Genomic DNA, 57,671 nt, shown 5'->3' with positions numbered 1-57,671 from the left:
CACCCCGATCAGCGCCAGCGCCGCCCGCAGGTTCACCGTGAGCCGCAGCCGCAGCCGCAGCCGCAGCCGCAGCCGCCGCCGCGGGGCGGCCGGGGGTAGGGCGGCGAGAACGGCCTCGGTGAGGTCGACCTCGCTGCCGGTCGGCGTCAGCCGGACCCGGCGGGTCACCGTGGCGGCCTGGTCGTACCAGGCCCGGCAGCCCGCGCACCCGACCAGGTGTCTCTCGGCCGCCAACCGCTCGGCCGGACTCTCCTCACCGTCGAGCTGGGCCGACAACACCTCACGCCACTGCACACACCCCATGTACCGGTAGTCGCTCGGGAAGCGGTGTTGGTTCCCGCGGCTTGTGGTCGGCGGGGCAGGTCACACGCCGGTCAGCCGGCTGTGTCCTCCCGTGCCCGCCGCCGACGGACAGGCTGGACGGCGACGGCGGCGACCAGTTCCTCACGGGCTCGGGCGACCCGGGAGCGGATCGTCCCGACCGGGCAGCCGCAGATTTCGGCGGCCTCGGCGTAGGAGAGCCCGAGTAGTTGGGTGGCGACAAACGCCTCCCGCCGGTCCCCCGGCAGCGCCGCGATGAGCTGTTCCAGCGTGACCTGCTGGTCGAAGCCGCTGTACCGGGGGTCGGCGGGCTCCGAGGAATCCGACAGCGGCACGGTGCGGGGACGGGACGTGGCGACGCGCACGTGGTCCACCGCGACCCGCCGGGCGATGCCGAGCAGCCAGGTCCGGGCCGAGGAGCGGGCCGCGAACGACGGCAGTGACCGCATCGCCCGCAGGTAGGTTTCCTGCGCCAGGTCGTCGGCCTCGCCTGGGGAGACCAGTGCGGCGAGGAAACGCCGGACGTACGACTGGGTGGCCCGGACGAACGCGGCGGCGGCCTCGCGGTCGCCTCGCCCGGCGGCGAGCGCCCAAGCGGTGACCTGCCCGTCGTCGTCGCTCACCTTCGGCATCTCCTGTCGCCCGCCCCGACGGCAACGAGGCCCCTGTCGCAGTAGCTACCCGGCAGCGTACGGTACGCGCCGCCGCTGTCCACTTGTCCGGTGCGCGGCCTGCGGCGGAAGCGCCGGGCGTGCTTGCTGGCACCGGCAGCGGTCCCGCCGAGGCCGGCGGATCAGTGGTCCGACACCACGCCGGACGGTCGTTCAGCCGACCACGGACTCAACCCCGAGGCGGGGCCGGGCGCCCGGGGGGCGGATGGTCACCGGGCGCAGCGGATGGCGGCGCTCATCGGCGGGCCAGCTGCTCCAGACGCTCGTGCAGCCGATCGACGTACGTCTCGGATTCCGGCTTCATCAGTACGCTGCGCAGGATGCGTGCGCCGTCGGCGTCCGCGGTGATCTTCGGGTGGCGGGTGGTGAAGCGTTCGGCGCCGACCCGCAGCGTGCTGAGGAAGACCGGTTCCCGGCTGTCGGTCATCCCCTCGTGCAGGATCCGGTTGCTGGCCGCGTCGATCTGGGACAGCGCGTTGTTCTCGGTCACCGGGAAGTAGCTGACGATGTCGAGCTGCGGGGTCTGGTAGAGCACCAGGTGCTCGGACTGTTCGATCAGCTCCGCCCAGCGCAGCGCACCCCGTCGGCCGGCCGCGAGCACCCGGCCCAGTCCGTCCCGGGTGGGTGGCAGCAGCTGGAAGGTGAGCCACAGCGCGGCGGCCGCCGCACCGGCACGGGAGCACTCCAGGCTGATCTCGCCCAGGTGCAGTTCCTCCGAGGTGAAGTACGTGTACGGCGAGTCGTGCAGGTAGAACCGGCCTACCGTCGGGTCGCGGAAGAGCACCGCGCCGCAGCCGTAGGGTTGCAGGCCGTGCTTGTGCGGGTCCACCACCACCGAATCGCTCTGGGCGACGGCCTGCCAGGGTTCGGCCGGCAGTCCCTCGGGGCCGTCCGCGCCCGCCAACAGGGTGAAGAAGCCGCCGTAGGCGGCGTCGACGTGGATCCGCACGCCGTACCGCTCGCGCAGGGCCAGCGCCTCGTGGATCGGCTCGACGGCGCCGAGGCTGGTCGTCCCGGCGGTGAGCACGACGGTGCCGATCCGGCCGGTACGCAGCAGGTCCTCCAGCGCGTCCAGGTCCATCCGGCCGAGGTCGTCGGTGGGTACGGGGAAGCCTTCCACGCCGAGGACACCGCACATCCGGCCGTGTGTGTAGTGGGCCTCGGTGCTGTAGGCGACGCCCCTGCCCGGGTGCAGTTCGCGGGCCACGAAGAGGGCTTCGAGGTTGGCGATGGTGCCGCTGGTCGTCAGGTGCCCGAGGTGGGTGTCGTACCCGAACATGGTGGCCAACTGCTGCACGACCTCACGCTCCATCGCGGCGGTGGCTGGCCCGCCGTCCAGGGCGTGGTTGTTCGGATTGATCAACATCGCGGTCAGGTAGCCCACCACGGCCGCCGGGTGGGGTGGCTTGAGCATCTGGCCGGCGTAGCGGGGGTGGAAGAAGGGGTAGTTGTCCTTGAGCCGCTCGGTGAAGGTGGCGAAGACCTCGGCGAACCGGCTGTCGTCGACGGCCAGCGCCGGGTGCGGTTCGTAGGGGCCGAAGCTCTTCGCCCAGTCGGCGTTCGACGCGACCGCCGCGGCCAACCACCTGGTCAGGTCCATCGGGTCACTCCTTGCTGGTCTGGCCGGTCACGGCGGCCGGGGGCGCGCGCCGGGGCGTTGAACCTCCCGCTGCGTGGGGTTCACGATCCATGCCCTGCCTCAATCCGTTTGACTCCAAACAAACAACCAGGTCCACCGCGGTTCGTCAAGGGGGCGAGGTTGTTGTGTGACCTCACACGCTTCGGTGCCGGTTCCGGGCGGCGTCAGGACTCCTGGCGCGGGCGGCGGCCCGAGCGTCGAGGGGTCAGCTTCTCGCCGTCGAGGAGGTCCCGCCTGCGCTGCTCGCCGTGAGTCTCGAGTTGGCTGATGATGGCACGCAGCCCTTCGGCGAGCTGCCGGCACTGGGCGAGGTCGAGCGGGGCGGCGACGAACGCCTCCTCCGCGTTGAAGGCCGGGAACAGCTCCTCCATGAGGTTCTCTCCCTTCGGGGTCAGCGCCAGCAGGACTCGGCGGCGATCCTCGGGGTGGGGGGAGCGGGCCACCAGTCCGCGCGACTCGAGGGTCTGCGAGATGCCGGTCAGCGTGCCCTTCGAGATGCCGGCCTCCTCGGCCACCGACCAGGACTCCGCCTCGCCCCAGATCCACAGCACCCAGAGCACGACGAAGCCGGTCCAGGTCAACTCGTGCGGGCGAAGGGCCGAGTTCTCCAGGTGCTGCCGGATCGCCGCGGCGGCGCGGTGGATGTTGCCCACCGCGGCCATCGCCTCACGTTGCAGTGGTAGCCCGCCCAGGCGTTCCTGAATGGCCTGCTCGGTCTCGGTGATGGAGCGGCGCTGCCTGAGCACGGACTTCTCCTCGGCGTCGGGGTGGACGACTCGTTTGAGGCCAAATGTATCCTGTCGGGGTGCTTCGTGGGGCAGGCGTAAATTAGGACATAATAGAGGCCTTCCCTGCACCTGGAGTATCCATTGAGTGCCCAGACAGCCGCCCAGGTCGGACGCGCCATGGCGGCGCTCGACGCCGCGGGGGTCGATGTCCTCCGGGTCGCCTTTCCGGACCTGACCGGTTCCGACCGGAGCCGGGACATCCTGCTCCACCAGCTGCCGTACGCGGCCCGGCGCGCCTCGCCTTCAGCCGCGCCGTCTACCACACCGGCGCCCGGGGGGACCAATCCGACATCGCCGGCGGCATCGAGGCGGGAATGCCGGACATCCTGGTACGTCCGGATTTGGACACCGTCGTCCCGCTGCCCTGGGAGCCGAACGTGGCCTGGTGCATCGGCGACGTACGCGACGCAGCCACCGACCAGAGCGTGCCCGAATCATCCCGGGACCTGCTGCGCCAGGTCCTCGCCCGACTCACCGACGCGGACCTGACCGCGGTCGTCGGCCCGGAACTGGAGTACGTCCTGTTCGAGCCGGACGCCACTGCCGCCACCGGTTGGCGGCGCTACGCCCGCGCCCCGGGCAACGTCTACACCACCGGTCGCCGCGGCGACCCGGACGGACACCTGCTGCGTACCGTGCGCGCCCTGCACACCCTCGGCCTGGGCGTCAGCGGCGGCAACCGCGAGTTCGACGGCGGCCAGTTCGAGATCAACCTCAACCACTCCCCGGCGCTGGACGCCGCGGACCGCGCCTTCCGGTTCAAGGCCGCGGTCAAGGAACTCGCCCGGGCCGAGGGTCGGCTGGCCACGTTCATGGCCAAGCCGTCCAACGACGGCGGCGGATCGGGATTCCACCTGCACGTCTCCCTCGTCGACGCGGACGGCGGCAATGTCCTCGCCGCCCCGGACGAGCCGCACGGCCTGTCTGCCACGGCCCGGCACGCCCTGGCCGGCGTCCTCGAGCATGCGCCCGCCCTGTCCGCGCTGCTCAACCCCACCGTCAACTCCTACAAGCGGCTCGGGTCGGACACCATTGCCCCGTGGCTGGTCAACTGGGGTCTGGACAACCGCCACGCCATGGTGCGCATCCCGCCGGAACGCGGAGCGGCCACCCGGCTGGAGGTTCGCCTCGGCGACGGCACGGCCAACCCCTACCTGGCCATCGCCGGTCTGCTGGCCGCGATCCATCTCGGCATCACCGCCGCGACCGAGCCCCCCGCCCCGGCGACCGGCCGCGCCGCCGACACCACCGCCGCGGCCGAGCTCCCCACCGACCTCGGTCAGGCGCTGGACGCCCTGGCGGCCGACAACGAACTCACCGACGTGCTCGGCAAGTCCTTCGTCGACGCCTTCCTCACCTTCAAGCGGGACGAGTTCGCGCGGTTCCGGCGGTACGTCACCGACTGGGAGTTCCGCGAGTACGCCCAGCTCAGCTGAGCGCAGGGCGTCGTCGTACGGTTCTGTCTCGTAGGACAGCGGCGACGGTGTCGACGACCGGCACCGCGTTCGCCCGCGCGGCCGAGGAGACGGCGATGCCCCGGCGAACACGGCCGGATCGAGGTGTCCCTGCACCGAGCCGGCGGTGTGGACGACGGCACCGAACCGTGGTGCCGGGGCCAGCACCGGCTCGCCGATGCGCAGGCAGTCCCGCCGGTCAGCAGCAGGTCCACATCGCGCGGTGCGGCGGCGGGCCGCCCCCGTCCTCCGGTCGAGTTCGTCGATGTAAACGGTTACCCGCCGACAAGCCTACGTATCCAAGGCAGACAAGGTCCAGTGGTTGACTCAGGCAGGTAAGCGTTTTATCTTCTTCCCACTTTGTTACGGCCGAATGACCAAAGGTCATGGCACGGGAGGGGCCGCCGACGTGAGCGCGATCGATGCCCAGCGGTCGTCCGACGTCGGGCGGCGGGCCGCCAGCCCCATCGACGGCGGCGTCCGGCGCGTCGCCCCCGGGGCGCGCCGCGGTCATCGCCAGCGGTTCCGCCGTGACCGGCTACTGCTGCTGTTGATGGCTCCCGGCGTCGCCTACTTCCTGGTCTTCCACTACGGCGCCTTGTTCGGAAACACGCTGGCCTTCGTGGACTATGTGCCGTTTCTGGGCATCGCGGGCAGCGAGTGGGTCGGGCTGGCGAACGTCCGGCAGATGTTCGGCGACCCGGACTTCTGGAACGCGGTCCACAACACCGTGCTGATCGCCGCGCTCCAGATCGTCTTCTTCTTCCCCGCGCCGCTGGCCCTGGCGCTGCTGCTGCACAGCCTGGTCGGCGACGTCGTCAAGCGGTTCGTGCAGAGCGTGGTGTACCTGCCGCACTTCCTGTCCTGGGTGATCGTCGTGGCGCTGTTCCAGCACATGCTCGGCGGTGCCGGCGTGGTCAACGGGTGGCTGGACGAGTGGGGGCTGGGCACCATCCACGTCATCGGCAACCCGGAGGCGTACAAGCCGTTGGTGGTCGCGCAGGTGCTCTGGAAGGAGTGCGGCTGGGCCACCATCATCTTCCTCGCCGCGTTGTCGCAGGTGGACGAGCAGCAGTACGAGGCGTCGGCGCTGGACGGCGCCGGCTGGTGGCGTCGGCTGTGGCACGTGACGTTGCCGGGTATCCGACCGGTCATCGTGCTGCTGCTCGTACTGCGGCTCGGTGAGTTCCTGGACGTCGGCTTCGAGCAGTTCTTCCTCCAACGGCAGGCGGTCGGCCCGGAGGTCGGGGAGGTGCTCGACACGTTCGTGTACTTCACCGGCTTCGCCAACGGCGAGTTCGGCTACGCGGCCGCGGCCGGCCTGTTCAAGGGCGTCATCGGCGTCGCGCTCGTCTACACGGCGAACAAGGTGGCGCACCGGCTCGGCGAGCAGGGGGTGTACCAGCGATGAAGCACACGTACCCCGCCTGGCAGGGGCGGCCCGGACCGGCCGTCCGGGCGGCGAAGGCCGTCGCCCTCACGGTGGTCGTGCTGCTCGTGCTGTTTCCGATCTGGACCGTCGTGGCGACCAGCCTCGCCGCGCCCCAGGACGTGATCGCCAACGGTGGCTGGGTCGTGTGGCCGCGGCGGATCACCGTCGACGCGTACACCGAGATCCTCGACGGCGGCGTCGTGACGCGCGCCCTGCTGGTGAGCGCGGGCGTCACCCTCGTCGGTACCGCCCTGAGCCTGACCTGCACCGTCCTCCTGGCGTACGCGCTCAGCCGACCGGGCGTGTACGGCGGGCGGCCGGTGCTGCTGTTGATCCTGTTCACGTTCCTGTTTCCGCCGGGGATGATCCCGTTGTTCCTGGTGGTGCGTACCACCGGGCTGTTCGACCAGTACGCCGCGCTGATCCTGCCCTTCCTGGTCAACGTCTTCAACCTGGTCGTGATGCGCGGTTTCTTCCAGTCCATCCCGGCCGAGTTGCTGGAGGCGGCGCGCATCGACGGCGCGGGGGATCTGGCCATCCTGTGGCGGGTGGTGCTGCCGCTGTCCAAGGCGGTGCTGGCGGTCGTCGGCCTGTTCTACGCGGTGGCGTACTGGAACCGCTTCTTCGAGGCGATCATCTACTTCAACGACCAGTCGAAGTGGCCGATCGGCACCGTTTTGCGGCAGTACGTCACCGGTGGTGCCGACATGACCGGGGAGGCCGTGGCCACCGCCGCGCCACAGTCGACCCAGATGGCCGTGGTGGTGCTCGCCACCGCGCCCATCGTGCTCGTCTATCCGTTCCTACAGCGCTACTTCGTCAAGGGTGTCCTCACCGGAGCCCTCAAGGCGTAGCTGCCACCCTCTAGAGAGGAGGGACCGCATGGCTGTCCACTACCCCCGGCGGTCGTTGTTGACGTTGGCCGGCGCGGGCGCGTTGGCCGGTGTCGCCGGGCCGCTGCTGGCCGGTTGTGGTGACGGTGCGAAACGTGATGTCGGCAACGCCGGCAAGGATCTCGTGCCGTGGCCCACGTACGTGCCGTTCTCCGGGCCGCCGCCGGACGCGCCCGGTGACGCGAACGGCGTGCAACCCCTGTACCTGACCTATCCGCAGCAGGTGGTCAGATCGGTGAACGACACCGTCGGTGACGGCTCCGAGGTCACCGCGATGGTCATCACCTACGGTGCTCCGCCCAGACCGGTGGAGGCCAACCGGTTCTGGCAGGCGATCAACAAGGCGCTCAACGTCAACCTCAGGATCGTGGTCGTCCCCGACGCCGAGTACAGCCAGAAGATGACCACGCTGATGGCCTCCGGCGACGACCTGCCGGACATCATCATGTTCAGCCAGCTGGCGCTACCTCGCGCGGCCGAGTTCGTCCAGGCGCAGTGCGCCGACATCTCGGACCTGGTCGGTGGCGACGCGGTGCGGCAGTACCCGAACCTCGCCAACATCCCGACGCGCGCCTGGCAGGCGATGGGTCGCATCAGCGGCCGGATCTACGGCGTGCCGCTGGAGCGGCCGGCACCGGGTAACAGCCTGTTCGTCAACCGCACCGCTCTGAACCAGGCCGGTGTGCCGGTTGACTGGGACACCGAGGGGTACCTGGCCGCGATGCGGAAGGTCACCGGTGGTCGGCGGTGGGGCATCGGGGGCTCCAAGTCCCTGTTCGGCGGTTCCGGGGCGATCGCCTACCACGCCGGTTCGCTCGGCGCGCCCAACCAGTGGCGGGTGGACGGCGGGAAATTCGTCAGCACCCTCACCACCGGGCAGTACGAGGAGGCGCTCGGGGTCATGCGCCGCCTCGCCGAGGCCGGGGCCTACCATCCGGACAGCCTCACGCTCAGCGCCACCGACCTGCAGACGTTCTGGCACAGCGGCACGGTGGTGTCGATCAGCGACGGGTTCGGCTCGGTGGCCCCCAACACCCTCGCCAAGATCAACGGCAGGTTCCAGCTCGATCTGGGCCGACCCTACGGACCCGCCCCGACGCCCTGGCGCGGCACCGGCTTCTTCGGCCACGTGGCCTTCAAGAAGGCCAGCCCCGAGCGGATCGCGATGCTTCTGCGTATCTGCAACTACCTCAGCGCGCCGTTCGGTACCGCGGAGTACGAGCTGGCCACCTTTGGTGTCGAGGGCGTGCACTACACCAAGAACGCCAACGGCGTCGCGCCCAGCGCGCTGGCCGGCGTGGAGAACAACACCAACCTGCCGGTCAAGTACATCGGCGTCGCGCCGGCCGTGCTGTACCTGCCGGGACACCCCGAGGCGGCCCGCGCCGTGCACGAGTGGGAGAAGGCGGTATTGCCCAGCAGCGTCGCCGACCCCGCGGTCGGGCTGCGATCGGCGACGCAGAGCAGCAAGGGGGCCGAGCTGAACCGGATCGTCGGCGACGCGGTGTCGGCCATCGTCTTCGGCCGCAAGCCGCTCTCCGCCTGGCAGGACGCGGTCATTCAATGGCGGCAGGCCGGCGGCGACAAGCTCGCCGAGGAGTTGGCCGCCGAGTACGCCGCGGCCAGGTGAGCCGGGCCTGCGGCGCCGTCACCGCAGAATCGGTCGGACCGAGTCGCGTACCACCAGGTGCGTGCCGAGGATGACGTGGGGCGGGGTGCCGCCGCGCGCCTCGTGCTCGAGCGCGAGGCGTACGGCGGTGCGCCCGACCTCCTCGTGGGGCAGGTGCACGGTGGTCAGGTTGAGGTCGAGGGAGGGCGGCAGGTCGTCGAAGCCGACCATCGACACGTCGTCGGGCACCCGCAGTCCGTGCTCGACGAGCGCCCGGTGGGCACCGCCGGCGATCAGGTCGTTGATGGCGAAGACGGCGGTGAAGTCGCGGGTGCCGGCGGCCAGCCGTTCGGTCATCATCCGGTAGCCCTCGTGCCACTCCATCGTGCCCTCGACCTCCAGCGCGGGGTCGTGCGGCAGGCGGTGGGCGGCCAACGCCTGCCGGTACCCGGCCAGCCGCCCCTCCGCCGTGGTGTAGCCGGCGCGGTGGCCCAGGCAGAGGATCCGGCGATGCCCGGCGGACAGCAGGTGGCTGGTGGCCGCGAACGCGCCGCCCGCGTGGTCGTACTCCACGACGACCGCGGGTACGTCCGCGCCGAGCGGCGGGCGTCCGCACAGCACCAGCCGGGAACCTATCGCGGCCAGGGCGTACGCGTACTGACTCATCCGCTGCCGGTACTTCTCGTCGGCCACCACGTTGCCGACCAGGATGACCGCCTCGGCGTGCTGTTCCCGCATGAACTTGACCATCGCGAGTTCGCGCTCCGGGTCGCCCCCCGTGGTGCCGATCAGGCACAGCCGGCCCTCGGCGGCGGCTTGGGCCTCGACGCCCTGCGCCACGTGGGCGTAGTGGGGCGAGATCACCGAGTTGAGCACGATCGCGATGCTCTTGCTCGGGCTGCCGGCCAGCGCCCGGGCGTGGGCGTTCGCCACGTAGTCCAGTTCCTTGACCGCACGCATCACCCGCGCCCGGGTCGACGGAGCGGCCGGGTAGCTGCCGGTCAGGATTCGGGAGACGGTCGCCACGGACACCCCGGCCCGGTCGGCGACCTCACGGATCGTGGACCGGCGCCGGCCCTCCGAAGCTTCCCTCGCCCGTCGCGCCATCGCCACCCCGTGGTTTCAGAAAACGGTTACAGAAATGATCGGGTCCGCGTTGAGTGGTGTCAAGCCGTTGGCCAGTGGACCGACGCGCCGGTGACCGGATGACGGGCGTAGGCCGGCGCGGCGCCCATGGTCAGCTCGATCCGTTCCCCGTCCGGGAACCGGATGCCCACCCGGTCTCCGTCGACCACCGCCACGATCGACTCCCGCAGCGCGTCCGGTACGACGCGGTCGCCGGTGAGCGCCACCAGCGAGACGTAGAGGGCGCTGCCACCCGGGTGTTCGGGCGCCGTCAGGTAGGGGGTGGCCGAGCACGCGCCGTACGCGTTCGAGTCGACCGACCTCGCCACGGCGGCGTCGCGGAGGCCGTGCAGGGCGACCACGACGCTGGCCAGCCCGTCCGGCCGCCGCACCCGTGCCCATCCCGGTCCGGTCCGCTCGGCGGGCGGGTGGTCGGCGGCCAGCGCGTACCCGCCCTCGCGTACCCCGCAGCCGGGCGGCGCGGTGACCCGGTGCACGCGCACCTCCCACGGCCCCCGCACGAGCGAGGCGGTCTGCACCCGCACCGGACCGACAGGCAGCTCGTCCTCGTACGCGGAGGCGGCGAACCGGTCGTACGCGGCGACCGGCTCGATCCGGCGGCGACGCGAGACCGTGCCGTCCGGTGCCACCACGGCGAGATGACCGTCCACCGCCCGGGCGCGGGCCGCCTCGCCGGCCTCCGGTGCGGCGTGCGAGGCGTACCCGAAGCGGGTGTAGTGCGGGTCCTCAAGCCCGTCGGCGGCGAGGTGGCGGGCCCGGTCGCTGCCGTGGTTGACCACCCGGACGAGACCGTCGTGCCGGGTGGCGTGCAGCAGCCAGCCGGGACCGGGCATCGCGACGGCCCGGTCGCCGTCGTCGATCGGCGCGGTGCTCTCCCGGGCCGTCCACGCCGGATGGTCCGCGGGCAGCAGCAGGCCGAGAAAGCCCTTGCCCGCCCAGTACGGCGAGGCTGGCCCGGAGTAGTGCTGGACGGTCGGGAGGAAGTCGTCGTACCAGCCGAGACCCAGCAGCCCTCGCTCGTCCGGCACCCCCCGCTCGACGAAGTGCCGCAGCACTCCGCTGGCAATTCGGCGGGTGCGGCCGGCGGGTAGCGGGCTGGCCTCCATCAACTCGCCCAGCCACAACGGGGCGACGGCGGCGTACCGGTAGCACAGCGACCGGCCCTGGTGCACCGGAGCGCCGTCCCGCGCGAACATGTGCTGATACTGCTCCAGAAACGCGCGCAGCCGCTGCCGGTACCGGCAGCCGCGCTCCCGGTCGCCGGACATCCGTGCCCACATCAGCGGGTACAGGTGCATCGCCCAACCGGCGTAGTAGTCGAAGCACTGGCCGGCACCGTCGGTGTACCAGCCGTCCCCGACGTACCACTGTTCGATCCGGTCCAGCCCGCCGGTGATCTCGGCCGGGTCGTGCGGTCCGCCCACCTGCGCCAGGAACTGTTGGATCACCACGGGGAACAGCACCCAGTTGCTCTGCCACGTCCGCCGGCCCGCGAAGCCGGCGAGCCAGTCGACGACCCGTTCCCGCACCCGGTCGTCGAGTTGGTCGAACAGCCAGCGGCGGGTCTCGTGCAACGCCAACGCGATCGAGGCGGCCTCCACGATCTGCTGCGAACAGTCGGCCGGTGCCGGCCAGGCGTACCGGTGTCCGGGGTCGGTGCCGTGGGCGAGGCCGTCCGCGTACCGCTCGACGAGTTCCGCCGGCACGTTGCCGCCGGCGCCCGCGATCCGGAAGGCGGCCAGGAGGAACGTCCGCGCGTAACCCTCCAGGCCGTCACTGGTCAGGCCGGCGTCGCCGGGCCGCCCGGGAAGCCGGTACTGGGCGAAACCCGGCACCGCGTGCGGCGTGACCGCGGCCAGCAGGTGGTCGGCCACCGTCTCCCAGTGCGCCCTGGTCCACCCGGTGTACGGCGACGACCAGCCGTCAACAGGTGGGAGGCGGGTTGAAGCGTTTGTGGCAGCGAGTTTCAGCATAGGCACCTCACGGGTGACGATCAACGTGGCTGGCAGCAGCAGATTGGGCACTGCTGAGGGTGTTGACAGGCTATCGACGCATCTGATTACCTGCACATGATAGTAAGCGTTTCCATAACAGGTCTTCGGCCGCGGATCCCCTCACGTGGAGTGCGCCATGTCCCAGCTGCCCAGACGCAGTCTCCTGATGGGTGCCGCCTTCGCCGGCGCCGCCACCCGGCTGCCGCTGTCCCAACCGGCCGCCGCAGCACCGGCCCGGCCGACCGCCGCAACCGGCCGCGCCGAGACCGCTGCCGCGGATCCGCCCGACGTTCCGCTGCGCTGGCTCGAGGGCGGCGCGCCTGCGGCGCTCGTCGGCACCACCTGGGGCGTGCCCTGGCCGCGCGGCACCCTCGCCCGCAATCAGGAGTTGTCGCTGGCCACCGCCGGGGGTGCGGCGGTACCCGTACAGTCCTGGCCGATCGGCTTCTGGCCGGACGGCTCGGTCAAGTGGACCGCCCACGCGATCGGCACCGAGGCCCCACCCGCCGAGGCGTACCTGCTGCGCCCCGGTGCGGCCGTCGCGCCGGCCAAACCCCTGAAGATCATCGAAACCGCCAAGACGATCCAGGTGGACACCGGCGTCGTGCGGTGCACGATCGCCCGCAGTGGTTACGTTCTGGTGCCGTCGATCGTCCGCGCCGGCCGCACGGTCGCCAAGAACGGCACGCTCGTGTGCCTGCGCAAGGACAACGCCGACGATGCTCCGGCCGTCGTCCGCACCGAGCGGTTCACCGGCGAGGTCCGGGCGGTGACCGTCGAACAGCGCGGTCCGGTGCGCGCGGTCGTGCGCATCGAGGGACGGCACCGGATCTTCCGTGGCCGCCGCGGGTGGCTGCCGTTCACCGTGCGGCTGTACCTGTACGCAGGCAGCGACGGCATCCGGATGATGCACACGTTCGTCTTCGACGGCGACGAGAAGAAGGATTTCATCGGCGGCCTCGGCGTCCGCTTCCAGGTGCCGATGACCGACCAGCTCCACGACCGGCACATCCGCTTCGCCGGGGACGACGACGGCGTGCTCGGCGAGGCGGTCCGTGGCCTCACCGGCCTGCGACGCGACCCCGGCGCGGCGGTACGGCAGGCGCAGATCGCCGGCCGTCCGACACCGGACGTGTCGACCTGGGACACCCGCGTGTCGAGCCGGCTGCACCTCATACCGGCCTGGGGCGACTACAGCCTCCGGCAGCTCTCCGACGGCTGTTTCGACATCCGCAAGCGGACCAGTGCCGGGCACGGTTGGATCCAGGTCGACACCGGCCGCCGCGCCGCCGGTCTCGGGTACGTCGGCGGCGTCTCCGGCGGACTCGCGTTCGGCATGAAGGACTTCTGGCAACTGCACCCGAGCCAGCTCGACATCCGGGGCGCGGCCGGCGACGCGGCCGAGGTGACCGTCTGGCTCTGGTCACCCGACGCCGCGCCGATGGACCTGCGCTTTTACCACGACGGGATGGGCCAGGACACCTACCCCGAGCAGCTCGAAGGCCTGGAGATCACGTACGAGGACTACGAACCCGGCTTCGGCAGCCCCTACGGCGTGGCACGCACCACCGAGCTGTCGTTCTGGGCACTGGCCGGCACGCCGTCCGCCGAGCGCCTGTCCCAGCTCGCCGACGCCGTCCGGAAGCCACCGCTGATCGTCGCCCCGCCGGCCAGCCTGCACGCCGCCGGTGTCTTCGGCGACTGGAGCCCCGTCGACCGCAGCACCCCGGCCCGCCGCGAGATCGAGGACCGCCTCGACTTCCTGTTCGACCACCACCGCAACCAGGTGGAACAGCGCTCGTGGTACGGGTTCTGGAACTACGGCGACATCATGCACAGCTACGACGCCGACCGGCACGTGTGGCGGTACGACGTCGGGGGATACGCCTGGGCCAACTCCGAACTGTCGCCCGACCTGTGGCTGTGGTACCACTACCTGCGCTCCGGGCGGGCCGACGTGTTCCGGTTCGCCGAGGCGATGACCCGGCACACCGGCGAGGTGGACGTCTACCACCTCGGCAAGTACCGCGACCTGGGCACCCGGCACGGTGTGCTGCACTGGGCCGACAGCGCCAAACAGCTACGGATCAGCTCCGCGGCGTACCGGCGCTTCTACTACTTCCTCACCGCCGACGAACGCGCGGGTGACCTGATGCGCGACCTGGTCGACTCCGACCGGACCTTCCTCGTCCTCGACCCGATCCGCAAGATCCGCACCGAGCCGTACGAGCCGGACCCGCGTGCGCTCTCCATCAGCACCGGCACCGACTGGAGCGGCCTGGCCGCGGCCTGGCTCACCGAGTGGGAACGCGGGGGAGACCCGACCGCCCGGACGAGACTGCTCAACACCGCGCGCACCATCGCCGCCATGCCCAACGGCTTCATCCAGGGCAGTGGCCGCTACGACCTGGAGACGGGGACGTTCGCCCCCGCCCAACCGGCGGTGTCGGTCGGGTCGCTCGGCGCGGTGTTCGGCCTGGTCGAGATCTGTAGCGAACTGATCGACCTGGTCGACATGCCCGAGTTCACCAACGCGTGGCTGCAGTACTGCCGGCTCTACAACGGCACCGCGGCCGAGCAGACCGCCGAGGTTGGACAGTCGTTGGGCAACCTCAACCTGCGTCAGGCGCACTCCCGGCTCACCGCGTACGCCGCCGCGAAGCTCGGCGACCGAACCCTGGCGGCCCGTGCCTGGCAGGAGTTCTACACCGGTCACGCCGGCTACCCGCGGAATCTCGGGTTCCGCTCGGTGCGGGTCGAGGGGCCAGCCGTGCTCAAGCCGGTCGACGAGGCCGGCTTCGTCTCCACCAACGCCAGTGCCCAGTACGGCCTCGCCGCGATCCAGTGCCTCGCGCTGGTCGGCGACCACCTGCCCTGACGGGCGGTCCAGGAGTCATCACGTGTCGGTGGTTGTCGGCCGGCGCACCGCCGGTCGGCCCGCCGGCTCGCCGCTGGGCGTGCCGGCGGACAACCGCTGCACCCCGAGCGCGGTGAGGGCCACGTGCAGTTCAGACCGGTCCCAGCCGGACTCCAGGTCCCGGTCGAGGAGACGTTCGATGGTGTGCAACCGCTCGTAGAGCGCCTGCCGGGAGATCGATCGGCGCCGGGCGGCGAGGGTCTTGTTGCCGGCGGCGTCGAGGTAGGCGTGCAGGGTGGCCAGCAGGTCGCCGCCGTGCCGGTCGTCGTGCTCGATCAGGCGGCCGAGGCACCGCTCGACGTAGTCCTGTAGCTGGACCTCGTTGCGCAGCGCGTGCAGGAGCTCCCGCAGGCCGATGTCCGACCGCTCGACGTAGGCGCGCTCCCCGGGGACGGCCGCCTCGCCGACTCGCACCGCGTCCTGGAAGGACCGCGCCACCTCGGTGAGGTCGTCGACCTCACCGCCGACGCTCACCACGGCGGCGGGATGCCGGTGCCGGACGGCCTTGGCCACCCGCTCCACCACCGGTCGCCAGGTGCGGGTGGCAGGCAGGGCGAGGAGTACGCCGACGCGGGTACCCGAGATCTCCGCGACCAGTGCCCTCGCGCCCGCGTCCCGCAGTTCCTGCACCACCGTTTTCTCGAGTTCGCCCATCCCCTCGGCGACGGTGACCAGGACGATGACGAGCTGCCGGCCGTGCGTCGGCACCCCGAGCGCGTCGAGGCGGGCGCGGGCCTCCGGCGCGGAGCGGTAACGCCGCTCGACGATGTCCAGCAGCGCCGTGCGGTGGGCGGCGCGTTCCCAGGGGCGGCCGTGCACCAACCGGGCGATACTCAGCGCCATCGCGGCGCGTTCGAGCACCATGACCTGGTCCGCGCCGAAGGTGGGTGGCGAGGTGGAGTCGGGCACCATGACCAGCCGGCCCCATCGTTCCCCTTGGTACTCCACCGGGGTGACCAGCCAGGATTCCGGCCCGCAGACATCGGTGCGCTGCGGCGAGGAGGTGGCCCGGGAGCGCCGTTCCCAGCCGCCGAGCACGTCGGTGAGGGGGCGGCCGGCGGTGTCGTGGAGTATCGCCTGGTGGATCAGGTTCTCCAGGACCACCGGGTGCCCGCTCATCTCGGCGGCGGCGCGTACCAGTTCGTCGGGTGACGCACCGCGCAGCGTCAGCGAGGTGAACGCCTCGTGGACCTGCTGGGTCCGGCGAAGGGACTCGACCTGGCTGCCCAGGATCAGGGCGTGGACGGTCTGGGTGACGTCGACGAAGTTGACCTCCCTGGTGAGTACGACGAGCGGCAGGTCGTGGGAACGGCAGGCACGGACCAGCGCGTCGGGTGGCTGCCGGTACCGGCGGACCAGTTCGATCACGAGGCCGGCCGCGCCCACCTGGGCCAGTTCGTCGACGTAGCTGCGGATCAGGGCGGGTTCGGTGGGCAGGGGCATGCCGGTGGTGAGCACCAGTTCACCGCCCTTGAGGAAGGAGGCGGGGTCGGTCAGTTCGGTGACGTGCACCCACCGGACCGCGCGGGACAACCGGTCATGCCCGCAGACGACCGTGGGCTGACCGGCGGCGAGCACCGGTAGACGTAGTACGTCCGCCACCGTGAGCGGGGTGCGGTCGGGAGGCGGCGATTCCGTCACGGTGAGTAATGGAACCAGGCGGTTCGGGGTCTCCGCAAGGTCTGCGGGTGACAAAACGTCTGCTCGGCGCGGGTCGCGGGTGACGGATTGTGCCTTGTTCCGCGTTCCGACGGCTGCGACGGTCAGTGACGACCTCGCTGCGCGAAACGGGAGATGATCATGACAGAGCTGTCGCCGCACCTACGGCAGGCGACCCCGGTGGTCGCGGTCCGTGGGGAGGGCGTGTACCTGTACGGCGAGGATGGGCGCCGCTTCCTCGACTTCACCGCCGGCATCGGGGTGACCAGCACCGGGCACTGCCACCCGCGGGTGGTACAGGCCGCCCAGGAGCAGGTCGCGACCCTGATCCACGGCCAGTACACCACCGTTCTGCACCAGCCGCTGCGGCGCCTCGTCGCGAAGCTCGGCGAGGTCCTGCCCGCAGAGCTGGACAGCCTGTTCTTCACCAACTCCGGCAGCGAGGCGGTCGAGGCGGCCATGCGGTTGGCCCGCCAGGCCACCGGCCGGCCGAACATCCTGGTCTGCCATGGCGGTTTCCACGGCCGCACCGTCGCCGCCGCCTCGATGACCACCTCCGGAACGCGGTTCCGGTCCGGCTTCTCGCCGCTGATGAGCGGGGTGGTCGTCACCCCGTTCCCGACCGCGTTCCGCTACGGCTGGGACGAGGAGACGGCGACCCGGTTCGCACTGCGGGAACTGGACTACGTCCTGCAGACGATCTCCGCGCCCAACGACACCGCGGCCGTCATCGTCGAGCCGGTGCTGGGCGAGGGCGGGTACGTTCCGGCCACCGAGGGCTTCCTACGCGGGCTGCGGGAGCGGGCCGATCGGCACGGCTTCCTGCTCATTCTCGACGAGGTGCAGACCGGTGTCGGCCGGACCGGGCGGTTCTGGGGCCACGAGCACTTCGACGTCGTACCGGACATCCTGGTCACCGCCAAGGGCCTGGCCAGCGGCTTTCCGCTCTCCGGCATCGCCGCGCCGGAGCGGCTGATGCGCCTGGCGTGGCCGGGGTCGCAGGGCGGGACGTACGGCGCGAACGCGGTGGCGTGCGCGGCCGCGGTGGCGACCCTCGACGTGGTACGCGACGAGGGTCTGGTGGCCAACGCGGAGGTGATGGGCAAGCGGCTGCGCGCCGGGCTGGAGGCGGTGGCGGCCGGCAACCCCCGGATCGGGGACGTGCGGGGCCTGGGCCTGATGCAGGCGTGCGAATTCGTCACCGAGGAGGGGGAGCCCGACCCGGAGGCCGCCGCCCGGGTGCAGCGGGCCGCCGTCGACGAGGGCCTGCTGTTGCTGCTGTGTGGGGCGTGGAACCACATCGTCCGCATGATCCCGGCCCTGGTGGTCGACGAGGAGGCGATCGACGAGGGACTGCGGGCCTGGACGGCGGCGGTCGCCGCCGGTGCGCCGACGCCATGAGCACGGAACTGCTGCGCCGGCTGGCCCGGGTCGCCGCCGACCTGCCGGTGGAGACCGACGCGGGCCGGCTGGCGCAGTACTCCTACGACGCGTCCAACTACCGGGTGCCGCCACGTGCGGTGGCGTTTCCGCGCTCCGTGGACCAGGTCCGTGCCCTGCTGGGGGTCTGCCGGGAACTGGGCATCCCGGTAACCGCCCGCGGGGGCGGCACGAGCATGGCGGGCAACGCCGTCGGCCCCGGTGTGGTCATCGACTTCTCCCGGCACATGAACCGGATCATCTCCATCGATCCGGTCGCCCGCACCGCGGTGGTCGAGCCGGGCGTGGTCCTCGACGACCTGCGCGCGGCGGCGGACCGTTTCGGTCTCACCTTCGGCCCCGACCCGTCCTCACACAGCCGCTGCACCCTCGGGGGCATGATCGGCAATGACGCGTGCGGGAACCGGTCGGTGCGCCACGGCCGCACCAGTGCGCACGTCGAGGCGCTGGAGATCATCACCGGGGACAGCCTGCACGCGATCGCCGACCCGACCGGGCTGCGGGCGGTCGCCGGGGCCGACGAACCGCACGCCGCCCGGGTCGCGGCCGAACTGCGTCGCCTGGTCACCGACCACCTCGGGTTGATCCGTACCGAGCTGGGCCGCCTGCCACGGCAGGTCTCCGGCTACCAGTTGCAGCATCTGCTGCCCGAGCACGGCTTCCACCTGGCCCGCGCCCTGGTCGGCACCGAGGGCACCTGCGCGGTCGTGGTCAGGGCGACCGTACGCCTGGTGCCGACCGCGGCCGCCGCCACGCTGCTGGCACTGGGCTACGACGACGTGGTCGACGCCGCCGAGGACGTGCCGGAGATCCTCGCCTTCTCGCCCAGCGCGGTGGAGGGCCTGGACGAGGCCATCGTCGCCACCATGCGCCAGCGCCGCGGCGCCGACTCGGTCACCGGCCTACCCGACGGCCGGGCCTGGCTCTACGTCGAGCTCGACGGCGACGACGAGCGGGAGGTGGCGTCCCGGGCGGAGGAGTTGCTCACCACGCTGCGGTCGCGCGGACGCCTCGTCGCCGGTCGGGTGGTGGCCGACGGTGGCGAGCGCCGTTCGCTGTGGCGGGTCCGCGAGGACGGCGCCGGTCTGGCGGCACGGCTGCTCGACGGCGGCGAGTCGTGGGCCGGCTGGGAGGACGCCGCGGTCGCCCCACAGCAGCTCGCCGGATACCTGCGCGACTTCCGCGCGCTCCTGGCCGAGCACGAGCTGACCGGTGTGCTGTACGGGCACTTCGGCGCCGGCTGCGTGCACGTACGGATCAACTTCGACCAGGCGACGCCGGCCGGACGCGCGACGATGCGCCGGTTCCTGCACGCCGCCGCGCGCCTGGTGACGAGACACCAGGGCACGCTGTCCGGGGAGCACGGCGACGGTCGTGCCCGCAGCGAACTGCTCGGCATCATGTACAGCCAGCCGATGCTGGCGGCGTTCAGCGACTTCAAACGGATCCTCGACCCGGACGGGGTGCTCAACCCCGGCGTGATCGTCGCACCCGCGCCGATCGACGCCGACCTGGCTGTCGTCCCCGCGCCCCGGCTGCGCACCGCGTTCACGTACCCGCACGACACCGAGGGCCTCGCCGGATCGGTACGGCGCTGCATCGGGGTGGGCCGCTGCCGCAGTGACGCCGGGGGAGTGATGTGCCCCAGCTTCCGGGTGACCGGTGACGAACGCGACTCCACCCGTGGGCGGGCGCGGGTGCTGCAGGAGATGCTGCGCGGCGGGACGGTGGCCGACGGGTGGCGCTCCACCGCGGTTCGCGACGCTCTCGACCTCTGCCTCGCCTGCAAGGCGTGTGCGACCGACTGCCCCACCGGCGTGGACATGGCGACCTACAAGGCCGAGTTCCTGCACCACCACTACCGCGGGCGGATCAGGCCCCGGTCGCACTACTCGCTGGGTTGGCTGCCGCTGACCGCGTGGGTCGCCACCGCCGCGGCGCGACCGGTCAACGCGATGCTGCGCGGCCCGCTCGGCCGGCTGCTCGCCCGCGTCGGTGGGGTCGCCCCGCAGCGGGCGGTCCCGGCCTTCGCGCCCCGGCGGGCGCTTGGCGCGCACCTGCGCGGCCTCGCCAGCGACAGCCCCGCCGCGGTGCTCTTCGTCGACACCTTCACCCGGGCGTTCCGGCCGCAGGTGGCCGCCGCCACCGGCCGGGTGCTCACCACCGCCGGTGTACCGGTCGCGCCCCGTAGCGGGTTGTGTTGCGGGCTGACCTGGGTCAGCACCGGCCAGCTCGGCGTCGCCCGCCGGGTCATGGCGCGTACGGTGGCGCACCTCGACCGGGGACCGGAGGCGGACCTGCCGATCGTGGTGCCGGAGCCGAGCTGCGCGGCGGCGCTGCGCCGGGACGTGCCGGAACTGCTCGGCACGGACGCGGCGCGGCGTGTCGCGGCCCGGGTCCACACGGTGACCGGCGCGTTGAACCGTCTCGCGGCGCCGGATTGGCGACCGTCCGGGCTGCCGGAGCGGGTGCTGCTGCAGACGCACTGCCACGAGTACGCGGAGTTTCGCGCCGACCGGCCGGCCGAGCTGCTGCGCCGTCTCGGCGTAGCCGACGTCGTCGAGGCGGACGGCTGCTGCGGACTGGCCGGGAACTTCGGGTTCGAGGCCGAGCACTACGCCACCTCGATGGCGGTGGCCGGGCTGTCGCTGCGCCCCCGCCTGGAAGCGCTGCCCGATCACGGCGCCAGTGTCGTCGCCGACGGGTTCAGCTGCGCCACCCAGGTGGCCCACCTCGCCACCGGGACACGACACGCCGTCCACCTCACCGAACTACTCGACCCCTCAGGAGGAGCGTTGTGACCACGCTGATCACCCTGCCCGACACCGGCGACGTGGTCTCCACGGTGCCCAAGCGGCTGTTCATCGCCGGCGCGTGGGTCGACGCCCTCGCCGGCGACACCCTGCCGGTGGAGGATCCGGCCACCGGCGAGGTGCTGTGCCACGTCGCCGACGGCCGCGCCGAGGACGGGCAGCGGGCCGTGGCCGCCGCCGTCGCGGCGCAGGCCGAGTGGGCCCGGACCGCCCCGCGTGCCCGCAGCGAGATCCTGCGGCGCGCGTACGAGATCGTGCTGTCGCGCACCGACGAACTCGCCCGGTTGATGACCCTGGAGATGGGCAAGCCGCTGGCCGAGGCGCGCGGCGAGGTCGCCTACGCCGCGGAGTTCCTGCGCTGGTTCTCAGAGGAGGCGGTGCGCGTCGAGGGTGGGTTCGCCACGCTGCCGGACGGGCGCAACCGGATGGTGTTGATGCGCCAACCGGTCGGCCCCTGTCTGCTGATCACCCCGTGGAACTTCCCGCTGGCCATGGGGGCCCGCAAGATCGGCCCGGCGGTCGCCGCCGGCTGCACGATGGTGCTCAAGCCGGCTCCGCAGACCCCGCTGTCGAGCCTGGCCCTCGCCGAGATCCTCGCCGAGGCGGGACTGCCGGCGGGGGTGCTCAACGTCGTCCCCACCTCGCGGGCCGGCGAGGTGGTCGAACCGCTGCTGCGTGGCGGTCAGATCCGCAAGCTGTCGTTCACCGGATCGACCCAGGTGGGGCGGATCCTGCTGGCCCAGTGTGCGGAGAAGGTGGTCCGTCCCTCGATGGAGTTGGGCGGCAACGCCCCGTTCATCGTCTTCGACGACGCTGATCTCGACACCGCGGTGGCGGGCGCGATGGTGGCGAAGATGCGCAACATGGGTGAGGCGTGCACGGCCGCCAACCGCTTCTTCGTGCACCGCAGTGTCGCCGACGAGTTCGCCGCGAGGCTCGCCGAGCGGATGGGCGCGCTGGTCGTCGGCCCGGGCACGCAGCCGGGCGTCGACGTCGGCCCGCTCATCGACCGGACCGGTCGGGGCAAGGTCGAGGAGCTCGTCGCCGACGCGGTGGCCCGTGGGGCCCGGGTGCTCGTCGGCGGTGTGGTGCCGGACGGCCCCGGCTACTTCTATCCGCCGACGGTGCTGGCAGGGGTGGCCGATGACAGCCAACTGCTGCGGACCGAGATTTTCGGGCCGGTCGCGGCGATCCTCACCTTCGATGACGAGGACGACATCGTCCGCGCCGCCAACGACACCGAGTGGGGCCTGGTCGGGTACGTCTTCACCCGCGATCTCGACCGCGCGCTGCGCGTCAGCGAACGGTTGGAGGTCGGCATGGTCGGCCTGAACACCGGCCTGGTGTCCAACCCGGCGGCCCCGTTCGGCGGGGTCAAGCAGTCCGGGCTCGGCCGGGAGGGCGGGCGCGTCGGCATCGACGAGTTCCTCGAGTACAAGTACGTCGCCGTGCCGGTCTGATTCGACGAGGCCCTGGCGGACCGAGGTCGGTCCGCCAGGGCCTTTCGACGCGGAGGTTGGTGGCCGTCGCCCGACCTGCCGGGGATCAGGAGCACCTCGAACATCACGCTCCCTCCGCTGTCCGGTCGGAAGCGCTCGTGGGCTCGTCTGGCCGATCCGCTACCCGCCGTGCCGGATGCTGATCTCGTCGGCTGTGGCGGCGACCAGGCGTCCCCACTCGGACAGCCGATCGTCGTCGAACCGGGAGTCGGGCATGGAGATCGCGACCGCGGCCAGGGGTGTTCCCGACCGGTCGAGGATGGGGGCGGCGATGGCGCACACGTCGGGCCGGAACTGGTTGCGGTTGACGGCGTAGCCGGCCTGCCGGACGTGGTCGAGCGCGACCCGTAGCTGGGCCGGCTCGGTGAAGGTGGACGCGCCGTAGTGGTGGAGGCTGCCAGTAACCACCTCGTTGATGTCGTCGGCTGAGAAGTGCGCGAGGACGGCGTGGCCGACCGCCGTGGTGTGCAGCGGCGAGGTTTCGCCGATCTGGTAGAAGGTCCGTACCGTCTGGGTGGAGTCGACCCGGTCGACGACCACCATGCACTCCAGCCCGTCGGGCACCGACAGGTGGATGGTCTCGTCGACGGCGTCGCGGAGCCGGAGCATGGGCTCGCGCGCGGCTGCGAAGAGGCTGGACCCCTGGAACGCGGCCGGCCGGACGGCGAGCACCCGTGCGCCGATTTCCCACCGTGTGCGGTCGCCGCGGCTGGCCCGCAGCCAGCCCGCCTCGCTGAGCGTGATCAGCGTCCGCTGCATCGTCGACTTGGGTAGGTCGAACAGCTTGGCCAGCTCGCTGACGCTCACCGGCTGGTGCTGCGCCACCGCCTCCAGAACGCGCAGGCTGCGGATCACGCTCTTCATCTCCATCTTCGCTCTCCCGTAACTTTCGTGTTTCCCGAGGTTGGAGGGCTTGACAGCTGTTCGCAACCGGTGCCAGGCTGTGTGCCACAACATAGCACGCCGTGCCGCATAGTGGAATACCCCCCAGGCGGAACGACCGGGCGCAGACCCCTCAGAACACCCTTCGGACGCAGACCGGCGACCGGGTGCTCGGCGAGAGGCACTACCAATCAGCTTTCACCGCTCCAACGGCGGGAGGAATCTACGTGGCTACCAGAAAACGGGTCGCCGTCGTCGGTGTCGGCACCATGGGGGCGCAGGCAATGTGGCGCCTCGCCGCGCGCGGCGCCGAGGTCGTCGGCTTCGAGCGGTTCGCGCCGGGGCACGACCGCAGCGCCGCCGGTGGCGAGACCCGGGTGTTCCGCAGCGCGCAGTTCGAGGACGTGCGCTATGTCCCGCTGATCAAGCACGCCGACACGCTCTGGCGCGAACTGCAACACGAAACCGGCCGGGAACTGCGGCGCCTCACCGGCTGCCTGCTGATGGGACCCGCCGAGCATCACCAGATGCGCACCGCGCTGGACTCGATCACCGAACACGGCCTCGACCACGAGGTGCTGGACGCCGTCGAACTGGCTCGGCGGTTCCCCCAGTACCGCATCGCAGACGGCGACGTGGCCGTGCTCGACCGCAACGCCGGCTTCATCCGGCCCGAGCTGACCGTGCTGAGCGCGGCGAACCGAGCCGAACAGCTCGGCGCGCGGATCCACCGCTACACCACCGTTCGCAAGATTGTGCCGGTCGGACGGGGCGTCGAGATCCACACCGACGCCGGGACCGAGCACGTCGACACGGTCGTGGTCACCGTCGGCCCGTGGGTCAACGACCTGCTGCCGGACCTGGACTGGAAGGTCGAGATCAAGCGGCTGGTCAACGCCTGGTTCGTCTGCGACACCGACGGCTGGTTCGACGCGGCGCCGGCTTTCATCCGCACCGGGCCCACGCACTGCTACGGGCTGCCCTCGCACGACAGGATCTCCATCAAGCTCGGCCTCTCCCAGGCCCTGCACCGCCCCGTCGACGACCCGAACGCTCTCGACCGGGTGGTGCAGCCGCAGGAGCTGGAAATCTTCCGCGAGCAGGTCCGGCGGTACCTGCCCAACCTGCACCCCGACCCGATCCGGCTGTCGGTGTTCATGGAGGGCTACACGGCAAGTAGCCGCCCGCTGGTCGGTCCACTGCCGGACAGCGACTCGGTCATCCTGCTGGCCGGCTTCTCCGGTCACGGTTTCAAGCTGGCGCCCGCCTTCGGCGACATCGCGGCCGATCTCGCTCTGGACGGCGGGACCCGGCACCCGATCGACTTCCTCTCCACCGTCGGGCGAGGGGCGGCATGAACCAGCCCGAACACCCCACCAGCCGTGGTTCGAACCAGAGGGAGTGTGACATGACCTTGACCGTCGGCCCGCTCGTTGCCGAAGCCGGAAGCAAGATCCGGGGCGTCATCGACGCGGACCTCGGCACCATCACCGTGCGGATTCCGGTGACCCTGATCCACGGCACGCGGCCCGGGCCGAGGGTGGTCATCACCGGCGGGGTTCACGGCGGCGAGTTCGTCGGCGTCGACGCCACCACCCGGCTGGCCGGACTTCTCGACCCCGCCGAGGTGCGTGGCCAGGTGATCATCTGTCCCGTTGCGAACCCCCCGGCCGTCTACCAGGGGCGGCTCAACGTGTCGCCGGTGGACGGCGTGAACATCAACCGGGTGTTCCCCGGAGATCCGGACGGAAGCCCGACCGAGCGGATTGCCGCGTGGCTGTTCGAGAACCTGATCTCGGGCGCCGACGCCTACGCCGACCTGCACAGCGGCGGCATCGACCAGACGCTGTGCGACTTCGTCGGCTACCGCCTCACGGGCGACCCGGACCTCGACGCCAAGGCCCGCGGAATGGCCCACGCCGTAGGTTACGAGTACGTCATCTTCGGCACCGACCCCTCAGGGGGTAACAGTCACGCCGCCGCGGCCCGCCAGGGCATCCCCGCCGTGCTGATCGAGACCGGCCAGCTCGGGCAGCGTGACGAGGCCGCCGTGGAGAAGCTGCTCGGTGCCCTGAACCGGCTGCTGCACCAGCTCGATGTGGTGGCGGTGCCGCCGGCCGGAGGACCGCGGAGCACCTTCGCCCCCGAGTGGGTCTGGGTCGGGTTCGTGGAGTCACCGGCAGCAGGCCTCTGGTACCCGGACTTCACCCGGGGCAGTGACGTCTCCTCGGGACAGAGCATCGGTCGGGTCATCGATCCGGTCGACGGTAGCGAGCACAAGGTCGTCGCGCCGGTGGCGGGCCGAATCATCTACGGCATGCAGGGGCTGACCGTGCGTCAGGGGGCCCACCTGGCGGAGATTGCCGCCCCGTTCACGCCGCCGTCCAGCACCGCCTGAAACCCAGTTACCAAGACTCCAGGAGGCAGATAAATGGAACACCGCTTCGGACGCCGCGCGCTCCTGCGTGGAGCCGGTGGCCTCGCCGCCGCCGCCGTCCTACCCTCACTGGCCGCGTGCGGCACCGGCACCAGCCGGGCCACGACCGGCGGCGGCAGCAAGACGGTGATCGTCCGCAACAGTGGCGGGGCGTACGGGGAAGCCCTCCAGAAGGGGATCTACACCCCGTTCAGCAAGGAGACCGGCATCGAGGTCAAGGTGGTCAACCTGTCGGGCACCCAGAGTTTGGCCCAGATGAAGCAGGGCAGGCCGCAGTTCGACCTCATGGACAACTCGATGTCCCAGTTCTCCAGGTGGATTCCGGAAAACGTGCTGGAGCCGCTGGACTACGACCGGATCAGCAGCTTCAAGAGCGCCAAGCTGCCGGAGAACATGGTCAAGGAGTACGCCGTCGGCAAGTCCTACTACGCCACCGTCATGGCGTACAGCACCGAGGCCTTCGGCAACAAGGCGCCCGGCACCTGGGCGGACTTCTGGGACGCCGGCGGCTTCGCCGGCAACCGCTCGATGGGCAACCCGGACGCGGACATCCCGGAGTTGGAGTTCGCGCTGCTGGCCGACGGTGTCCCGATGGACAAGCTGTACCCCCTCGACGTGGATCGCGCCTTCAAGGCGATGGACCGGATCAGGCCGCACATCAAGAAGTACTGGGACACCGGGAACCTCCCCGGCGTGCTGCTCAGCCGCCGGGAGGTGGCGCTCTCCACCGTCTGGCACGGCCGGCTCGACCAGCTGATCGCAGGCGGAGCGCCGCTGGCCTACCAGCTCTCCGGCGGTCGCCGCCAGGCCCAGGGATACGCCATCCCCAAGGGCGCCGCCAACCTCGACGCCGCCTACCAGCTGATCGACTTCACGCTGCGCCCCGAGGTGCAGGCCGGCATCGCCAAGTTCTACCCGGCGAACCCGGCCGTTGCGGCGGCCTACGACAGGCTCACCGCCGAGGAGCGCGCGAATCTGCCCGGCTCCCCGGAGTTTTTCGACAAGGGCTTCGACGTGGACATCGACTGGTGGCTGAAGAACGAGTCGGCCATCTCCAAGCGCTGGCGGGAGTGGGCTCGTGACTGACCTCGGTGTAGCCACACCGACCGTGGCGGGGGCCGGCGACAAGCCGGCCGCCGCGACCGGCAAATCGCTGTCGGTGGTGGCCCTGCGCAAGACATACGGCCAGATGGTCGCCGTCGAGGACGCCTCGATGGAGATCGCGGCCGGCGAGTTCGTCACCTTCCTCGGCTCGTCGGGCTCGGGGAAGACGACCACGCTGATGATGATCGCTGGCTTCGTGGAGCCCGACTCCGGCACCATCACGGTGGGTGGCCGCGACGTCACGAGACTGGACCCGCAGAAGCGCAACCTCGGCTTCGTCTTCCAGCAGTACCTGCTGTTTCCGCACATGACGGTCGCGGAGAACATCGCCTTCCCGCTCCAGCTGCGGGGAGTGCCGAAGGACGAGATCCGCCGGCGGGTCTTCGAGACCCTGGACCTGGTGGGGCTCTCCGGCTTCGGTAACCGCAAGCCGCGGCAGCTCTCCGGCGGCCAGCAGCAGCGGGTCGCGCTGTGCCGGGCGTTGGTCTACCGGCCGCCGGTCATCCTGATGGACGAGCCGCTCGGGGCGCTGGACAAGAAGCTGCGCGACCAGCTCCAGACCGAGATCAAGAACATCCAGCGCGAGCTGGGTCTCACCGTCATCTACGTCACCCACGACCAGGAGGAGGCGCTGGTGCTCTCCGATCGGATCGCGGTGATGCGGGACGGGCGGATCGACCAGTTGGGCACCCCGCGGGAGCTGTTCGAGCGGCCCCGTACCCCGTTCGTCGCGGACTTCCTCGGCGCCGCGAACTTCCTGTCCGGCCGCGTCGAGCACCACACCGACGAGCACACCCTGGTCCGCCTGGACACCGGCGGACTGCTGCGGGCCCGGCAGCACGCGCTGGCCAAGGGTGCCCGGGTCTCCGTGGCGGTGCAGCCCGGCCGGCTGGACGTGTGCGCGCCGGCGGACGCGTTCTGTTCCGGCACCGTGCAGTCGGTGACCTACGTCGGCACCCTGGTCCGGGTGGTGGTCAACGCCGGGGCCAACTGCTCGGTACGCCTGGAGGTGTCGGCCCGCAGTGCCCCCGAGGTGGGCGGCCAGGTCGGGATCACCGCCGACCCCGACAACATCAACCTGTTCGCCGTCGAATCGGACGGGTGAGAGCCATGTCGGTTTCCACGCTCGCGCTGCCCGCGGCCCGGATCCGGGCCGCGCTGGCCAGCCGCCGGACCCGTTACGGGCTGCTCACCGCGCTCCCGGTCGTGCTCTACCTGCTGGTCCTGTTCGTCTACCCGATCCTGGGCACCCTGCTGCTCAGCCTCAAGGACGAGCAGGGCGGGTTCACGCTGCACTGGTACGCCGACACGCTGACCGGCATCAACCTCAGTGTGCTGGTGACGACGTTGCGGATCTCGGCCGAGACCTCGTTGCTGAGCGTGGTGCTCGGTTTCCTGCTGGCGTACGCGGTGTCGCGGATGCGTCCCCTGTTCGCGGCCCTGGCGATGGTGCTCGTGGTGGCGCCGCACTTCGTCAGCGCGCTGGTCCGCACGTACGGCTGGATCATCCTGCTCGGCGACTACGGGGTGCTCAACGAGGCGATGCAGGCCGTACACCTGCCGGGTGCGCCCTACCAGCTGCTCTACAACGAGATCGGCGTCGTCATCGGCACCACGTACGTGATGCTGCCCTACACCGTGCTGCTGCTGTACGGCGTGATGCGGGGTGTCGACCGGCGGCTGCTCGCCGCGGCGGCCAGCATGGGAGCCGGCCGGCTGGTCATCTTCCGCCGGATCTACCTGCCGCTGGTCGCGCCCGGCCTGGCCAGCGCGGGACTGCTCAGCTTCATCCTCTCCCTCGGCTACTACGTCACCCCGAGGCTGATGGGTGGCCCCAACCAGACGATGATCGCCTCCCTCATCGAGCAGCAGGTGACGAAGGACTACCGGTGGAACGGGGCGGCCGCGCAGGGCGTCGTCCTGCTGCTGATCACCTTCGCCGGGCTGCTGCTGCTCAAGGTCGTCGGTTCCCTCGGTGCCAGCGCGAAGCAGAGGAGCAATTCATGATCGGGCTGCGCAGTACCCGGACCGGGCGGCTGGCGCTGACCGTCGGCGCCACCGTGATGCTGCTCTACCTGGCGCTGCCGTTGGTCGTCATCGTCGTCACCTCGTTCGGTGACAACGCCTTCGGCTCCTTCCCGCCGGACTCGTGGACGCTGCAGTGGTACCAGGTCCTGGTCGCCGACGGCAGCAAGTGGCCGGCCGCCCTCTCGCTGAGCGCGCTCATCGCCGCACTGACCACCGTGTTCTCGCTCACCCTGGGCGTTACCGCGGCGATCGCCCTGACCCGCAGCGAACTGCCGCTGCGATCGGCGGTCTACGCCCTGGTGCTGGGGCCGCTGATCATCCCGCAGGTCGTCATCGCCCTCGGCCTGTTCTTGCTCTTCGAGCCCGCGGCCATGCTCGGCAGCCCGATCGCGATCGCCCTCGGGCACACCGTGCTGGCCGCGCCGATCGCGGTGCTGATCCTGGTGGCGACGCTGCGCGGGATCGACGAGCGGTTGGAGGACGCGGCGGCGAGCATGGGCGCCGGGCGGCTGACGGTGGCCCGGCGGATCACCTTCCCGCTCGCGGCCCCGGGAATGATCGCCGCCGCGGTCTTCTCCTTCATCACCAGCTTCGACGAGTTCTTCATCGCCCAGTTTCTCGCCTCGGGCGATACCGTGACCCTGCCGGTGCAGGTGTTCAACTCCCTGACCTTCGACATCGATCCCAGCGTGACCGCGATCAGCGCGCTGCTCATCGCCGCGGCGTTGCTCGCCCTGATGCTGGTGGCCCTGGTGCGCTGGCTCGGCTCCGGACGGAAGGGCTCGCTGCTGTCGGCGGAGGCGACGGCCGGAATCGTCAGTCAGGGACGTGACGCCGGATGAGTGCCGTCGGACAGCCGCGTCGCCTGCTGCTCAACATGACCGCGAACGGCGCGGTCGGCGAGGACCTCTTCGTCGTGCGCCGCGGCGAGGGAGCACACGTCGAGGACATCGACGGGAAGCGGTACATCGACGGGCTCTCCGGGCTGTACTGCAACCAGCTCGGCTACACCTACGCCGGTGAGTTCGCCGAGGCGGCGAGTCGGCAGTTGACCGAGTTGAGCTACAGCCCGCTCTGGTTGGGCTCGGCGCATCCCACGGCGGTCGAACTGGCCGAGCGCCTGGCGGCGTTCGCCCCGGACGGTGTCGAGCAGACCTTCTTCTCCAGTGGCGGCGCCGAGGCGGTGGAGACCGCGTGGAAGCTGGCCCGCAAATACCACGCCGTGCGCGGTGAGCCGAAGCGGATCAAGGCCATCGCGCGGCGCGGCGCCTACCACGGGCTCACCCTCGGTGCGCTGTCGTTGAACGATGACCCGGGCCTCACCGAACCGTTCGGTGTGCCGGCGATCCGGACCCGGTTCGTCCCGAACACCAACCGTTACCATGCCCCACCGTTCGCCACCGACGTCGAGTTCACCTCCTACCTGCTGGCGGAGACGGAGGCGGCGATCCTGGAGGAAGGCCCGGAGACGATCGCGATGCTGATCGCCGAGCCGGTGCAGAACCGGGGCGGCTGCCTCACCCCACCTGACGGCTACTGGCCCGGGCTGCGGAGCCTCGCCGACAGGTACGGCTTCCTGCTCGTCGCCGACGAGGTGATCACCGGGTTCGGGCGGCTGGGGGAGTGGTTCGGCGGCGATCGCTACGGCGCCCGCCCGGACATGATCACCGTGGCCAAGGGGCTGACCGCCGGCTACGCACCGATGGGCGCGACGATGGTCGGCCAGCGGGTCGCCGACGTGTTGCACAAGCCGGGGATCGTCCTGAACCACGGCTTCACCTTCAGCGGGCATCCGCTCTGCGCCGCGATCGCGCTTCGTGCCATCGAAATCATGGAACGCGACCGGATCCTGGACAACGTGCGCGACAACCAGGACCGCCTGGCGAAGCGCACGGCCACGCTGGCGGGCCTGCCGATCGTCGGCGACGTGCGGGGCGACGGTTTCTTCTACGCCATCGAACTGACCGGCGACGCCGAGGGGGGCCGCTTCTCGGCGGCGCTGCGCGACGCGTTGATCCGTGACCTCATCCCGCGCCGGATGCGTGAGGCCGGCCTGCTCGCCCGGGTCTACGACCGGGCCGAGCCGCTGCTGCAGATCGCCCCACCGCTGATCAGCACACCGGAACTACTCGACCGCATCGTCGAGATCATCGGCAACACGCTCGACGAGGCGTCGTCCTGGCTTACTACCTCCTCCCGATTGGAAGCGCGATGACCACCACCCCCTACACCATCGGCCCGCTGAGCTGCGCCCCCGGTGAGCGCGCCGAAGGTCTGATCCCGGTCGGCACCAGCAGCTACGGCGTCGAGCTGGGCATCCCGCTGCTGGTGGTCAACGGCGCCACCCCCGGCCCGGTCCTCTGTGTGGACGCCGGCGTGCACGGCGACGAGTACGACGGCCAGGAAACCGTACGCCGCATCGTGGCCGAGACCGACCCGGAGAGCCTGCGCGGCACCCTGGTCGGCATCCCCTGCATGAACACCGCCGCCTTCGAGGCCGCCAGCCGGGTCAGCGGCCTGGACCACGCGAACCTCAACCGCATCTTCCCCGGCGACGCCGACGGCTCGTACTCCCTGCGGCTGGCCGCCACCTTCGTCGCCCAGGTGGTTCCGGCGATCGACGCTCTGATCGATCTGCACACCGGCGGCACGTACGGGGAGATCGCCCCGCTGACCATCGTCCAGGGTGGTTTCGAGGAACTGGCCATGCCGATCGGACTCGCCGCCGGGCACCAGCTCATCTGGAAGGGCGGCAAGTGGGGCGGCACAGTCCGGCACCCCGCGCTGGCCGCCGGTAAGCCAGCGATCACCATCGAGGTCGGCGGCGCCACCTACCGGGAGGCGCACGTCGAGGCGCACGCCGACAGCGTCCGCAACATCATGCGTCAGCTCGGTATGATCGACGGCGAGGTCGCGCTCCGGGAGACCTACACCGAGGTGAGCGGCACCTTCGCCCGCGCGACCGCCGGCGGCTTCTTCCTGGACCACGTCGCGCCCGGCGACGAGTGCAAGGCGGGCGACCTGCTCGCCACCATCGTCGACCACTACGGCCACACCGTCGAAGAGGTCCGCGCGCCGCAGGACGGCATCGTGCTGTGGCAGCGGCGGATCCGCACGGTACGCCCCGGCGACGAAGTGGTGATCTTCGGCCAGGTGCACGGAGAGATCCGGCCATGAGCGACCGGTTGTCCGAGGACGTCAACGACGTGGCCGGCGGCGTGGTCTGGGACCTGCTCATCGACGGCAAGCGGGTGCCCGCAGGCGACGGGGCGACGTTCACCGTGCTGGACCCCGCCCGCGGCACACCGATCGCCGATGTCAGCCAGGGCGGTGCCGCCGACATCGACCGCGCGGTCGAGGCCGCCAGGGCGGCGCTGCACGCGCCCGAGTGGACCGGCATGCGGGCGGCCGACCGGGGCCGGCTGCTGTACCGCGTCGCCGAGCAGATCCGCCGGCAGGGCGAGAGCCTGGCCCTGTTGGAGAGCCAGGACGTCGGTAAGCCGCTGCGGCAGGCGAAGGCCGACGTCGAGGCGGCGGCCCGGTACTTCGAGTTCTACGCCGGCATCGCCGACAAGCTCGGCGGCAGCACCATCCCGCTCGGCCCCGGGTTGCTCGACTACACCGTCCGGGAACCGATCGGCGTGTCGGGGCAGATCATCCCGTTCAACTATCCGTTGCAGAACACCTCGCGCGGGGCCGCGCCGGCCCTCGCCGCGGGGTGCACGGTGGTGCTCAAGCCCTCGCCGGAGGCGCCGCTGACGCCGCTGGAGATCGGTCGCATCGCGCTGGAGTGCGGGCTGCCGCCGGGGGTGCTCAACGTGGTGCCCGGTGGCGCCGACGCCGGTGCTGCGCTCGCCGCCCACCCCGGCATCAACCAGGTCACCTTCACCGGTTCGGTGGCCACCGGTATCAGGGTGGCCCAGGCGGCGGCGGCCAACGTCGTACCGTCCGTGGTGGAGCTCGGCGGCAAGTCACCCACCATCGTCTTCGCCGACGCGGACTTCGACCTGGCCGTGGCCGGGATCATCGGCTCGTCGTTCAGCAACGCCGGTCAGATGTGCTCGGCCGGCACCCGACTGCTGGTGCAGCGCGGCGCCGAGGGTTTCCTCGACCGGCTGGTCGCCGCGGTGGCCGCGCTCCGCCTCGGTCCCGGGCTGTCCGACCCGGACGTCGGGCCGCTGGTGTCGGCGCGGCAGCGGGACCGGGTCGAGGCGTACCTGCGGCTGGCGCGCGAAGAGGGGGCGACGGCGCGGGTCGGCGGAGGCCGGCCCGCGGATCCCGGTCTCGCGGACGGTTACTTCATTGAACCGACCGTGCTCACCGGGCTCACCAACGACGCCCGCACCGTCCGGGAGGAGATCTTCGGGCCGGTGGTGACGGTGCTGGAGTTCGACGACGCCGACGAGGCCGTCGAGATCGCCAACGACAGCCCGTTCGGTCTGTCCAGCTACGTCTGGACGCGGGATCTGGACAACGCGATGCGCCTCGCGCACGGCATCCAGGCCGGTCAGGTCTACGTCAACGCGGTCGGCGTCGGCACCGGCGTCGAGCTGCCGTTCGGCGGCTACAAGCACAGCGGCTGGGGCCGGGAGAAGGGGCTGGCGGCCCTGGACAGCTACACCCAGCTGAAGAACGTCTGCGTCGGTTTCGGGCGGCGGTGACCCATGCGGATCCGTCCCACTCGGCGCCGGTACCGACTCCACCGACTTGTACTGACCCAACGGAAAGAAAGGTAGAACCCACCATGCGCGAGATAGTCACCTTCGACGCCTACGCCACTCTGATCAACTTCCAGCTCGGCCCCACCACGCTGGAGGTGCTGGCCGACCGGCTCGACCTGGACGGCCTCGACGTGGACGAGTTCCTCGACGACTTCCGGGTCATGCGTTTCCAGGCCGTGCTGGAGGAGTACCGCGGCTACGACGAGGTGCTGCACTCCAGCCTGGAGAAGGCCATGCGGCTGCACGGTCTGCCGTACCGCACCTCGGACGGCGACGCGCTGGTCGCCGCGGTGCCCACGTTCGGGCCGTTCCCCGAGGTCCCGGACGCGCTGCGCGCGTTGAAGAGCCGCTACGAGATCGCGATCATCTCGAACACCGACGACGACCTGATCAAGCAGAACGTGGCGAACATCGGCGTCGAGTTCGACTACGTGATCACCGCCCAGCAGGCCAAGGCGTACAAGCCGGACCGGCAGACCTTCCTGCACGCCTACGAGACGATGGGCGTGGAACCCGCCCAGGTCATCCACGTCGCGCAGGGCTGGGAGTACGACCTCATCCCCACCCGTGACCTCGGCCTGCGTCGTCGCGTCTGGATCAACCGGTACGGCCGCCGCGGCAGCAGCGACTACCAGCCGTACGACGAGCTGCCCAACCTGTCCGGCCTGCCGGCTCTGCTCGGCTGCTGATTTCGGAGCGCACCATGAAACAGGTCCCCTACTGGCTAGACACCGCCCCACGGTTCCCCGACCGCTCGGGCGAACCACTGCCCGACCGGGCCGACATCGTCGTGATCGGCGGCGGCATCACCGGGCTGTCCACCGCGTTGCACTGCGCCCGGAAGGGGGCCACGGTCGTGTTGCTGGAGAAGGACCGGATCGGTTCCGGCGCCTCCGGCCGCAACGGCAGCATGTGCACCCAGGGCCTCACCATCAAGGTCGGCGAGGCCCGGAAGCGGTACGGGCAGGCGCGCGCCCGCGAGCTCTACGACGCCTTCCGCACCGCGGTCGACGTCGTCGAGGAGTTGACGCACACCGAGAAGATCGACTGTGACTTCGTCCGTTCCGGGCGGCTCGGTGTGGCGTACAAGCCCGCACACTTCGAGGCGCAGAAGGCGGCCCACGCCGACCTGGCCCGCAACTTCGGCCACGAGACGGTGCTCATCAGCAAGAGCGAACTCCGCTCCGAACTGGGCTCCGACTACTACCACGGTGCCCTGCTCGACCCGCTCAGCGCCGGGCTGCACGTCGGCAAGTTCCTGCACGGCCTGGCCGAGGCGGTCGAGCGGGCCGGGGCGCGGATCCACGAACGCAACGCCGCCACCGGCGTGCGCCGCCTCCCCGGCGGTGGGTTCGACGTGGACACCTGGCACGGCACGGTCCGCGCCAAGCAGGTCATGGTCGCCACCGACGCGTACACCGACAAGTCGTTCCCCTGGCTGCGCAACCGGCTGATCTGCGTGGGCAGCTTCATCATCGTCACCGAACCGCTCGGGGATGAGCTCGCCCGCGAGATCATTCCGAAGGCCCGGCTGGTGGTCGACACGAAGAACATCGGTCACTACATCCGGCTGACTCCGGACAACCGGCTCGCCTTCGGCGGACGGGCCCGGTTCGCGCCGTCGGATCCGGCGTCCGACCGTAAGAGTGGCGCCGTCCTCAAGCGGGAGATGGCGGAGATCTTCCCCCAGCTCGCCAACGTCCGCGTCGACTACGTGTGGGGCGGCAGCGTCGGCTTCAGCTACGACCGCATCCCGCACGCGGGGGAGAACGACGGGCTGTACTACTCGATGGGGTACTGCGGCCACGGCGTGCAGATGGCCACCTACATGGGGCAGCGGATGGCCGAGATGATGGACGGACATGCGGAGGCGAACCCGCTGCGTGGCCTCGGATTCCCGAAGGTGCCGGTGCCGTTCTACAACGGCACCGCGTGGTTCCTGCCGTTCGCCGGCGCCTACTACCGGGCCAAGGACAAGCTCGGCTGACCACTGCGCCGGAGCCGCAGCCCGCCGCGCCCCCGGGTCACACGGGGGCGCGGCGCAGGGCCGGGTCTGCCCGGCGACTGTGGCGGCGTTCCACCGCCACGGCCGCCATGAGCAGGCAGCCGAGCATCGGCACCACGAGTGGCAGCAGTTGCCAGGTGACGACGACCAGCACGCCGAGCGCCATGATCAGCAGCAGCGAACCGGACGGGTCGCCGGTGACGGTGCGGCGGGCGGCGTGGCGTACCAACTGCCACCACGAGGCACCTGGCGACCAGGCGGCCGCGGCGCGGAGGACGACCACCGACAGCGCCGCGGCGGCGAGGACGCAGCCGGCGGCGACGACGGCGCCGCCGGGCACCCCGGCGCGGAGGATGAGCACGTCGCCGGCGAGGATCGCGTACCCGGCCGCGACGCCGAGCGACAGCGGAAGACTGCCCGAAAACGCCGCGCCGACGCGGGTGAAGAACGCGCGGATGGCGGTGGTCTCGCCGTCGACGTGCGCCCGGATGTGCGCGCAGCCGGCCGCCAGCGCCGGCAGCAGCGTGACGACCGGCAGGATCGCCAGCGCGACCAGTAGACCGGCCGTCAGGCACTCCGCGAAGAGCGTGAACCGTCTCATCCCTTGAGGCCCGACGTGGAGACACCCTCGACGAGGAAGCGCTGGAAGAACAGGAAGAACAGGATCACGGGTACCAGCGCGAGCGTCGACATCGCCATCAGCGCGCCGAAGTTCGAACCGGCGGTTTCGTCGATGAAGAGTTGCAGCGCCAACGGCAGCGGATACTTCTCCGGCGAGCTGAGGTAGATGAGCGGGCCGAAGAAGTCGTTCCAGGTCCAGATGAACGTGAAGATCGCCGTGGTGATGATGGCGGGGCGGGACAGCGGCAGCAGGATGTTCCAGAACACCGCCCAGTGGCCGGCTCCGTCGATCTTCGCGGACTCGTCCAACTCGTACGGGATGTTCCGCATGAACTGCACCATGAGGAAGATGAAGAACGCCTCGGTGGCGAGGAACTTCCCGAGCAGCAGCGGCGCGTACGTGTCGACGAGGCCGAGCTTCTGGAAGACCACGTACTGCGGGATGATCAGCACGTGGAAGGGCAGCAGCAGGGTGGCGATCATGAGGGCGAACATGAGCCCGCGCCCCCGGAACCGCAGCCGGGCGAACGCGTACGCGGCCAGCGCCGAGGACGCCACCGTGCCCACGACCGACAGCACCGCCAGGACCGTCGAGTTCCAGAAGAACCGTGAGACGCTGATGCCGGCGATGCCCTCCATCGCCCGGTCGTAGTTGGCCGTCGTGACTCGGGTGGGCAGCAGTTGGAGACTGCCGATGATGTCCTCGGTGGGCTTGAAGGTCGCCGCCAGCACCCAGAGGATCGGGTAGAGCACGATGGCGAGCAACGCGATGGCGCCGGCGTGCCAGGCCACGGTCGACAGTCTGGGTCTCATCGTTTGTCCCCCGAGTAGTACACCCAGCCGCGCGCGGTGCGGAAGAGGAAGAGCGTGACCAGCCCGACGCCGGCCAGCAGCATCCACGCCATGGCCGAGGCGTAGCCCATCCGGTAGTCGCCGAAGCCGCGGTCGAAGAGGTAGATGGTGTAGAACAGCGTCGTGCCGGCCGGTTGGCCGTTGGGTCCCCCGACGATGTACGCGGACGTGAAGACCTGGAACGAGTTGATGGTCTCTAGCAGCAGGTTGAAGAAGATCACCGGGGAGATCATCGGCAGCGTGATGGACCGGAACCGCCGCCACCTGCCGGCCCCGTCCACCTCGGCCGCCTCGTACAGCTCCTTGGGCACCTGCTTGAGCCCGGCGAGGAAGATCACCATCGGTGCGCCGAGCTGCCAGGCGGCCAGCAGCACCAGCATGAGCAGGGAGAAGTCGGGGTTGCCGGCCCAGCCTCCGGTGTGGATGCCGACCGTGCGCAACAGCCGGTCGACCACGGCGTCGTCGCTGAACATCGCCTTCCAGACGATCGCCAGACTGACGCTCGCGCCGATCAGGGAGGGACCGTAGAACGCCGCCCGGTAGAAGGCCCGCCCACGTCGTTCGTTGTTGAGCAGGACGGCGACCGCCAGCGCGCAGGCCAGCTTGATCGGTACGGCCAGGGCCACGTACAGCGCGGTGACGCGCACCGACTTGAGCCACCGGGCGTCGTCGAACATCCGCTGGTAGTTGTCGAGGCCGACCCACTGCGGAGAGTTGAAGAGGTCGTAGTCGGTGAACGACAGGTACAGCGAGGTCACCATCGGGCCGAGGGTCAGCAGCAGGATCCCGATGAGCCACGGCGAGAGGAAGAGGTAACCCGCCAGGCCGTCGCCGGACCGGCGGGCCCGCTTGCGCGGGCCCGCCGGTCTGGCGCTGCCGGCGTCGGTGCGCCGGTTGGACGTGATCGTTGTCATCGTCAGGACTCGAGGGTGTCTTCGACCTCGGTGAAGAACTGGTTGACGGCCTCGTCGACGGAGATCCGGCCGTACTGGAGTTCCTCGGCGATCCGGATGAACGTCTGCTCCAGGGTGCCGGCGCCCTTCGGCGGCGCGGGCGGCGCCTTGGTGAGCTGCTCCTTGAGCCCCTCCTCGTACGCGGCGACGGTGGCGAGCGGCCCTTCGAGCTGGACCGCAGCGCGCTGCGCGTTGGTGGCCGGCAGGCCGCGGTTGGCACCGAAGATCTTGCCGACCTCAGGGTCGTTGATCATGAAGGAGATCAGCTTGGCTGCCGCCTCCGCGTGCTTGGTCTTCTTGGAGACGCTGAGCAGCATGGCGGGCTTGAGGTACTGGCCCTGCGCGCCCGGGTTGTCCGACGGCACCGGCCCCAGTTTGAGCTGCGCCTTGGTGCTCGCCGCGTACCGGGCCATGAAGTTGTCCCAGCCCAGCTCGCCGGCGATCAGGTCGAGTTCCAGCGCGTGCTGCGGCTTGATCTGGACGCTCTTCTCGATCGGCAGCGTGGCCTTGGCGTCGGCGAGCGCCTTGCCCTCGTTGAAGAACTTCGCCAGCCGGGCCTTGTCGAAGCCGATCTTGCCGTCCTCGGTGTACAGCAGCCCGCCCTCCTGTCGCAGCTGCAACTCGAGGTTGTAGTAGCTGCCGACGTAGTTGCCGCCGCCGTACACCTTGCCCTTGGTGGCCTGGGTGATCTTCGCGACCGTGGCCCGGTAGTCGTTCCAGGTCCAGCCCGGCTTCGGCTCCGGTATGCCGGCCTGCGCGTACACGGCCGGGTTGTACATGTACCCCCAGGTGTTGGCGCCGACGGGGACGCCGTAGAGGCCGTCCTTGACCTGACCGGCGCCCTTGAGCCCTTCGAGCAGGTCGTCGAGCTTGAGTGCCTTGCCCTCCTGCTGCTTGAGGTCGTAGAGGGCGTTGCGGTCGGAGTACTCGCGCAGGTAGGAGAAGTCCATCTGGAAGACGTCCGGCGCGTTGTTGCCGGCGGTCTCCGTGGCCATCTTCTGCCAGTACGCCTCGTACTCCTGGAAGCTGGGCGTGATTTTGATGTTGGGGTTCTGGGTCTGGAAGAGGTCGATCGCCTTCTGCATCAGCCCGGCGCGGTCGGCGTTGCCCCACCAGGAGTACCGCAGCGTGACGGGACCGGACTCGGCGGCGTCGCCCCCGTCGTCGCCGCAGGCGGCCCCGGTCAACGCCAGCGAGGCAATGGCCGTTACTGCTATGAATCGTTTCAATAAACGCATCTGATCCTCCATCTGCTATGAGCGGTGCGCCCGTCAGGCGCTCCGTGGCGGGTTGTGCCGCGGACTGGTCGCCCTGGCGAGCTCCCTGGTCGGTGGCCCGTGTCCTGCTGGAGTTGTCGCACCCGGCTGGGTGCACGGCACGTGACGACCCCGGTCGAGCGTGGACCCAGGTGCCTCGCGGTCGGCGACAGGCGTCCGACGTGGGGTGCCATCGACGATTCACGAGGCGGTGCCTGGGGTGCCGGCTGGGGCACCGGCCGGCCACAGTAGCCCTGGCCGGCCAGAATCTATGCCGTCATGTGGTCTCCTTCGGCGGGCGCAAGCGCGCACACCATGGCGGTTACCGACGCGGGGTGACAGATATCGTTCTATGTGGTGGTGGTCTGAAAGTGCCACGCCCGCGGGATCACGTCAAGAGCCTGGTCGGCGCGAAGAGTGGGGCAGGTCGATCCCCGGCCTCAGCGGCGTCGACATAGATCGATATTCCTCTGCCGGTGGCGCCTTCGTGGGGCGTAGGGGTCCAGGTCGGAGCAGTGTGAGGTGTTGCCTGCCGCCATCGCCGGTGCCGGGCCGGGTGGACCGGTGTCGATTGACAGTTGGAAACCCGGCGGACAGGATGTGTCATACATGTGGCCGCGCGTGAACCGGGACAAGGTCGCTGGCTTGATGGTGGACCAATGCCAGCCGCCGGCACCGGGATGTCGTCCTGGTTCCGGGCAGCGGGTCGGCGCCGTGGCCACAGTCTGCCGACGTGGGCGCGCCGGCACCCTTTCGATGACGGATGCCCGACCGTCGGGCATCGCGTCAGCGACGAACCGACACGTCCCCACCGCCAGCCCGGCCCGTCATCGGGCCATGGCGGCCCCTCACCCGAAGAACGGACCTCGCCATGGACACTTCCAGGGAGCATCGATGAAGCCGTTGACCAGACTTTCGGCAGTCATGGCGGTGACAACGGCTCTGTCCGGCACCGGCGTCGTACTGGCACTCAGCGCGCACGCCGCGACGAGCCGCTACGAGGCGGAGTCGTCCCCCGCCGTCTGCAGCGGAACGGTCGCCTCCAACCACTCCGGATACTCCGGCAGCGGCTTCTGTGACACACCCAACCAGGTCGGCGCCGCCGTGACGTTCACGGTGAACGCGCCCGCGGCCGGCTCCGCGAACCTCGCCGTGCGCTTCGCCAACGGCAGCACGGCGAACCGGCCCGCGGACGTCAGCGTCAACGGGACGCTCGTGCAGTCCGGGCTCGCGTTCGAGGCTGCCAGCGCCTGGAACAGCTGGGCGACCAGGAACCTGAGCGTGCAGTTGGCCGCGGGAACCAACACCGTGCGGCTGACCGCGACGACCGCCGGTGGGCTCGCCAACATCGACTATCTCGAGGTCACCACGACCGACGGTGGCGGCGACCCCTCGATCATGCGGGGCGCCGACGTGTCGACCGGGCAGCGGGCCAGTGACCTGGGTGCGCGGTACTACTACGCCGACGGTCGGCAGGGTGATCCGTTGGACATTCTGCAGAGTGTGGGCGTGAACTATGTGCGGTTGCGGATCTGGAACAACCCGCGTAGTGGCTACAACAACAAGGACAAGGTGTTGCAGTACGCCCGGACGGTGAAGGCCAAGGGCCTGAAGCTGATGGTGGATTTCCACTATTCGGACACGTGGGCGGATCCGGGCAAGCAGTTCAAGCCGGCGGCGTGGGCGAGTCACGGGATCAACCAGCTGACCACCGACGTCTACGACTACACGTACGACGTGTGCACGAGTCTGAAGGCGCAGGGCACCGTGCCGGACAGCGTGCAGATCGGTAACGAGATCAACACGGGTATGTTGTGGGACGACGGTCGGGTGGTGAACAACAACTTCACCAACCTGGGGATGTTGCTCAAGGCCGGGTACAACGCGACGAAGGCGTGCAACAGCGGTACCCAGGTGGTGATTCACACCGCGAACGTGGAGAGCGGTGCCCGCTGGTTCTACGACGGTATCCGGGCCCAGGGTGTCCAGTGGGACATCACCGCCCTGTCGTACTACTGCTTCTGGCACGGCGGTCTGTCGAACCTGGCCAGTGTGGTGTCCGACATGCGCTCCCGGTACGGCAAACCGGTGATCATCGCCGAGACCGCGTACCCGTACACCACCGCCAACGCCGACAGCACCCGGAACGTGGTCACCAGCGGCTGCTCGGGCTATGCCACCACGCCCGCCGGACAACAGGCCAACTTCGCCGCCGTGCAGAACACCGCCCGCAACGCCGGTGCCATCGGTGTCTTCTACTGGGAGCCGAGCTGGTACGCCGTACCGGGCAACGGCTGGAACCCGACTGACATCAACAACTCGGGCAACGAGTGGGACAACATGGCCGTCTTCGACCGCAACGGCCGCCTCAACCCCAACATCCGCTGGCTACCGTGATGACGCCGCCCGGGCCGGTCACGGCCCGGGCGCTGCCAACCGGCCCGCCAGATCGGGCCGGGCAGTAACCCCCGGCCCGGTGACGACCCGGGTGAGCCGACCCACCGGCAGGCAGGTGGCCCGGTCGCCCGACGATGCCGCCGCCCGGTCGCGGGCGGCGTCACCGTCCGTCCGCAGGCTGGGCGCACCCCGACGGCGGTCCGGGGGCGGCGACGGCGGAGCCGATATCGTCGGACCCGGCGACGACGTCGCGACCGGGAATGTGGTCGGCATGATCCCCGCGCTGGGCCACCCCGCACCCGAAGGAGCAGTACCCCTCATGCCTCGACACAGATACCGCACCGCGATCGTCGGCACCGGTGGCATCGCGCACGCGCACGCGCAGGCGCTGCGGGCGTACGACGAGCGTGCCGAACTGGTCGCGGTGGTCGACGTCGACCCCGACCGGGCGCGAGAGTTCGCCGCCAGATGGGCCGTGCCGAAGGTCTACTCGGACCTGGCGGAGCTGCTCGCCGACACGCGGCCCGACGTGATCCACGTGTGCACGCCACCCGTGTCGCACGCACCGCTGGCCCTGCAGTGCCTGCGGGCCGGCGTCACCGTGCTGGTCGAGAAGCCCCCGGCGCTGTCGCTGGCCGAGCTGGACACCCTCGCCGCGGCCTCCCGGGCGTCCGGTGCGCACTTCGCCACCGTCTTCCAGCACCGCTTCGGCTCCGGCGCCGTCCGGCTCCGCGAGATGGCCGCCGCCGGCCGGCTCGGCCGCTGCCTGCTGGCCATCTGCCACACCCTGTGGTTCCGCGACGACGCCTACTTCGAGGTGCCGTGGCGGGGCAGGTGGGAGACCGAAGGCGGCGGACCGACCATGGGCCACGGCATCCACCAGTTCGACCTGTTGCTGTCCGTGCTCGGCCCCTGGGAGTCGGTGACCGCCGTCGCCGCCCGACGGGCCCGACGCGTCGACACCGAGGACGTGTCGATGGCACTGGTCACCTTCGCCGACGGTACCGTGGCGTCGGTGGTCAACTCGGTGCTCTCGCCCCGGCAGACCTCGGCGCTGCGGTTCGACTTCGAGCACGCCACCGTCGAGGTCGAGCACCTCTACGGCTACACCGACGACGACTGGACGATCACCTCGGCCCCAGGCCACGAGGGCGTACGCACCGAGTGGGCGGCCACCCGGTCCGACACCGTCAGCGGCCATCCCGGGCAGCTCGCCGCCGTCTACGATGCCCTCGACGCCGGCGCCGCACCACCGGTCGGGCTCGTCGACACCCGCCGCACGATGGAGTTCGCCGCCGCGCTGTACGCCTCGGCGTTCACCGGCGAGCCGATTCGAAGCGGCCAGATCGACGCCGACCACCCCTTCGCCACGTGCATGAACGGAACAGGAACCCCATGGTGAACGACGACCGTCCGATGACCTTCCACCTCGACCACGCCGTGGGACGCGCCGTCGACGTCCGGGCCGGCGACGCAGCGCTGTTCACCTACGTGTACCGACCCGACACCGTACAGCTGGAATCGCCCAAGCCGTACCTGCATCCGATCCGTACCCTGGCCGGCGACGTCGTGTCCCTGTTCCGGCCGCACGACCACGTGTGGCACAAGGGCATCGCCTGGTCGCTGCCGAACGTGGGCGAGCACAACTTCTGGGGCGGCCCCACCTACCTGCGCGGCCGGTCCTACGTGCAACTGGACAACAACGGCAGCGCCGTCCACCGCGGCATGACGGTGCTGGCCGCTACCGATGCGCGCGCCGACATCGCCCACCGTCTGGACTGGATCTCCCAGCAGGGGCAACAGGTCATCACCGAAGACCGCAGCCTCACGGCCACCGTCCTCGATGCCACCAGCTGGGTGCTGATCTTCGAGACCACGATGACCAACGTGTCCGGCGTGACCCTGAACATCGGCTCGCCGACCACGAAGGGCCGCGAGAACGCCGGTTACGGTGGTTTGTTCTGGCGCGGCCCACGCTCGTTCACCGGCGGATGCGTCCAGTCACCGTTCGGCACCGGCGGCGACGACCTGCGGGGCACCCGGGCCGAGTGGCTGGCCTTCCGCGGTCGCCACGACGAGACCGGCACCTCGTCGACGATCGTCATGATCGACGACACCGCGAACCCGCAGCACCCCCCGCAGTGGTTCACCCGCTCCGAGGAGTTCGCCTGCCTGTGCCCGGCCCCCTTCTTCAGCGAGGAACTGCCCTTCGCGCCGGAGCAGGCCATCACCTTCCGCTACGCGGTGCTCGTCGCCAACGGCGACCACGGCACCGACGGCACGGCCGCCCTCGCCGAGCAGGGTCGCCAGGCCCTGAACCGGTGGACGGCCCCGTCGCCCACCGGGGAACCGGCATGAGCCGCACCCCGCCCTTCCCCGGCGGCACCTCCGTGAGCAGGCTGTCGGTGTACGCCAGCCCGTGCACCGACGGCCTGGCCGGAGGTACCCCCCATCTGCACACCGCCTCCACCGAGGCGTACGTCGTCATCGGCGGCGAGGGTGAACTGCAGACCCTCGACACGTCCGGGTTCCGGTCGACGCCGCTGGCCGCCGGGACGACCGTCTGGTTCACCCCAGGCACCATTCACCGCGCGGTCAACCACGGCAACCTGCAGGTCGTGGTGGTGATGCAGAACGCCGGCCTGCCCGAGGCCGGCGACGCGGTGATGACCTTCCCACCCGAGATCGTCGCCGACGCCGCCCGCTACACGGCTGCGGCGACGCTGCCGGCCGACGCGTCGGCCGCGCAGGTCGACGAAGCGGTGCGACGGCGGCGGGACCTCGCCGTCAGCGGGTTCCGGCGGTTGGTGGCCAGCGCGAAGGCGGGAGACTTCGCGCCGCTGGAGCGGCTGTACGCCAGTGCCGTGGCGCTGGTGCGGCCGAGGGTCGCGGGCTGGCGTCGGACCTGGCAGGACACCGTCGAACGGGAAACCCGCCACACCGCCGACATCCTCGACGCGCTCGACCGCGGCGACGGCCACCACCTGCGGCGGTCCGTGCTGCTCGGTTCGCCGGCCAGCGAAGCCGCGCACTGGGGCATGTGCGGCCGGCTGCACACCCACGACGTCCACCGACCGGCGGTGCTGTCCGGACCGACCGACCCTGAACCGCCAACGCCGGGCGGGCTCACCTGACCAGTTGCCGTTCCCACGCCCACGCGGCGATCTCCACCCGGTTCCGGGCCGGAAGCTTGGCCTGCACGCTGGCCAGATGCGTCTTGACCGTGCCGACGGAGATGAACAACTCGGCCGCGATCTCGGCGTTGGTCATGCCCCGGGCGACGAGTTTCACCACGTCGAGTTCCCGGGGCGACAGGGTGCCGGTGTCACCGTCGCGCGGCACGGACCGGTTGACCTGGGCGAGCAGCCGTAGGGTGATCGACGGGCTGATCATGGCGTCGCCGGACGCCGCCGCGCGGATCGCCTCGACGAGCAACGCCGGGCCCGAGTCCTTGAGGAGGAAGCCGCACGCCCCGTGGCGCAGCGCGGTGTGCACGTACTCGTCGAGGTCGAAGGTGGTGACCACGACGACCCGGACCGGGTCCGCGACGCCGGGACCGGTGAGCAGCCGCAGCGCGTCGAGACCGTCCATGCGTGGCATGCGGATGTCCAGCAGCGCCACGTCGGGGCGTAACCGGCGGGCGAGGGCGACCGCCTCGACGCCGTCGGCGGCCTCGCCGACGAGCTCCATGTCCGGCTGAGCGCCGATGATCATCCCGAAGCCGGTACGGACCATCGCCTGGTCGTCGGCGACCAGTACCCGGATGGTCATGCGCCCGGCCGGGCGTGCAGCGGCAACGCGGCCTCCACGGTCCACCCTCCCGTCGTGCCCGGCCCGGCGTAGAGCCGGCCGCCGAGCGCCCTGGCCCGCTCGTTGAGGCCGATGAGGCCGAAACCGCCGGGCTCCCGCCCGGACCGGCCCGACGCTGCCGTCGGGGCGTCGTCGGTGACCTGCACCAGGAGCCAGTCCGGCGTGCGGTACAGGGACACGTCGACCACGCTGGCGTCGCGGGCATGCCGGCGTACATTGGTCAGCGCCTCCAGGATGATCCGGTACGCGGAGGAGTCCGCGTCCACCGGAAGCCCGTCCAGTACCCCGTCCACGTGCAGCCGGACCGGCGGACCACCCGAGGCGTTGAACCGTTCGACCAGTGGGGCCAGGTCCGCGGTGCGGGCCAGCGGAGCGATCGGCGACACCTCGCTGTCGCCCTGGCCGGCGGCGTCGCGGCGGTGCCCGTCGTCGCAGCTGCGCAGCACGCCGACCATTCGCCGCATGGCCGACATGGTCTCCGCGCCGGCCTGTTCGATGTCCATCAACGCCTGGATGGCCCGTTCCGGGTCCTGCTGGACGATCAGACGAGCGCCCTGCGCCTGCACCACGATGCCGGTGACGTGGTGCGCGATGAAGTCGTGCAGGTCGCGCGCGAACTCGGCCCGCTGGTGCAGGAGCACGTCGGCGAGTCGGCGTTTGCGCTGGGTGTCCAGGGAACGCAGGTAACTGCCCACGCCGACCACGGCTACGGCGATCACCCCGTAGTCGATGTTCTGGTGGTAGGGGTCCGGCAGCTCCAGGTCGGGCATGACCCGCAGCGGCTGGGCCGTGACGGCCGCCACGCCGGCGACGACCGCCACCAGCGTGAGCCGCCCGGCACCTCGGCGGGTGACCACGAGCAGGGACAGCAGGAGAGCCACCGCCTCGGCGGCACCCCAGAATCCGCGCAGTCCCCGCAGCCCGGGCAGCAGCGAGAGCGCGGTGACCGCCAGCGAGCCGCCGAACAGCAGCAGGGCCCAGGTCGTCAGGCGCCGGGCGTGGTGCTGGTGGCGCGGCACCCACACCAGGGTGGCGGCCGCGGCGAGTACCACGGAGGCGGGCATCAGCGGCAGCGACTGCTGCTCGACGTCGTGCCGAATCAGAGCCGCGCCGACCAGCAGCATCACCAGCCGGGTCAGCCGGAACAACCAGGTCCTGCCGTCATCACGTGCCATCGCCGGGTCAGGGTACGCAGCCGGCGTCGGCTTGTGGATCAGCCAAAAGGCAGAGGGGGTCGGGCCTGATCCTGCCTGCCGGCGGATGTGGGTGCGGTGTGCCGACCGGCAGGCTACTGGCGACATACCCGAAGATGCGGAGGATTGGTGCAAACCGAATATTTTCCGGAAGTCCCGTCGACCCGGCCCAGTGCCGCCGTCGCCGTCGCCGCGCTCGATCTGGTGAAGGTGTACGGCAAGGGGGAGACGGAAGTGCGGGCGCTGGACGGCGTCACGGTCAGTTTTCCCCGGGCCCGGTTCACCGCCATCATGGGCCCGTCCGGGTCCGGCAAGTCCACGCTCATGCACTGCCTGGCCGGCCTCGACCAGGCCACGTCGGGGCAGGCCCTGCTCGGCGGCACCGACCTGACCGTCCTACCGGACCGGGTGCTCACCCGGGTGCGCCGCGAGCGGATCGGGTTCGTCTTCCAGTCGTTCAACCTCCTTCCGCAACTAACCGCGCGACAGAACATCACGCTTCCGCTCGACCTGGCCGGGCGACGGCCGGACCCGGCCCGCCTCGGCGACCTGATCGCCGTGCTCGGTCTGGGCGAGCGGCTGGACCACCGGCCCAGCGAACTGTCCGGCGGGCAGCAGCAACGGGTGGCACTGGCCCGTGCGCTGGTCACCGAGCCCGACGTGCTCTTCGCCGACGAACCGACCGGCGCCCTGGACTCCCGGACCGGCCAGGAGGTGCTCGAACTGCTGCGCCGGTCCGTGCGGCAGTTCGGCCAGACCGTCGTGATGGTCACCCACGATCCGGGCGCCGCGGCGTACGCCGACCGGGTGGTCCTGCTGGCCGACGGCCGGATCGCCGGCGAGATCGACGAGCCGGATCCGCGGTCGGTGACCGAGGCCCTGCGCCGGCTGGCGGTGCCGGCATGATCCTGCGTACCCAGGTGCGAGCCCTGGTCCGCCGCCCCGCCCGGGCGCTGTTGACCGGTCTGGCGCTCACCATCGCCGCCGGCGCGGTCTTCGGCACGGTCCTGGCGCATCAGGTGACGCGGCAGGTGGTCGTGGAGCAGCTGAGCCAGACTCCCACGGCGACGGACCTGGTCGTGGGGGCCAATCCGGCACTGGACACGCTGGAGAAGGTACGCGCGGTGCCCGGCGTGGTCGAGGCGACCGGCCGCGTCGACGACTTTGCCGAGCTGGATCGGACCTCCTCGGCGTACCTGCAGATCAGCGCCGACCCCGGCACGGGGCCGTTGGCCAAGGTGCGTCTGGTGCAGGGCAGGTATCCGAGCGCACCCGGCGACGTGGCGCTCACCCGGCGTACCGCCGACCGGTTGCGGTTGCCCGTCGGGACGTCGTTCGGCCTGCTGATCGGCACCGCGGACACCGACGATCCCGAGTCCGCGCGCCCCGTCGTGCGGGCCACCGTCACCGCCATGGTGGAGGGTGACGACGACACCGCGTACACCACGGACGTTCTCGCCACCCGGTTGGCCGCGGTGGATGGTTGGACGCAGATCGACGTACGGGTGGCACCCGGCGTCTCCGTCGACGCGGTGCGGGCGAAGGTGGCGGCCGTCGTGGGCCCCGACGCGCGGGACAGCATCGCCACCGGTGCCGAGGCTCGGGCCAGCGAACAGCGGGCGGCGCTGGCCGACATTGACGCCGTCTTCGTCGCCATGTCGCTGTTCGTGCTGCTCGCCATCGTCGCCGCCGCGCTGGTGACCGCGTCCACGTTCCGGATCGTCTTCGCCCAGCGCCTTCGTCAGCTGGCGCTGCTGCGGGCCGTCGGCGCGGACCGGCGCAAACTGGCCCGGGCCCTCGCCGCGGAAGGTGCCCTCACCGGGCTGGTGGCCGCGGTGCTCGGCGTGCTCGCCGCCACGGCGCTGGGGCTGCTCGCCCCCCTGGTGCTGCGCGGCTTCGACATCGACGCACCCCGGCTCGACTTTCCGGTCGGCGCCGCCCTCGCGGTGGTTGCCGGGACGGTACTGATCACGATGCTCACCGTGCTCGCGCCCGCATTCGCGGCCGCCCGCGTCGCCCCGCTGGAGGCGTTGCGGACGGCGAGCACCACCTCCGGCCAACGGGGAATCGGTGTCGCGCGGACCGTCCTCGGCGCGCTGGTCGCCGGCGGGGCCGTGGCCGGCGCCGCCGGCGGTGCCGTGATCGTCCTCGGCGACAGCCGTGGCGACGATGGGAACGTGACCGCGTTGCTGTTGGTTGTCGGTTCGTTCGCCCTGGCGTTCCTGGCGCTCGTCGTGCTCGGCCCGGTGGTGGTGCGGCCGGTACTGACGGTGGTGAGCTGGCCGCTGCGGCGACAGGGCGCGATCGGGCGGCTGGCGAGCAGCGGGGTGGGCGCCGCGCCGCGCCGCGCCGCGTCCGTCAGCGCGGTGGTCGCGCTCGGCGTCGCCCTCATCGCCCTCACCCTGGTTGTCGGCGCCACCACGCAGGCAGCCACGGACCGGAAGACCGCCTCGATGGCTCCCGAGGACTTCAATCTGACCGCCGTCGACGGCGCCGTGGTGCCGGACGGGGTGGTCACGGCGGCCCGGGCCCGGCCGGAGCTGACCGCGGTCGTGCCGTACCGCACCGCCACGGTGCGGGTCGGCGCGTCGCAGTCCGAGGTGCTGGCCACCGACCTCGACCTGCGTCAGCTCGCGCCCCAGTCGTCGACGCCGGATCCGCGACCGGCTCCCGATCCGCGCCAGCCGCTGGCGAACGCCACGGCGGGCATGCCGGGGGCCGGGCACGCCGCGCTGGACCAGCGGGTGGCGAGGGCGGCGGGGGTACGCCCCGGCGGCTTCGTCACCGTGGCGGCGGGTGACCGTACGATCGCCGTCCGGGTCGCGGTGATCCTCGACGCCACCCCGCTGGGCACGGGGATGATCGTCAGCGCGGCCGACCTGGACCGGCTCGGTGTCCGGCCGGGGGCCACCGGGTTGCTGGCCAACGCGGCCCGTTCCGGCGAGTCGGGCCGCACCGCGGCGTACCAGGCGCTGGAGTCCATCAGCCCGGCCGGCCAGGGGCTCCGGTTGTCGGTGCTCGCCGATCTGCGGGACGAGACGCGCGAGAGCAACACGGTGGTGATCGCAGTGCTGCTGGCCCTGATCAGCCTCACCGTGGTCGTGGCGGTCGTCGGCGTGGGCACCACCACCGCGCTGTCGGTGGTGGAGCGGGTCCGCGAGTCCGGGCTGCTGCGGGCGGTCGGCCTGTCACGGGCCGGGCTCACCGTCATGCTGACCACCGAAGCGGCGCTGTACGGCGCGTTGGGCGCGACGGTCGGCGTCCTGCTCGGGTTGCCGTACGCCGCGATGGCGATCAAGGTCTTCCACCGTACGGTGCCGGTGGAGCTGCCCTTCGGCCAGCTCGCCGTCGCCGTGGTGGTCCTGACCGCGCTGACCGCGCTGGCCGGACTGCTGCCGGCCCGCCGCGCCGCGCGGGTCAGCCCGATCGAGGCGCTCGCCACGGACGGTTGACGACGCCGACACCTCGACCAAAGGTGCAACGTTTGGTTGCGCGATGACGGTGCCGCGGGTACCGTCATGCGCAACCAAACGTTGCAGGAGGATGTCATGGAGTTCGGCAGCATCGAGCGCGAGATCTACGTCGAGGCATCGCCCGAAATCGTCTTCGACGTGGTGAGCAGCCCCAACCACCTCCGGCAGTGGTGGCCGGACGACGCCCGGTACGACCCGACGCCCGGGTCGGTGGGGGAGATCGTCTTCGGCGACCGCGACGCCGGCGGCACGGTGGTCCCGTTCACCGTCGTCGACGCGCGACCGCCGAAGCTGTTCTCGTTCCGCTGGACGCACCCGGTCGGCGAGGCGGCGGCGGCAGGCAACTCGCTGCTGGTCACCTTCGACCTGGCCCCCTCGGGCAGCGGGACGCTGCTCCGGATGACCGAGACCGGCTTCCGTGAGCTGGGTTGGGAGGCCGCTGTCCTGGAGCAGCAGTACCAGGAGCACGGCACCGGATGGGACTTCTTCCTGGCGCGCCTGGCGCCGTACGTCGCGACGCTGGAGGTGCGGCGATGAACGCGGCGGTTGCCGAGCAGGTCGACGACAGCCTCTGGTCCGCGATCGGGGATCCCACCCGGCGGCGGATGCTCGACCTGCTGCTCGTCGAGGGCGACGGCACCGCGACCACGCTGAGCCAGCGGATGCCGGTCACCCGGCAGGCGGTGGCCAAGCACCTCGGCGTCCTCGACCGGGTTGGTCTGGTCCGGGCGACCTCCGCCGGTCGGGAGAAGCGGTACCGGGTGGACGAGGCCCAGCTCGCCCGCGCGGCGGCGCAGCTGTCTTCGGTCGGGTCGACCTGGGACGCCCGGCTGCAGCGGATCAAGCGGATCGCCGAGGCGATCCAGCGCACCCAACAGGACTGACTGCGGGACCAACCGGGATCAGGGGGAGTCGAGATGGTGGACATTCTGCACCGCGTCGGAATCAAGACCCCGACGCCGCACAAGGTGTACGACGCGCTGACGACCGTGGAGGGCCTGGCCAGCTGGTGGACCGACGACACGAAGGGCGACGGCGATGTCGGCGGTGTCCTCCGGTTCCGGTTCCCGGTCGGTGGCTTCGACATGGAGGTCGTCGAGCTGCGGCCGTCCGAGCGGGTGGCCTGGCGGGTGGTCGACGGCCCCGAGGAGTGGATCGGGACCACGATCGACTGGGATCTGCGTCAGGCCGGCGACTACACCATCGTGCTGTTCAGGCACCAGGGTTGGCGGGAGCCGGTAGAGTTCATGCACCACTGCAGCACCAAGTGGGCGACGTTCCTGATGAGCCTCAAGTCGTTGGTGGAGACCGGTGAGGGCGCACCGGCGCCACGGGACGTGCCGATCAGCGACTGGCACTGACCGGGATCGAGCGGTGGTCGGCGCGCCACGTCGCGCCGGCCACCACCGTCGGGACGTGGCACGATGTCGCGGGTGACCAGCAGAACCCCTGAGGAGCAGCGGCTGCGCGACCTCGCGCGACTGCGCCGCGTCCGCGACCGGATCGACCGGGAGTACGCGCAGCCGCTGGACGTCGAGGCGCTCGCCCGCGGCGTGAACATGTCGGCGGGGCACCTCAGCCGCGAGTTCCGGCTCGCCTACGGCGAGTCGCCGTACTCCTATCTGATGACCCGGCGCATCGAACGGGCGATGGCGCTGCTGCGCCGGGGAGACCTCAGCGTCACCGAGGTCTGTTTCGCGGTCGGCTGCGCGTCCCTGGGAACCTTCAGCACCCGCTTCAGCGAACTGGTCGGTATGCCGCCGAGCACCTACCGGCGCGAGGCGGCGCGCGCGACCGCGGGTCTGCCGTCCTGCCTGGCGAAACAGGTGACCAGACCGATCAGGAATCAAGAAGCCCGGGTCGACAGGTCACACCTAGCCTGATCGTCATGGACATCACCATCCACACCAGCTTCCTCCCGCACGTCGACCCGGACGCCTCCCTGGCCTTCTACCGCGACACCCTCGGCTTCGAGGTCCGCAAGGACGTCGGGCAGGGCACCATGCGCTGGATCACCGTCGGCCCGGCCGGTCAGCCCGACACGTCCATCCTCCTGGCGCCGCCGGCCGCCGACCCCGGCATCACCGAGGACGAGCGCCGCACCATCGTCGAGATGATGGCCAAGGGCACCTACGGCTGGATCCTGCTGGCCACCCGGGACCTCGACGGCGTCTTCGAGAGGGTCCAGGCCGGCGACGCCGAGGTCGTCCAGGAGCCGACCGAGCAGCCGTACGGCATCCGCGACTGCGCCTTCCGTGATCCCGCAGGCAACCTCGTCCGCATCCAGCAGCTGCCCTGAGCCGTTCGGCGATGTCCGAGGTCCGCGACGGTGTCCGGGGGCAGGACCGGCAAACCGGGCCGTGCCGCCGTGGCCGCGCCTCGTCGGGCCGCTGACCAGGCCGACATTTCTCCGAATAATCCACTGGACGATCACTGGACGAAGATCGCTTGGTGTCGGCCGGCGCGGGATGCCAGCGTCATGCGCAACCAACCCCACAGCAGAGAGGGAGCACTCTTCGTGCGCATTTCGCAGAAGATCGCCGCGCTGGGACTCGCGTCGGCCGCCGCGACCGCGGGAGCCCTGGTCAGCGCCGCACCCGCACAGGCGGCGCTCTACGGCGGGCAGTGCGGCTCCGGCTACAACGTCGTCAACCTGATCGACCTGCCCGACCTTCGGGGCACGGTGTACCTGACCTACAGCACGTCGACCAGGAAGAACTGCGTCGTCACGCTGCGGGAGCGGCCGGGGACCGCCACCCTCATGGAGGCGTACCTGCGCCGTTCCGGCACGTCCTCCTGGGTGAAGGACAGCGGCAACTACACCACCTACGCCGGGCCGGTCTACGTCTCGGCGGCGGGCTCCTGCGTCGACTGGGGCGGCACCATCGGGACGGCCTCGCGGACCCGCACCGGCACCAACTGCGGCTGACCCGACCAACTACAGCAAGCACCGGAGGAAACACATGAAGCTCGTCAAGACCGCCGCCGCGACCGTGGCCTGCACGGCCACCATGGTGGCCGGAGCGTTGGCCGTGGCCACCCCGGCGTACGCGGCAACCTACGCCGGTGAGTGCGGGTCCGGCTACGGAGTGGTGAACTCGGCCGCGATCGGTTCCAAGGGGACGGTGTTCCTCACCTACAGCGCCTCCACCGGCAGGAACTGCGTCATCGCCAAGCGGAACTCGGCCGGTTCGGCGGTGCTCATCGAGGCGGGGCTGGCGGTGAGCCCGGTCGGCACCCACTGGACGGCCTTCGACGGCGGTCACTACACGTCCTACGCCGGTCCGATCTACCTGTCCGCGGCGGACAAGTGCGTGGACTGGATGGGCCGGATCAGCGGCACCGAGGGTGGCAAGCGCCGCACCAACTGCGGCTGATCCGTCCCGACGCCCCGGGTGATCCGTTCCGGCGACCGTGTGCGCCGTAACGGTCCGGGGGCGGGAACGATCACCGGGCGCAGCCCGTCTTGCGACACGGCACCGGCGGGCTGCGCCCTCCGCACGTACCGGGTCGGCGCGGAGGCTACGAACCGCCGACCCGTACGTCCAGGAAGACCGGACGCTTGAGCGGGAACAGCGTCCGTCCCTGCTCGTCGGCCATCTTCCAGTAGATCCTGCAGGTTCCGGGTGTGCCGGGGGTCCGGACGGACACCGCGATGTCCACGGCCTCACCGGGCCGGGTCTGGGGGATGGGTACCACCTGCGGCGTCTGGCAGGGATCGTCGTTGACCCGGGCCAGGAAGCGGTTGGCCCAGATCACCGTGCCCGTGTTGCGGATCCGCCAGACCTTGGTGAACGAGGAGTTCGGCGGCACCAGAGTCCCGTCGGGGTAGGTGACGTCGCCCTCGAACCGGGAGTCGTCCCGATCCGGCGTGCCGGCGACCGCCGCCGCCCCGTCGGTGCCCGCCCGCCGGCCGACGACGAACACGACGGCGCCGGTGAGGAGAGCCAGGGCCGCCGCCACGGTGGCGACGAGGTGCCGGCGACCGCGCGGCCGGGGTACGGGCGATGCCGGTGTGGCGGCGGGAGCACTCCGCTCCCGTCCCCGCTCACCGCCGTCCCCCGGTGCGCCGGTGTCGCCGGCCGGCCCGACCTCCTCGACCCCGCCGGTCCCGGTGGAGGGTGTCCTCACCGACGTCGTCGCTCCCGTCGACGCAAGGGGCGGCTGGGGTGCCCCGGGCAGCGGCATCAGCCCGGTGGCCGGCACCGCGTCGGCCGTCGGCGCGGTGCCGGTCGAGTGCTGTGCGGCCCTGGCCCGCAGCCAGCGTTCCCGCCACTGCCGCTCGGCGTCCACCGGGTCGTGGCCCAGCCGGTCGACGGCGAGAACGCGGACGAACTCCCAGGTCGTCTCCCAACTGGGCAGACCTCGGCCCTGCGCGGCGGCGGCCAGCGACGACTTCGAGGCGGCCGCGCCCAAGCGCGCGGACATCTCCTCGTACGAGGGATCGCCCGCCTCCTGCCGCAACCGCCAGAGGCGGTCGGCGAACGCGCCCACCGGGCCGGAGTCAGGATCGGGCGGTGTCGGCCGTCGCCCGCGTCGGCGCGGCACCCGCTGCGCACCCTGCGTTTCTCTCTCCACTTCCTCCACCTTCGGCAGAACCGACCACACCCGCCTGACCGCGCGGTTGCCCAGGATCACGGTCGCTGTCGACCCTCCACAGCGGAGCTGAACCCGGGCCGGTCGACCGCCCCGGCCCGGGTGCCGCCGGCGTGCCGGCGGGGCCGCTCAGCGCAGGCGGTCGACCTGCTGAAGGATCACGTGCAGCCGCTGCGGCGAGGGTGCCAGGCGGTACCCCGGCAGCACCCCCGGCCCGCAGGACGCGGTGCCGACCCCGCTGACGGCGGCGTCCACCGAGACCCAGGTCTCGGTCGCCGCCGGCAGTTCGTGGTCGTGCCGGGTGGCGGCGACCACGGCCCGGGACCAGGGGCGAACGGTCAGCGGCAGCCCGGCGCCGCGGACCCGCAGCGCCCGGGTGTCCAACTCCACCGTCGCCTCGTCCACCCGACGCGCTCCGTGCTCCTGCGGGCGGACCGTCCGTACCGCGTAGTCGTCGCGGTCGGCGACGAACGAGCCGTAGCGGGCCGCCTGACCGGTGTCCGGGTACTGGGGGCCCGGTCCCCAACCGGTCCAGCTCACCCGCGTCGTCGGCTCGGCGAGGCGCAGGTCGACCCCGACCCGGCCCCAGTCGCACGGCCATGAGCCGTACGGTTCGACGGTGAGGTCGAGCGCCAGGGCGGTGCCGTCGCTCGTCCACCGCCAGGTCACGTCGACTCCGGCGTCGAGCACGGGAGGACCGGTCCTGGTCCGCACGACGAGCGCGGGCCCGTCCTCGCAGACCTCGACCAGGCGGGTACGCAGATCGTCCAGCCGGGCCGCGGCCCACCGATCGGCGACCGGCGGCAGATCCGGCTCTTCCGAGGCGACACCGCGGTCGTTCTCGGTCGGTGCCCGCCACAGGCTCACCGCCACGTCGTGCAGCGCCACGTCCCCGAGCCGGACCGGCATGCCGGTACGTTCGTCGAACGCGGCGGGTCCGAGTTCGACCAGGCCGTCGCCGACCCGTCGGGGCGCAACCGGATCGTTCTCGAGCGCGGCGACCGGGCGGGCCGGGACGTGCTGGGTCCAGGCGACCTCGTGTCCGGCCGGGCAGCCGTCGCCGGCCGCCCGCCGGCGCAGCAGCACGGTCACCGTGGTCGTCAGGGCCGACGGCGGCAGGTGCAGCGGCACGACCGCGCTGCCGCCCGCCGGCACCTCGGGCAGCGGGATCGGTGTTCCCGCCCCGTACCCGTCGCCGTCGCTCGTCCAGACCGCCTCCAGGTGCGACAGGTCCAGGCTGTGGTAGCGGTTGACCACGGTGAGCGTCGACAGGTCCGCAGCCAGTTCCAGACTCACCGGAGCGAACACCCGCGCCAGGTCCGCCAGGGCCGGCCCCGGGGTCTTGTCGGCGTGGACCAGCCCGTCCACCACGAAACTGCCGTCGTGCACCCGCTCGCCGAAGTCACCCCCGTAGAGCTGCACGGGCCGTCCGTCGTCGGTGGTCCCGCCGGCCAGGGCGTGCTCCACCCATTCCCAGATGAATCCGCCAGCCAGGCGCGGATACCGGTGGAACAGGTCCTGGTACTCGCTGAGGCCGCCGGGGCCGTTCCCCATGGCGTGCGCGTACTCGCACAGCATGAAGGGCAGCCGCCGCCGGTGCTGCTCGTCGGGGTCGGTGAAGGTTTCGGCGGGTGGCTCGGTGGCGATCGCCTCCACCTCCGGCACGGAGGCGTACATCCGCGAGTACACGTCCACGTGCCGGGAGCGCCAGTCGCCCTCGTAGTGCACCAGGCGGTCGGGGTCACGGTCCCGGGTCCACTGGGCGATCGCGTCGAGGTTCGCCCCGGTGCCGGCCTCGTTGCCCAGCGACCACAGCAGGATGCTGGGGTGGTTCTTGTCCCGTTCCACGGTGCGCCGCATCCGGTCGTGGTAGGCCGGCAGCCACTGCGGGTCGTCGCTCGGGTTGCCCCGCCAGCCCACCCGCTCGAAGCCGTGGGTCTCCAGGTCGTTCTCGAGGATCACGTAGAAGCCGAGTTCGTCGGCGAGGTCGAGGAACTCGGCCCGGGGCGGGTAGTGCGAGGTCCGTACGGCGTTGACGTGGTGCTGCTTCATCAGCAGCAGCTCGGCACGGGCCGTCGCCAGGTCCACCACCCGGCCCCGGTGCGGGTCGTGCTCGTGCCGGTTGACGCCCCTGAACAGCAGCGGGGTGCCGTTGAGCAGGAGCGTGGCGTCCTCGACGGTGACGGTGCGGAAACCGATGCGCAGGTGCACCGTCTCGGTGGCAGTCGCTACCTGGGCGTCGTACAGCACGGGAGTCTCGGCAGTCCACGGCGCGACCGACGGCAGACGGTGCTCCACGCCGGCGGCGACCTGGTGCAGACCGAGCGCCGGCGCGCTGATCATCGCCGGCGCGTCGGCGCCCTCCTCCAGCTCCACCTCCACCCGCAGCGTGCCGGAGCCGTCGCGGTGGTCGTAACCGGCGTGTACGAAGACGTCCCGCACCCCGCCCTGTGGACGGGCCAGGAGCGTGACGCTGCGGAAGATGCCGGGCATCCACCACATGTCCTGGTCCTCGAGATAGCTGTGGGCGGACCACTGCGCCAGGCGGACCGCCAGCACGTTGGTTCCCGGCCGGAGCACGCCGGCGCACGGCAGCTCGGTGGTGAGGCGGCTGCCGCGCAGCGTGCCCAGTTCCACGCCGTTCAGCCAGACCGTGGCCGCGCCGTCGACGCCCTCGAACCGCAGCACCGTGGGGTGGGCCAGCACCTCCGGCGCGGCGACCAGTTCCAGCCGGTGGTCGGCGACCGGGTTGTCGTCCGGAGGGAACGGCGGGTCGACCGGGAACGGGTAGTCGACGTTCGCGTAGATCGGGGAGCCGTGTCCCTGCAACGGAAGGTGCCCGGGAACGGTCACCGGGGACCAGTCCGCCGGGTCCAGCCGCGCGTCGGGCTGCTGCCAGCCGTCGTCGACGGCATGTCGCGGCGACGGGTGCAGCCGCACCTGCCACGTGCCGTCGAGCAGCTGCCGGGGGGCGTCGGAGTGCAGGTGCGCGCGGGGCGGCAGGGCCCCACGGCCAGGCAGCGGGGACGCGAGGTCAGCGAGAAGCGGGATGGCCGAGGGGGTGGTGG

Annotated in this window: 48 protein-coding genes and 1 pseudogene (1 of these 49 running past the window's edge); 33 read left to right on the top strand and 16 right to left on the bottom strand. The window is 71.1% G+C overall.

The window, feature by feature from the left end; genetic code table 11:
• The 4 genes from E1182_RS00240 to E1182_RS00225 all read right to left on the bottom strand — a co-directional run.
• On the bottom strand, positions 1–303 hold the beginning of the coding sequence (locus tag E1182_RS00240; protein WP_132260473.1) for a zf-HC2 domain-containing protein. The gene continues 468 nt to the left of window position 1, outside the view; 303 of the gene's 771 nt are visible here — the first part of the coding sequence; the start codon lies at positions 301–303; its stop codon lies beyond the left edge, outside the window.
• 71 nt (positions 304–374) lie between these two features.
• Positions 375–953: a sigma-70 family RNA polymerase sigma factor gene (locus E1182_RS00235; RefSeq protein WP_132260470.1), complete on the bottom strand. Its 579-nt coding sequence runs from the start codon at positions 951–953 to the stop codon at positions 375–377.
• 274 nt (positions 954–1,227) lie between these two features.
• Entirely contained in the window at positions 1,228–2,592 is a 1,365-nt protein-coding gene (locus E1182_RS00230) for an aminotransferase class I/II-fold pyridoxal phosphate-dependent enzyme (RefSeq protein WP_132260468.1), read from the bottom strand.
• A gap of 203 nt (positions 2,593–2,795) precedes the next feature.
• Complete coding sequence (locus E1182_RS00225; RefSeq protein ID WP_207921192.1) at positions 2,796–3,377, bottom strand: MarR family winged helix-turn-helix transcriptional regulator; 582 nt, start codon at positions 3,375–3,377, stop codon at positions 2,796–2,798.
• Positions 3,378–3,733: 356 nt separating this feature from the next.
• Here E1182_RS00225 and E1182_RS00220 point away from each other — a divergent pair, with 356 nt between their 5' ends.
• The 4 genes from E1182_RS00220 (at position 3,734) to E1182_RS00205 (ending at position 8,828) form a co-directional block, all read left to right on the top strand.
• On the top strand, positions 3,734–4,855 hold the full coding sequence (locus E1182_RS00220) for a glutamine synthetase family protein (RefSeq protein ID WP_207921191.1): 1,122 nt from the start codon (positions 3,734–3,736) through the stop codon (positions 4,853–4,855).
• Positions 4,856–5,282: 427 nt separating this feature from the next.
• Positions 5,283–6,284 (top strand): sugar ABC transporter permease, encoded by a 1,002-nt coding sequence (locus tag E1182_RS00215; RefSeq protein ID WP_243705938.1) that lies wholly within the window; start codon positions 5,283–5,285, stop codon positions 6,282–6,284.
• Entirely contained in the window at positions 6,281–7,159 is an 879-nt protein-coding gene (locus E1182_RS00210) for a carbohydrate ABC transporter permease (protein WP_132260465.1), read from the top strand. The genes E1182_RS00215 and E1182_RS00210 overlap by 4 nt, the downstream gene beginning before the upstream one ends.
• 28 nt (positions 7,160–7,187) lie before the next feature.
• On the top strand, positions 7,188–8,828 hold the full coding sequence (locus tag E1182_RS00205; RefSeq protein WP_132260463.1) for an extracellular solute-binding protein: 1,641 nt from the start codon (positions 7,188–7,190) through the stop codon (positions 8,826–8,828).
• A gap of 18 nt (positions 8,829–8,846) precedes the next feature.
• Here E1182_RS00205 and E1182_RS00200 read toward each other — a convergent pair whose 3' ends face one another.
• Together E1182_RS00200 and E1182_RS00195 are read right to left on the bottom strand one after the other, a co-directional pair.
• Positions 8,847–9,914 carry a LacI family DNA-binding transcriptional regulator gene (locus E1182_RS00200; RefSeq protein ID WP_132260460.1) on the bottom strand — a complete coding sequence of 356 codons (1,068 nt, stop codon included), beginning with the start codon at positions 9,912–9,914 and terminating at the stop codon, positions 8,847–8,849.
• A gap of 59 nt (positions 9,915–9,973) precedes the next feature.
• Positions 9,974–11,926, bottom strand: a complete 1,953-nt coding sequence (locus E1182_RS00195; protein ID WP_132260458.1) for a DUF2264 domain-containing protein — start codon at positions 11,924–11,926, stop codon at positions 9,974–9,976.
• 157 nt (positions 11,927–12,083) lie between these two features.
• Here E1182_RS00195 and E1182_RS00190 point away from each other — a divergent pair, with 157 nt between their 5' ends.
• Complete coding sequence (locus E1182_RS00190; RefSeq protein ID WP_132260456.1) at positions 12,084–14,825, top strand: Tat pathway signal sequence domain protein; 2,742 nt, start codon at positions 12,084–12,086, stop codon at positions 14,823–14,825.
• An 18-nt stretch (positions 14,826–14,843) separates the two neighbouring features.
• On the opposite strand, the gene E1182_RS00185 is transcribed toward E1182_RS00190, so the two are convergent.
• A complete protein-coding gene (locus E1182_RS00185) occupies positions 14,844–16,505 on the bottom strand; it encodes a PucR family transcriptional regulator (RefSeq protein ID WP_207921189.1) in 1,662 nt (553 codons plus the stop codon).
• A gap of 159 nt (positions 16,506–16,664) precedes the next feature.
• Here E1182_RS00185 and E1182_RS00180 point away from each other — a divergent pair, with 159 nt between their 5' ends.
• The 3 genes from E1182_RS00180 to E1182_RS00170 are packed head-to-tail and all read left to right on the top strand — an operon-like array spanning position 16,665 to position 22,236.
• Positions 16,665–17,924, top strand: coding sequence for an aspartate aminotransferase family protein (locus E1182_RS00180; RefSeq protein WP_132260453.1), 1,260 nt, complete (start codon positions 16,665–16,667; stop codon positions 17,922–17,924).
• The gene (locus tag E1182_RS00175) at positions 17,921–20,764 is read left to right on the top strand and encodes an FAD-binding and (Fe-S)-binding domain-containing protein (RefSeq protein WP_132260450.1); all 2,844 of its coding nucleotides are present in this window, start codon (positions 17,921–17,923) and stop codon (positions 20,762–20,764) included. The genes E1182_RS00180 and E1182_RS00175 overlap by 4 nt, the downstream gene beginning before the upstream one ends.
• Complete coding sequence (locus tag E1182_RS00170) at positions 20,761–22,236, top strand: NAD-dependent succinate-semialdehyde dehydrogenase (protein WP_243705937.1); 1,476 nt, start codon at positions 20,761–20,763, stop codon at positions 22,234–22,236. The genes E1182_RS00175 and E1182_RS00170 overlap by 4 nt, the downstream gene beginning before the upstream one ends.
• A 159-nt stretch (positions 22,237–22,395) precedes the next feature.
• Here E1182_RS00170 and E1182_RS00165 read toward each other — a convergent pair whose 3' ends face one another.
• Positions 22,396–23,145, bottom strand: a complete 750-nt coding sequence (locus E1182_RS00165; protein WP_207921188.1) for an IclR family transcriptional regulator — start codon at positions 23,143–23,145, stop codon at positions 22,396–22,398.
• A gap of 239 nt (positions 23,146–23,384) precedes the next feature.
• On the opposite strand from E1182_RS00165, the gene solA reads away from it, so the two are divergent.
• The 11 genes from solA (at position 23,385) to E1182_RS00110 (ending at position 35,434) form a co-directional block, all read left to right on the top strand.
• Positions 23,385–24,515 carry an N-methyl-L-tryptophan oxidase gene (gene solA / locus E1182_RS00160; RefSeq protein ID WP_132260448.1) on the top strand — a complete coding sequence of 377 codons (1,131 nt, stop codon included), beginning with the start codon at positions 23,385–23,387 and terminating at the stop codon, positions 24,513–24,515.
• 50 nt (positions 24,516–24,565) lie between these two features.
• Entirely contained in the window at positions 24,566–25,555 is a 990-nt protein-coding gene (locus E1182_RS00155) for a succinylglutamate desuccinylase/aspartoacylase family protein (RefSeq protein WP_207921187.1), read from the top strand.
• 33 nt (positions 25,556–25,588) lie between these two features.
• On the top strand, positions 25,589–26,680 hold the full coding sequence (locus tag E1182_RS00150; protein ID WP_132260444.1) for an ABC transporter substrate-binding protein: 1,092 nt from the start codon (positions 25,589–25,591) through the stop codon (positions 26,678–26,680).
• Positions 26,673–27,803, top strand: a complete 1,131-nt coding sequence (locus E1182_RS00145; protein WP_165942450.1) for an ABC transporter ATP-binding protein — start codon at positions 26,673–26,675, stop codon at positions 27,801–27,803. Before E1182_RS00150 ends, E1182_RS00145 begins: the two co-directional genes overlap by 8 nt.
• Positions 27,804–27,808: 5 nt before the next feature.
• The gene (locus E1182_RS00140) at positions 27,809–28,705 is read left to right on the top strand and encodes an ABC transporter permease (protein WP_132260441.1); all 897 of its coding nucleotides are present in this window, start codon (positions 27,809–27,811) and stop codon (positions 28,703–28,705) included.
• The gene (locus tag E1182_RS00135; protein ID WP_132260439.1) at positions 28,702–29,568 is read left to right on the top strand and encodes an ABC transporter permease; all 867 of its coding nucleotides are present in this window, start codon (positions 28,702–28,704) and stop codon (positions 29,566–29,568) included. Before E1182_RS00140 ends, E1182_RS00135 begins: the two co-directional genes overlap by 4 nt.
• Complete coding sequence (locus tag E1182_RS00130) at positions 29,565–30,941, top strand: aminotransferase class III-fold pyridoxal phosphate-dependent enzyme (protein ID WP_132260436.1); 1,377 nt, start codon at positions 29,565–29,567, stop codon at positions 30,939–30,941. The genes E1182_RS00135 and E1182_RS00130 overlap by 4 nt, the downstream gene beginning before the upstream one ends.
• Positions 30,938–31,903, top strand: a complete 966-nt coding sequence (locus tag E1182_RS00125) for a succinylglutamate desuccinylase/aspartoacylase family protein (protein WP_132260433.1) — start codon at positions 30,938–30,940, stop codon at positions 31,901–31,903. The genes E1182_RS00130 and E1182_RS00125 overlap by 4 nt, the downstream gene beginning before the upstream one ends.
• Positions 31,900–33,387, top strand: a complete 1,488-nt coding sequence (locus E1182_RS00120; protein WP_165942449.1) for an aldehyde dehydrogenase — start codon at positions 31,900–31,902, stop codon at positions 33,385–33,387. The genes E1182_RS00125 and E1182_RS00120 overlap by 4 nt, the downstream gene beginning before the upstream one ends.
• Before the next feature lie 83 nt (positions 33,388–33,470).
• Positions 33,471–34,136 (top strand): haloacid dehalogenase type II, encoded by a 666-nt coding sequence (locus tag E1182_RS00115; protein WP_132260430.1) that lies wholly within the window; start codon positions 33,471–33,473, stop codon positions 34,134–34,136.
• A 14-nt stretch (positions 34,137–34,150) separates the two neighbouring features.
• Positions 34,151–35,434 (top strand): FAD-binding oxidoreductase, encoded by a 1,284-nt coding sequence (locus E1182_RS00110; protein WP_132260428.1) that lies wholly within the window; start codon positions 34,151–34,153, stop codon positions 35,432–35,434.
• 37 nt (positions 35,435–35,471) lie between these two features.
• On the opposite strand, the gene E1182_RS00105 is transcribed toward E1182_RS00110, so the two are convergent.
• The 4 genes from E1182_RS00105 to E1182_RS00090 are packed head-to-tail and all read right to left on the bottom strand — an operon-like array spanning position 35,472 to position 39,116.
• Positions 35,472–36,053, bottom strand: a complete 582-nt coding sequence (locus E1182_RS00105; protein WP_132260425.1) for a hypothetical protein — start codon at positions 36,051–36,053, stop codon at positions 35,472–35,474.
• Positions 36,050–36,886 (bottom strand): carbohydrate ABC transporter permease, encoded by an 837-nt coding sequence (locus E1182_RS00100; protein WP_132260423.1) that lies wholly within the window; start codon positions 36,884–36,886, stop codon positions 36,050–36,052. Before E1182_RS00100 ends, E1182_RS00105 begins: the two co-directional genes overlap by 4 nt.
• Positions 36,883–37,839 carry a carbohydrate ABC transporter permease gene (locus tag E1182_RS00095; protein WP_132260421.1) on the bottom strand — a complete coding sequence of 319 codons (957 nt, stop codon included), beginning with the start codon at positions 37,837–37,839 and terminating at the stop codon, positions 36,883–36,885. The genes E1182_RS00100 and E1182_RS00095 overlap by 4 nt, the downstream gene beginning before the upstream one ends.
• A gap of 2 nt (positions 37,840–37,841) precedes the next feature.
• The gene (locus E1182_RS00090) at positions 37,842–39,116 is read right to left on the bottom strand and encodes an ABC transporter substrate-binding protein (RefSeq protein ID WP_165942448.1); all 1,275 of its coding nucleotides are present in this window, start codon (positions 39,114–39,116) and stop codon (positions 37,842–37,844) included.
• Positions 39,117–39,743: 627 nt separating this feature from the next.
• On the opposite strand from E1182_RS00090, the pseudogene E1182_RS32855 reads away from it, so the two are divergent.
• The 5 genes and pseudogenes from E1182_RS32855 to E1182_RS00070 form a co-directional block, all read left to right on the top strand.
• A pseudogene (locus tag E1182_RS32855) lies at positions 39,744–40,442 on the top strand (CBM35 domain-containing protein); the annotation flags it as partial.
• A gap of 39 nt (positions 40,443–40,481) precedes the next feature.
• Positions 40,482–41,531: a glycosyl hydrolase 53 family protein gene (locus E1182_RS00085; protein ID WP_243705942.1), complete on the top strand. Its 1,050-nt coding sequence runs from the start codon at positions 40,482–40,484 to the stop codon at positions 41,529–41,531.
• Positions 41,532–41,850: 319 nt separating this feature from the next.
• On the top strand, positions 41,851–42,933 hold the full coding sequence (locus tag E1182_RS00080; protein WP_132260413.1) for a Gfo/Idh/MocA family protein: 1,083 nt from the start codon (positions 41,851–41,853) through the stop codon (positions 42,931–42,933).
• Positions 42,927–43,889 carry a PmoA family protein gene (locus E1182_RS00075; RefSeq protein ID WP_207921185.1) on the top strand — a complete coding sequence of 321 codons (963 nt, stop codon included), beginning with the start codon at positions 42,927–42,929 and terminating at the stop codon, positions 43,887–43,889. The genes E1182_RS00080 and E1182_RS00075 overlap by 7 nt, the downstream gene beginning before the upstream one ends.
• Entirely contained in the window at positions 43,886–44,665 is a 780-nt protein-coding gene (locus tag E1182_RS00070) for a cupin domain-containing protein (protein WP_132260410.1), read from the top strand. The genes E1182_RS00075 and E1182_RS00070 overlap by 4 nt, the downstream gene beginning before the upstream one ends.
• On the opposite strand, the gene E1182_RS00065 is transcribed toward E1182_RS00070, so the two are convergent.
• Both E1182_RS00065 and E1182_RS00060 read right to left on the bottom strand, forming a co-directional pair.
• Complete coding sequence (locus tag E1182_RS00065) at positions 44,658–45,302, bottom strand: response regulator transcription factor (RefSeq protein ID WP_132260408.1); 645 nt, start codon at positions 45,300–45,302, stop codon at positions 44,658–44,660. The genes E1182_RS00070 and E1182_RS00065 overlap by 8 nt on opposite strands.
• Complete coding sequence (locus E1182_RS00060; protein WP_165942446.1) at positions 45,299–46,516, bottom strand: sensor histidine kinase; 1,218 nt, start codon at positions 46,514–46,516, stop codon at positions 45,299–45,301. Before E1182_RS00060 ends, E1182_RS00065 begins: the two co-directional genes overlap by 4 nt.
• 147 nt (positions 46,517–46,663) lie before the next feature.
• Between E1182_RS00060 and E1182_RS00055 the strand changes: the two genes are divergently transcribed.
• The 9 genes from E1182_RS00055 (at position 46,664) to E1182_RS00015 (ending at position 53,384) form a co-directional block, all read left to right on the top strand.
• Positions 46,664–47,440 (top strand): ABC transporter ATP-binding protein, encoded by a 777-nt coding sequence (locus tag E1182_RS00055; RefSeq protein ID WP_132260403.1) that lies wholly within the window; start codon positions 46,664–46,666, stop codon positions 47,438–47,440.
• Positions 47,437–49,986, top strand: coding sequence for an FtsX family ABC transporter permease (locus E1182_RS00050; RefSeq protein WP_132260400.1), 2,550 nt, complete (start codon positions 47,437–47,439; stop codon positions 49,984–49,986). The genes E1182_RS00055 and E1182_RS00050 overlap by 4 nt, the downstream gene beginning before the upstream one ends.
• Positions 49,987–50,082: 96 nt before the next feature.
• Positions 50,083–50,544: an SRPBCC family protein gene (locus tag E1182_RS00045; protein WP_132260398.1), complete on the top strand. Its 462-nt coding sequence runs from the start codon at positions 50,083–50,085 to the stop codon at positions 50,542–50,544.
• The gene (locus tag E1182_RS00040) at positions 50,541–50,891 is read left to right on the top strand and encodes a winged helix-turn-helix domain-containing protein (RefSeq protein WP_132260395.1); all 351 of its coding nucleotides are present in this window, start codon (positions 50,541–50,543) and stop codon (positions 50,889–50,891) included. Before E1182_RS00045 ends, E1182_RS00040 begins: the two co-directional genes overlap by 4 nt.
• Before the next feature lie 33 nt (positions 50,892–50,924).
• A complete protein-coding gene (locus E1182_RS00035) occupies positions 50,925–51,368 on the top strand; it encodes an SRPBCC domain-containing protein (protein ID WP_132260393.1) in 444 nt (147 codons plus the stop codon).
• 72 nt (positions 51,369–51,440) lie between these two features.
• Positions 51,441–51,890, top strand: coding sequence for a helix-turn-helix transcriptional regulator (locus E1182_RS00030; RefSeq protein ID WP_132260390.1), 450 nt, complete (start codon positions 51,441–51,443; stop codon positions 51,888–51,890).
• Positions 51,891–51,895: 5 nt separating this feature from the next.
• Positions 51,896–52,306: a VOC family protein gene (locus tag E1182_RS00025; protein WP_132260388.1), complete on the top strand. Its 411-nt coding sequence runs from the start codon at positions 51,896–51,898 to the stop codon at positions 52,304–52,306.
• 219 nt (positions 52,307–52,525) lie between these two features.
• The gene (locus E1182_RS00020; protein WP_207921183.1) at positions 52,526–52,936 is read left to right on the top strand and encodes a spore-associated protein A; all 411 of its coding nucleotides are present in this window, start codon (positions 52,526–52,528) and stop codon (positions 52,934–52,936) included.
• A gap of 34 nt (positions 52,937–52,970) precedes the next feature.
• The gene (locus E1182_RS00015) at positions 52,971–53,384 is read left to right on the top strand and encodes a spore-associated protein A (protein WP_132260386.1); all 414 of its coding nucleotides are present in this window, start codon (positions 52,971–52,973) and stop codon (positions 53,382–53,384) included.
• A gap of 145 nt (positions 53,385–53,529) precedes the next feature.
• Here the strand turns inward: E1182_RS00015 and E1182_RS00010 are convergent, their stop codons facing one another.
• Together E1182_RS00010 and E1182_RS00005 are read right to left on the bottom strand one after the other, a co-directional pair.
• Complete coding sequence (locus E1182_RS00010) at positions 53,530–54,585, bottom strand: NBR1-Ig-like domain-containing protein (RefSeq protein WP_132260383.1); 1,056 nt, start codon at positions 54,583–54,585, stop codon at positions 53,530–53,532.
• Between the two features lie 147 nt (positions 54,586–54,732).
• Positions 54,733–57,671, bottom strand: a 2,939-nt coding sequence (locus tag E1182_RS00005; protein WP_207921182.1) for a glycoside hydrolase family 2 TIM barrel-domain containing protein, incomplete at its 5' end; no start/stop codon positions are given.

Source organism: Micromonospora sp. KC721 (assembly GCF_004348355.1).
Classification (GTDB): Bacteria; Actinomycetota; Actinomycetes; order Mycobacteriales; family Micromonosporaceae; genus Micromonospora.
The sequence above is the reverse complement of the archived record's forward strand: the minus strand, read 5'-3'. Positions and strand labels throughout refer to the sequence as shown.

Excerpts from the sequence above, each read along its gene's own strand:
- E1182_RS00065 (WP_132260408.1), bottom strand. The coding sequence starts at position 45,302 with ATGACCATCCGGGTACTGGTCGCCGACGACCAGGCGATGGTCCGTACC.
- E1182_RS00165 (WP_207921188.1), bottom strand. The coding sequence starts at position 23,145 with ATGGAGATGAAGAGCGTGATCCGCAGCCTGCGCGTTCTGGAGGCGGTG.
- E1182_RS00190 (WP_132260456.1), top strand. The coding sequence starts at position 12,084 with ATGTCCCAGCTGCCCAGACGCAGTCTCCTGATGGGTGCCGCCTTCGCC.
- E1182_RS00110 (WP_132260428.1), top strand. The coding sequence starts at position 34,151 with ATGAAACAGGTCCCCTACTGGCTAGACACCGCCCCACGGTTCCCCGAC.
- E1182_RS00195 (WP_132260458.1), bottom strand. The coding sequence starts at position 11,926 with ATGCTGAAACTCGCTGCCACAAACGCTTCAACCCGCCTCCCACCTGTT.
- E1182_RS00135 (WP_132260439.1), top strand. The coding sequence starts at position 28,702 with ATGATCGGGCTGCGCAGTACCCGGACCGGGCGGCTGGCGCTGACCGTC.
- E1182_RS00175 (WP_132260450.1), top strand. The coding sequence starts at position 17,921 with ATGAGCACGGAACTGCTGCGCCGGCTGGCCCGGGTCGCCGCCGACCTG.
- E1182_RS00200 (WP_132260460.1), bottom strand. The coding sequence starts at position 9,914 with ATGGCGCGACGGGCGAGGGAAGCTTCGGAGGGCCGGCGCCGGTCCACG.
- E1182_RS00070 (WP_132260410.1), top strand. The coding sequence starts at position 43,886 with ATGAGCCGCACCCCGCCCTTCCCCGGCGGCACCTCCGTGAGCAGGCTG.
- E1182_RS00015 (WP_132260386.1), top strand. The coding sequence starts at position 52,971 with ATGAAGCTCGTCAAGACCGCCGCCGCGACCGTGGCCTGCACGGCCACC.
- E1182_RS00045 (WP_132260398.1), top strand. The coding sequence starts at position 50,083 with ATGGAGTTCGGCAGCATCGAGCGCGAGATCTACGTCGAGGCATCGCCC.
- E1182_RS00025 (WP_132260388.1), top strand. The coding sequence starts at position 51,896 with ATGGACATCACCATCCACACCAGCTTCCTCCCGCACGTCGACCCGGAC.
- E1182_RS00060 (WP_165942446.1), bottom strand. The coding sequence starts at position 46,516 with ATGGCACGTGATGACGGCAGGACCTGGTTGTTCCGGCTGACCCGGCTG.
- E1182_RS00125 (WP_132260433.1), top strand. The coding sequence starts at position 30,938 with ATGACCACCACCCCCTACACCATCGGCCCGCTGAGCTGCGCCCCCGGT.
- E1182_RS00130 (WP_132260436.1), top strand. The coding sequence starts at position 29,565 with ATGAGTGCCGTCGGACAGCCGCGTCGCCTGCTGCTCAACATGACCGCG.
- E1182_RS00155 (WP_207921187.1), top strand. The coding sequence starts at position 24,566 with ATGACCTTGACCGTCGGCCCGCTCGTTGCCGAAGCCGGAAGCAAGATC.
- E1182_RS00040 (WP_132260395.1), top strand. The coding sequence starts at position 50,541 with ATGAACGCGGCGGTTGCCGAGCAGGTCGACGACAGCCTCTGGTCCGCG.
- E1182_RS00205 (WP_132260463.1), top strand. The coding sequence starts at position 7,188 with ATGGCTGTCCACTACCCCCGGCGGTCGTTGTTGACGTTGGCCGGCGCG.
- E1182_RS00150 (WP_132260444.1), top strand. The coding sequence starts at position 25,589 with ATGGAACACCGCTTCGGACGCCGCGCGCTCCTGCGTGGAGCCGGTGGC.
- E1182_RS00035 (WP_132260393.1), top strand. The coding sequence starts at position 50,925 with ATGGTGGACATTCTGCACCGCGTCGGAATCAAGACCCCGACGCCGCAC.
- E1182_RS00235 (WP_132260470.1), bottom strand. The coding sequence starts at position 953 with ATGCCGAAGGTGAGCGACGACGACGGGCAGGTCACCGCTTGGGCGCTC.
- E1182_RS00105 (WP_132260425.1), bottom strand. The coding sequence starts at position 36,053 with ATGAGACGGTTCACGCTCTTCGCGGAGTGCCTGACGGCCGGTCTACTG.
- E1182_RS00120 (WP_165942449.1), top strand. The coding sequence starts at position 31,900 with ATGAGCGACCGGTTGTCCGAGGACGTCAACGACGTGGCCGGCGGCGTG.
- E1182_RS00095 (WP_132260421.1), bottom strand. The coding sequence starts at position 37,839 with ATGACAACGATCACGTCCAACCGGCGCACCGACGCCGGCAGCGCCAGA.
- E1182_RS00075 (WP_207921185.1), top strand. The coding sequence starts at position 42,927 with ATGGTGAACGACGACCGTCCGATGACCTTCCACCTCGACCACGCCGTG.
- E1182_RS00180 (WP_132260453.1), top strand. The coding sequence starts at position 16,665 with ATGACAGAGCTGTCGCCGCACCTACGGCAGGCGACCCCGGTGGTCGCG.
- E1182_RS00210 (WP_132260465.1), top strand. The coding sequence starts at position 6,281 with ATGAAGCACACGTACCCCGCCTGGCAGGGGCGGCCCGGACCGGCCGTC.
- E1182_RS00140 (WP_132260441.1), top strand. The coding sequence starts at position 27,809 with ATGTCGGTTTCCACGCTCGCGCTGCCCGCGGCCCGGATCCGGGCCGCG.
- E1182_RS00230 (WP_132260468.1), bottom strand. The coding sequence starts at position 2,592 with ATGGACCTGACCAGGTGGTTGGCCGCGGCGGTCGCGTCGAACGCCGAC.
- E1182_RS00080 (WP_132260413.1), top strand. The coding sequence starts at position 41,851 with ATGCCTCGACACAGATACCGCACCGCGATCGTCGGCACCGGTGGCATC.
- E1182_RS00100 (WP_132260423.1), bottom strand. The coding sequence starts at position 36,886 with ATGAGACCCAGACTGTCGACCGTGGCCTGGCACGCCGGCGCCATCGCG.
- E1182_RS00050 (WP_132260400.1), top strand. The coding sequence starts at position 47,437 with ATGATCCTGCGTACCCAGGTGCGAGCCCTGGTCCGCCGCCCCGCCCGG.
- E1182_RS00090 (WP_165942448.1), bottom strand. The coding sequence starts at position 39,116 with ATGCGTTTATTGAAACGATTCATAGCAGTAACGGCCATTGCCTCGCTG.
- E1182_RS00220 (WP_207921191.1), top strand. The coding sequence starts at position 3,734 with ATGCCGGACATCCTGGTACGTCCGGATTTGGACACCGTCGTCCCGCTG.
- E1182_RS00115 (WP_132260430.1), top strand. The coding sequence starts at position 33,471 with ATGCGCGAGATAGTCACCTTCGACGCCTACGCCACTCTGATCAACTTC.